55 protein-coding genes are annotated in these 57,671 nt (G+C 43.0%); 38 read left to right on the top strand and 17 right to left on the bottom strand.

Annotated elements, in window-relative coordinates; genetic code table 11:
• The first annotated feature begins 260 nt into the window (after positions 1–260).
• A complete protein-coding gene (locus FD12_RS05545) occupies positions 261–959 on the top strand; it encodes a YoaK family protein (protein WP_054749021.1) in 699 nt (232 codons plus the stop codon).
• Between the two features lie 227 nt (positions 960–1,186).
• On the opposite strand, the gene FD12_RS05540 is transcribed toward FD12_RS05545, so the two are convergent.
• The 3 genes from FD12_RS05540 to hflX all read right to left on the bottom strand — a co-directional run bounded on the left by FD12_RS05540 (position 1,187) and on the right by hflX (position 4,510).
• A complete protein-coding gene (locus tag FD12_RS05540) occupies positions 1,187–1,588 on the bottom strand; it encodes a hypothetical protein (RefSeq protein ID WP_054749020.1) in 402 nt (133 codons plus the stop codon).
• A 204-nt stretch (positions 1,589–1,792) separates the two neighbouring features.
• Positions 1,793–3,154 carry an APC family permease gene (locus FD12_RS05535; RefSeq protein WP_056982079.1) on the bottom strand — a complete coding sequence of 454 codons (1,362 nt, stop codon included), beginning with the start codon at positions 3,152–3,154 and terminating at the stop codon, positions 1,793–1,795.
• Positions 3,155–3,232: 78 nt separating this feature from the next.
• The gene (gene hflX, locus FD12_RS05530; RefSeq protein WP_054749019.1) at positions 3,233–4,510 is read right to left on the bottom strand and encodes a GTPase HflX; all 1,278 of its coding nucleotides are present in this window, start codon (positions 4,508–4,510) and stop codon (positions 3,233–3,235) included.
• Positions 4,511–4,987: 477 nt separating this feature from the next.
• On the opposite strand from hflX, the gene FD12_RS05520 reads away from it, so the two are divergent.
• The 6 genes from FD12_RS05520 (at position 4,988) to FD12_RS05495 (ending at position 13,329) form a co-directional block, all read left to right on the top strand.
• Positions 4,988–6,613, top strand: coding sequence for a peptide ABC transporter substrate-binding protein (locus tag FD12_RS05520; protein ID WP_056982077.1), 1,626 nt, complete (start codon positions 4,988–4,990; stop codon positions 6,611–6,613).
• A gap of 918 nt (positions 6,614–7,531) precedes the next feature.
• Entirely contained in the window at positions 7,532–9,154 is a 1,623-nt protein-coding gene (locus FD12_RS05515) for a peptide ABC transporter substrate-binding protein (RefSeq protein WP_054747786.1), read from the top strand.
• Positions 9,155–9,280: 126 nt separating this feature from the next.
• Positions 9,281–10,210 (top strand): oligopeptide ABC transporter permease, encoded by a 930-nt coding sequence (gene opp3b, locus FD12_RS05510; RefSeq protein WP_056982075.1) that lies wholly within the window; start codon positions 9,281–9,283, stop codon positions 10,208–10,210.
• Positions 10,211–10,224: 14 nt separating this feature from the next.
• Positions 10,225–11,253 carry an ABC transporter permease gene (locus FD12_RS05505; protein ID WP_056982073.1) on the top strand — a complete coding sequence of 343 codons (1,029 nt, stop codon included), beginning with the start codon at positions 10,225–10,227 and terminating at the stop codon, positions 11,251–11,253.
• A gap of 10 nt (positions 11,254–11,263) precedes the next feature.
• A complete protein-coding gene (locus tag FD12_RS05500) occupies positions 11,264–12,361 on the top strand; it encodes an ABC transporter ATP-binding protein (protein WP_056982071.1) in 1,098 nt (365 codons plus the stop codon).
• A complete protein-coding gene (locus FD12_RS05495) occupies positions 12,358–13,329 on the top strand; it encodes an ABC transporter ATP-binding protein (protein WP_054747784.1) in 972 nt (323 codons plus the stop codon). The genes FD12_RS05500 and FD12_RS05495 overlap by 4 nt, the downstream gene beginning before the upstream one ends.
• 115 nt (positions 13,330–13,444) lie before the next feature.
• Here FD12_RS05495 and FD12_RS05490 read toward each other — a convergent pair whose 3' ends face one another.
• Positions 13,445–14,647 (bottom strand): hypothetical protein, encoded by a 1,203-nt coding sequence (locus FD12_RS05490; protein ID WP_056982069.1) that lies wholly within the window; start codon positions 14,645–14,647, stop codon positions 13,445–13,447.
• Between the two features lie 170 nt (positions 14,648–14,817).
• Between FD12_RS05490 and FD12_RS05485 the strand changes: the two genes are divergently transcribed.
• The 4 genes from FD12_RS05485 to FD12_RS05470 all read left to right on the top strand — a co-directional run bounded on the left by FD12_RS05485 (position 14,818) and on the right by FD12_RS05470 (position 17,333).
• Positions 14,818–15,102 carry a hypothetical protein gene (locus FD12_RS05485; protein ID WP_146986015.1) on the top strand — a complete coding sequence of 95 codons (285 nt, stop codon included), beginning with the start codon at positions 14,818–14,820 and terminating at the stop codon, positions 15,100–15,102.
• A gap of 325 nt (positions 15,103–15,427) precedes the next feature.
• Positions 15,428–16,183, top strand: a complete 756-nt coding sequence (locus FD12_RS05480; protein WP_054747780.1) for a class I SAM-dependent methyltransferase — start codon at positions 15,428–15,430, stop codon at positions 16,181–16,183.
• A 78-nt stretch (positions 16,184–16,261) separates the two neighbouring features.
• Complete coding sequence (locus FD12_RS05475) at positions 16,262–16,630, top strand: hypothetical protein (RefSeq protein WP_054747778.1); 369 nt, start codon at positions 16,262–16,264, stop codon at positions 16,628–16,630.
• 37 nt (positions 16,631–16,667) lie between these two features.
• Entirely contained in the window at positions 16,668–17,333 is a 666-nt protein-coding gene (locus FD12_RS05470) for a Fic family protein (protein WP_054747776.1), read from the top strand.
• 161 nt (positions 17,334–17,494) lie between these two features.
• Here the strand turns inward: FD12_RS05470 and FD12_RS05465 are convergent, their stop codons facing one another.
• On the bottom strand, positions 17,495–18,148 hold the full coding sequence (locus FD12_RS05465) for a histidine phosphatase family protein (RefSeq protein WP_054747773.1): 654 nt from the start codon (positions 18,146–18,148) through the stop codon (positions 17,495–17,497).
• A gap of 481 nt (positions 18,149–18,629) precedes the next feature.
• On the opposite strand from FD12_RS05465, the gene helD reads away from it, so the two are divergent.
• The 5 genes from helD (at position 18,630) to FD12_RS05440 (ending at position 24,623) form a co-directional block, all read left to right on the top strand.
• A complete protein-coding gene (gene helD / locus FD12_RS05460; RefSeq protein WP_056982068.1) occupies positions 18,630–20,924 on the top strand; it encodes an RNA polymerase recycling motor HelD in 2,295 nt (764 codons plus the stop codon).
• Between the two features lie 117 nt (positions 20,925–21,041).
• Complete coding sequence (coaA, locus tag FD12_RS05455) at positions 21,042–21,971, top strand: type I pantothenate kinase (RefSeq protein WP_054747771.1); 930 nt, start codon at positions 21,042–21,044, stop codon at positions 21,969–21,971.
• Positions 21,972–22,054: 83 nt separating this feature from the next.
• Positions 22,055–23,608, top strand: a complete 1,554-nt coding sequence (guaA, locus tag FD12_RS05450) for a glutamine-hydrolyzing GMP synthase (protein ID WP_056982067.1) — start codon at positions 22,055–22,057, stop codon at positions 23,606–23,608.
• A gap of 302 nt (positions 23,609–23,910) precedes the next feature.
• Positions 23,911–24,174 (top strand): AbrB/MazE/SpoVT family DNA-binding domain-containing protein, encoded by a 264-nt coding sequence (locus FD12_RS05445; protein ID WP_054747790.1) that lies wholly within the window; start codon positions 23,911–23,913, stop codon positions 24,172–24,174.
• Positions 24,175–24,239: 65 nt separating this feature from the next.
• Positions 24,240–24,623: a type II toxin-antitoxin system PemK/MazF family toxin gene (locus FD12_RS05440; RefSeq protein ID WP_056982066.1), complete on the top strand. Its 384-nt coding sequence runs from the start codon at positions 24,240–24,242 to the stop codon at positions 24,621–24,623.
• Between the two features lie 136 nt (positions 24,624–24,759).
• Here the strand turns inward: FD12_RS05440 and FD12_RS05435 are convergent, their stop codons facing one another.
• Entirely contained in the window at positions 24,760–24,972 is a 213-nt protein-coding gene (locus tag FD12_RS05435) for a helix-turn-helix domain-containing protein (RefSeq protein WP_056982065.1), read from the bottom strand.
• A 1,033-nt stretch (positions 24,973–26,005) separates the two neighbouring features.
• On the opposite strand from FD12_RS05435, the gene FD12_RS05430 reads away from it, so the two are divergent.
• Positions 26,006–29,236: a Cna B-type domain-containing protein gene (locus FD12_RS05430; RefSeq protein WP_054747769.1), complete on the top strand. Its 3,231-nt coding sequence runs from the start codon at positions 26,006–26,008 to the stop codon at positions 29,234–29,236.
• Positions 29,237–29,535: 299 nt separating this feature from the next.
• Positions 29,536–30,399 (top strand): YitT family protein, encoded by an 864-nt coding sequence (locus FD12_RS05425; RefSeq protein ID WP_054747767.1) that lies wholly within the window; start codon positions 29,536–29,538, stop codon positions 30,397–30,399.
• A 567-nt stretch (positions 30,400–30,966) separates the two neighbouring features.
• Here the strand turns inward: FD12_RS05425 and FD12_RS05420 are convergent.
• Together FD12_RS05420 and FD12_RS05415 are read right to left on the bottom strand one after the other, a co-directional pair.
• A complete protein-coding gene (locus FD12_RS05420) occupies positions 30,967–31,167 on the bottom strand; it encodes a hypothetical protein (protein ID WP_054747765.1) in 201 nt (66 codons plus the stop codon).
• A 32-nt stretch (positions 31,168–31,199) separates the two neighbouring features.
• A complete protein-coding gene (locus FD12_RS05415; RefSeq protein ID WP_056982064.1) occupies positions 31,200–31,676 on the bottom strand; it encodes a TspO/MBR family protein in 477 nt (158 codons plus the stop codon).
• A 334-nt stretch (positions 31,677–32,010) separates the two neighbouring features.
• On the opposite strand from FD12_RS05415, the gene FD12_RS05410 reads away from it, so the two are divergent.
• The 8 genes from FD12_RS05410 to FD12_RS05375 all read left to right on the top strand — a co-directional run bounded on the left by FD12_RS05410 (position 32,011) and on the right by FD12_RS05375 (position 41,102).
• Positions 32,011–32,430 carry a universal stress protein gene (locus tag FD12_RS05410; RefSeq protein ID WP_056982063.1) on the top strand — a complete coding sequence of 140 codons (420 nt, stop codon included), beginning with the start codon at positions 32,011–32,013 and terminating at the stop codon, positions 32,428–32,430.
• A gap of 81 nt (positions 32,431–32,511) precedes the next feature.
• Positions 32,512–32,871: a hypothetical protein gene (locus tag FD12_RS05405; RefSeq protein ID WP_054747763.1), complete on the top strand. Its 360-nt coding sequence runs from the start codon at positions 32,512–32,514 to the stop codon at positions 32,869–32,871.
• 42 nt (positions 32,872–32,913) lie between these two features.
• Positions 32,914–35,448 (top strand): M1 family metallopeptidase, encoded by a 2,535-nt coding sequence (locus FD12_RS05400; RefSeq protein WP_054747761.1) that lies wholly within the window; start codon positions 32,914–32,916, stop codon positions 35,446–35,448.
• 356 nt (positions 35,449–35,804) lie between these two features.
• A complete protein-coding gene (locus FD12_RS05395) occupies positions 35,805–36,728 on the top strand; it encodes a GH25 family lysozyme (RefSeq protein ID WP_054747759.1) in 924 nt (307 codons plus the stop codon).
• Between the two features lie 29 nt (positions 36,729–36,757).
• Positions 36,758–37,588 carry a hypothetical protein gene (locus tag FD12_RS05390; RefSeq protein WP_056982062.1) on the top strand — a complete coding sequence of 277 codons (831 nt, stop codon included), beginning with the start codon at positions 36,758–36,760 and terminating at the stop codon, positions 37,586–37,588.
• A gap of 152 nt (positions 37,589–37,740) precedes the next feature.
• Positions 37,741–38,235, top strand: coding sequence for a GNAT family N-acetyltransferase (locus tag FD12_RS05385; protein WP_054747757.1), 495 nt, complete (start codon positions 37,741–37,743; stop codon positions 38,233–38,235).
• Between the two features lie 187 nt (positions 38,236–38,422).
• Entirely contained in the window at positions 38,423–38,878 is a 456-nt protein-coding gene (locus FD12_RS05380) for a CopY/TcrY family copper transport repressor (protein WP_054747755.1), read from the top strand.
• Positions 38,868–41,102 carry a heavy metal translocating P-type ATPase gene (locus FD12_RS05375; RefSeq protein ID WP_056982061.1) on the top strand — a complete coding sequence of 745 codons (2,235 nt, stop codon included), beginning with the start codon at positions 38,868–38,870 and terminating at the stop codon, positions 41,100–41,102. Before FD12_RS05380 ends, FD12_RS05375 begins: the two co-directional genes overlap by 11 nt.
• A gap of 783 nt (positions 41,103–41,885) precedes the next feature.
• Here FD12_RS05375 and FD12_RS05365 read toward each other — a convergent pair.
• A complete protein-coding gene (locus tag FD12_RS05365) occupies positions 41,886–43,136 on the bottom strand; it encodes an MFS transporter (RefSeq protein ID WP_056982060.1) in 1,251 nt (416 codons plus the stop codon).
• 155 nt (positions 43,137–43,291) lie between these two features.
• On the opposite strand from FD12_RS05365, the gene FD12_RS05360 reads away from it, so the two are divergent.
• On the top strand, positions 43,292–43,876 hold the full coding sequence (locus FD12_RS05360; RefSeq protein ID WP_054747752.1) for a peptidylprolyl isomerase: 585 nt from the start codon (positions 43,292–43,294) through the stop codon (positions 43,874–43,876).
• Between the two features lie 170 nt (positions 43,877–44,046).
• On the opposite strand, the gene FD12_RS05355 is transcribed toward FD12_RS05360, so the two are convergent.
• The 3 genes from FD12_RS05355 to FD12_RS05345 form a co-directional block, all read right to left on the bottom strand.
• Positions 44,047–44,817: an ABC transporter permease gene (locus FD12_RS05355; protein WP_056982058.1), complete on the bottom strand. Its 771-nt coding sequence runs from the start codon at positions 44,815–44,817 to the stop codon at positions 44,047–44,049.
• On the bottom strand, positions 44,814–45,464 hold the full coding sequence (locus tag FD12_RS05350) for an ABC transporter ATP-binding protein (RefSeq protein ID WP_056982057.1): 651 nt from the start codon (positions 45,462–45,464) through the stop codon (positions 44,814–44,816). Before FD12_RS05350 ends, FD12_RS05355 begins: the two co-directional genes overlap by 4 nt.
• 318 nt (positions 45,465–45,782) lie before the next feature.
• Positions 45,783–46,199, bottom strand: coding sequence for a MerR family transcriptional regulator (locus FD12_RS05345; protein WP_054747749.1), 417 nt, complete (start codon positions 46,197–46,199; stop codon positions 45,783–45,785).
• Between the two features lie 112 nt (positions 46,200–46,311).
• Between FD12_RS05345 and FD12_RS05340 the strand changes: the two genes are divergently transcribed.
• Entirely contained in the window at positions 46,312–47,280 is a 969-nt protein-coding gene (locus tag FD12_RS05340) for an aldo/keto reductase family protein (RefSeq protein WP_054747747.1), read from the top strand.
• A gap of 100 nt (positions 47,281–47,380) precedes the next feature.
• On the opposite strand, the gene FD12_RS05335 is transcribed toward FD12_RS05340, so the two are convergent.
• Together FD12_RS05335 and FD12_RS05330 are read right to left on the bottom strand one after the other, a co-directional pair.
• Positions 47,381–48,100: a DUF4811 domain-containing protein gene (locus FD12_RS05335; protein ID WP_054747745.1), complete on the bottom strand. Its 720-nt coding sequence runs from the start codon at positions 48,098–48,100 to the stop codon at positions 47,381–47,383.
• Complete coding sequence (locus tag FD12_RS05330) at positions 48,100–49,572, bottom strand: MDR family MFS transporter (protein ID WP_056982056.1); 1,473 nt, start codon at positions 49,570–49,572, stop codon at positions 48,100–48,102. The genes FD12_RS05335 and FD12_RS05330 overlap by 1 nt, the downstream gene beginning before the upstream one ends.
• A gap of 227 nt (positions 49,573–49,799) precedes the next feature.
• Between FD12_RS05330 and FD12_RS05325 the strand changes: the two genes are divergently transcribed.
• The 6 genes from FD12_RS05325 (at position 49,800) to FD12_RS13855 (ending at position 52,837) form a co-directional block, all read left to right on the top strand.
• Positions 49,800–50,249 (top strand): MerR family transcriptional regulator, encoded by a 450-nt coding sequence (locus FD12_RS05325; RefSeq protein ID WP_054747743.1) that lies wholly within the window; start codon positions 49,800–49,802, stop codon positions 50,247–50,249.
• A 72-nt stretch (positions 50,250–50,321) separates the two neighbouring features.
• The gene (locus FD12_RS05320; protein ID WP_054747741.1) at positions 50,322–50,558 is read left to right on the top strand and encodes a cytochrome b5 domain-containing protein; all 237 of its coding nucleotides are present in this window, start codon (positions 50,322–50,324) and stop codon (positions 50,556–50,558) included.
• 221 nt (positions 50,559–50,779) lie between these two features.
• Positions 50,780–51,964 (top strand): SAM-dependent methyltransferase, encoded by a 1,185-nt coding sequence (locus FD12_RS05315; RefSeq protein WP_056982055.1) that lies wholly within the window; start codon positions 50,780–50,782, stop codon positions 51,962–51,964.
• 136 nt (positions 51,965–52,100) lie between these two features.
• Entirely contained in the window at positions 52,101–52,346 is a 246-nt protein-coding gene (locus tag FD12_RS05310; RefSeq protein ID WP_054747739.1) for a helix-turn-helix transcriptional regulator, read from the top strand.
• Complete coding sequence (locus FD12_RS05305; RefSeq protein ID WP_054747737.1) at positions 52,336–52,686, top strand: hypothetical protein; 351 nt, start codon at positions 52,336–52,338, stop codon at positions 52,684–52,686. Before FD12_RS05310 ends, FD12_RS05305 begins: the two co-directional genes overlap by 11 nt.
• 4 nt (positions 52,687–52,690) lie before the next feature.
• The gene (locus FD12_RS13855) at positions 52,691–52,837 is read left to right on the top strand and encodes a hypothetical protein (protein WP_156404068.1); all 147 of its coding nucleotides are present in this window, start codon (positions 52,691–52,693) and stop codon (positions 52,835–52,837) included.
• 107 nt (positions 52,838–52,944) lie between these two features.
• Here the strand turns inward: FD12_RS13855 and FD12_RS05300 are convergent, their stop codons facing one another.
• From FD12_RS05300 to FD12_RS05290, 3 genes are all read right to left on the bottom strand, one after another.
• Complete coding sequence (locus FD12_RS05300; RefSeq protein WP_056982054.1) at positions 52,945–53,823, bottom strand: DMT family transporter; 879 nt, start codon at positions 53,821–53,823, stop codon at positions 52,945–52,947.
• A 454-nt stretch (positions 53,824–54,277) separates the two neighbouring features.
• Positions 54,278–54,715, bottom strand: coding sequence for a MerR family transcriptional regulator (locus tag FD12_RS05295; protein WP_054747732.1), 438 nt, complete (start codon positions 54,713–54,715; stop codon positions 54,278–54,280).
• Positions 54,716–54,807: 92 nt separating this feature from the next.
• Complete coding sequence (locus FD12_RS05290) at positions 54,808–55,245, bottom strand: MerR family transcriptional regulator (RefSeq protein ID WP_054747730.1); 438 nt, start codon at positions 55,243–55,245, stop codon at positions 54,808–54,810.
• 109 nt (positions 55,246–55,354) lie between these two features.
• Between FD12_RS05290 and FD12_RS05285 the strand changes: the two genes are divergently transcribed.
• The 4 genes from FD12_RS05285 to ahpC all read left to right on the top strand — a co-directional run bounded on the left by FD12_RS05285 (position 55,355) and on the right by ahpC (position 57,527).
• Complete coding sequence (locus tag FD12_RS05285; RefSeq protein ID WP_054747728.1) at positions 55,355–56,098, top strand: SDR family oxidoreductase; 744 nt, start codon at positions 55,355–55,357, stop codon at positions 56,096–56,098.
• 15 nt (positions 56,099–56,113) lie between these two features.
• Complete coding sequence (locus tag FD12_RS05280; protein WP_056982052.1) at positions 56,114–56,530, top strand: cupin domain-containing protein; 417 nt, start codon at positions 56,114–56,116, stop codon at positions 56,528–56,530.
• A gap of 2 nt (positions 56,531–56,532) precedes the next feature.
• The gene (locus FD12_RS05275) at positions 56,533–56,853 is read left to right on the top strand and encodes a carboxymuconolactone decarboxylase family protein (RefSeq protein ID WP_054747726.1); all 321 of its coding nucleotides are present in this window, start codon (positions 56,533–56,535) and stop codon (positions 56,851–56,853) included.
• A gap of 110 nt (positions 56,854–56,963) precedes the next feature.
• On the top strand, positions 56,964–57,527 hold the full coding sequence (gene ahpC / locus FD12_RS05270; protein WP_056982051.1) for an alkyl hydroperoxide reductase subunit C: 564 nt from the start codon (positions 56,964–56,966) through the stop codon (positions 57,525–57,527).
• Positions 57,528–57,671 lie beyond the last annotated feature (144 nt).

Below are 57,671 nucleotides of genomic sequence, written 5' to 3'. Positions count from 1 at the left end.
TCAGGTAAAAAATAGCGATAGGATCAAAATCCAGCCTTTTAGTTTTTCATTTAACTCGTGAGAAAAACTTGGATAGGTACTAATTAACAGGCCTAATCCCGTATGATGTTGGTCAGGAAAGTGGTTTTATTCAGCCGGTACCTCATAAGTTGCCAAGAAGCCTTTCCATCAACCTTCCAATTAAACCAGTTTAACGATTGCCGTCTTTACGAATATACTGGAGATGTTTTTCTAAGCCATCATTTCCTGGAGGTAATCAAATGCTTCGCCAACCTTTAAAGCCTGAACAGCCGCAAATGAATCAAACGCCAATCCTTGCCTGGATGCTGTCATTTGTCGGCGGATTCGTTGATACCTATACGTTTATCACCCGTGGTGCCATGTTCGCCTCGGCGCAAACTGGAAACATTATCTTTCTGGCTGCCAACGTGGCTAACGGCAACTGGCACCAGGGCTTCTTGAAGCTGGTTACAATTCTTGCATTCTGGTTCGGAACGATTATTGCCGCTGTTTGGACAAAATTCATGGATCATACGCACTATTGGCGATTAACGGCACTCTTGCCCGAACTGATTATGTTAATCGTGCTGGGATTTCTACCGCCAACTATTTCTAACTATTATCTGTTACCGCCACTGGCAATCTGCATGGCGCTGCAAAATTCACTCTATGACGTCGTTGCTGGGCACGGGTACGCCAACGTCATGGCAACTGCTAATTTGAAACACGCCACTCTTTCTGAAGTCACGGCCTTTTTATATCATAATGTGAAAAGTCTGCGGCTCTCAATCCTTTATACCAAGGCGTTCTTTGCCTTTATTGCCGGTGCGGTTGTCTGTGCCTTGCTTATCCGAGTGATGGCAATTATGGCCATTTGGGTTTGTGCGGCAATGCTGGCCATCGCGATCGTCGTGCATGCTTGGTTAATTAAGCAAAAGGAGAGGCGATTCACTTGGTAGGGGCGCCATTTCTTCGTGGAGTTTGAATAAATGCGATAAAACAAAGTAATTTGTATGAGCAGATTTGAACGACATTCTTCAACAAAATGGAGAGCATTATTCTGTCTTGTATCGGGGAAATAGATGATCGTCAATCTAATCACAATTCCATCATAAAATCAAAAGAATCTCTGCGAATGGATGTTAGTTCATACATTAACAGAGATTTCTTTTTTGCTGGGTACCTTTTAACGATTAAGATTTTGAGGCTTATTAAGCGTGTTGTATTCGCTATTTGATAATTTGTAATCTACGGTTCCCAAAACGGGCAGACCTTTTAATCTGCTATAGTGAGAATTAGAGTAAGTATACATGTGTAATGTTACCTTGGGCTTTGCCTGTTTCATAACATAGTAGTAGCTGACTTTGGCATCCCTTGTTATTTTTCCATGCGTGTTGGAAGTCTTTGCACCAGCCTTACCGAGGAGATCTGAGAATGATTTAAGACTTTGTTGATTTTTGATGGTCGTGACGTGGTTGTGGTGAGAATCATAGACAATTACCTTGTCTACAGAATGAGCGCTTTTCGAACAACCGGATAGAAATAAGACCAGTAAAGGAATTAGTAAAATAACACCGTTTTTTCTCATTCTTAACGACCTCCAAGAAATTAGCTTCAAAATTAGTTTATGTTTAACGCTGATATTTGGCATGTTTCAAGTGTTTTTTTGTAAAAAATACAGTCACATTATTTACCTGCTTTTTACCAAAAAGAGTTCCCACGACACACAACCTGTCATGGGAACTCTTATATTTTATATCAATTGAACATTTCCTAAATTCGCGCCAGCCAACTAATCCTGATCCTTTACTTCAGAATCATCCGCAATCAAACCGCGATTCTTCTTGGATTCATAATAGAAGATTGGGATACCGATGCCGACCAAAATGAACGATGTCAACACACCGGGTAGGTCCGACATGATTTCACTGACGATCACGAATAGCGAACCGCCGATGGCTAAGATTGGAGTGATGGGGTAGAGCGGCGTTGAGAAGACCCGCTTTTGGTTCGGGTTCCGTTTTCTCAACAGGAACACGCCCACAAAGGCCATGACGTAGAAACAGTAGACGGTGAAGATACACAATTCGGACAACCGATCGGCGTTTGAGAAGATAATCATGATGGTCACGATGATCAATTCAGCGATCGTTGAGAAGATTGGCGTATGTGACTTTGGATGCAAGTATGAGAGTGTCTTTGAAAATGGCAGCTGGCCCCGTTTAGCCATTGCGTACATAATCCGAGGGAAGGTCATAATTTTACCGTTCATACAGCCAACAATCGAAATGATAATCCCAATACTGAGGATTTTGCCACCAATGTCACCGAAGGCTTTATTGGCAATGTATGGAATTGCGCTGGTACCCAATTTGTGAATCTGTTCGGCGGGCACGGAGCGATAGACCCCATAGGAGACCAACAGGTAGATGACCATGACGGCTAAAATTCCAAACATAATCGCTTGAGGCAATAACTTGCGAGGGTTCTTAATTTCGCCTCCCAGATTGGCGATCAGAATCCAGCCGTCAAACGCGAACAGGGTAGCCAAGATTGCAACACCAAAGTTGCCGGCAGTCTGATGAACAGTCACTAAGCTTTGGCCAAAGGCACTTTGATTACCAAAAAAGAGGCCAAAGATGATCAAAGCAGCAACAGGAACCAACTTGCAGACGGTCGTTACAATAGCAAAAGTTGCCCCATATCGGTTTGAAAATAAATTTAGAATACCGACTGCAACGATGGTTCCAATCGCGAGATAGACGTTATATTTACTTGGGAAGCCAAAAAAATCTGATAATAAAATAGCGAGATAAGCGCCTAGTGAGGCGATCATAGCTGGCCCATAAAAAATAATTTGCATCCAACCGGATAAAAAGCCCCACATTTTACCATAAATTCGTTCCATATAAACATAGAGGCCACCGGTTTCGGGCATTTGCGACGCAATTTCAGCAATCGTCAACCCAGCGGTGATCGTTAACAGGCCCCCGGCAAACCAGGCAAGTAGGGCCATTGTGGTCGAGCCGGCATCATCGAGGACAGCTGACTGACGGACGAAAACGCCGGCACCGATTATCGTTCCAATAACTAACGCTAGTGCCGACCAGAGGCCGAGATCTCGGTCAAGCGACACTTCTTTTTGTTGTTTCATGTTTCCAGTTCTCCTTCTTCTCTTTCAAAATAGGGTGGTGAGTAACGCGGGGGCTCGGCCAGCAAAATTTACTGGTCGTCACACGCGATACTTCTCAAACCGCTTTATTTCCGTTTCGTTCAATTCGGCGGTGATCATCGTGCCGTCACTCTTGTAATCTGTGTTCAAAATATTGCTGTTATCATTTAAATAGGAAACAACGTCTCCCTTATCAAACGGGATCAACAATTCCACGGTCTCGTAATTCTTGAAGACCTTTTCCTTGATCATGGTGACCAGTTCCTGAAGTGAAGCATCGTCGATCGCTGACATGACGAGGTTATCGCCTTCGCGGGCAGGGTAATTGACGTCCATCTTGTCGGCTTTATTTAACGCAACGATCATGGGGATACCAGACACGCCAATTTCATTCAAAGTATCTTCGGTCGTCTTCATCATCAGTTCCCGGTGGGGGTCAGAATTGTCGACCACTTGAATTAACAAATCCGCGTTAGCTGCTTCAGACAACGTTGATTTGAATGCTTGAACCAATTGATGGGGCAGCTGGCTGACAAACCCGACGGTGTCACTTAATAGGAAGGTCTTTTGATCAGGCAAGGTTAATCGTCGGATTGAAGTGTCCAACGTGGCGAATAACATGTTCTTCACTAACACCTGTTTGTCTTCGTCCTCGCCGAGTAATTTGATCAAGCCGTTCATAACGGTTGATTTACCGGCGTTGGTGTAACCAACCAAGGCGACGGTTGGGATGTCACTGCGATCACGTTGCTTTCGCTTGGTTTGATCGGCTTTTGAGGCTTCCTTGAGTTCTTGGTTCACGTGCGTAATGCGTTTCTCAAGGGTCCGTCGGTTTAATTCGTATTGTGATTCACCGGCACCACGGTTAGTTGCGCCACCGGCACCGCTGGCTGTCCCAGTTTGCTGGTCAAGTCGTTGACTGGCGCTGGTGTGCAAACGGGGCAATTGGTATTTTAATTTAGCCAGTTCCACTTGAAGTTTGGCTTCTCGGGATTGCGCCCGGTTGGCAAAAATTTCGAGGATGAGGCCGGTCCGGTCGATGATCCGGGCGTTGGTGGCCTTTTCGATGTTCCGAATTTGGCTGGGGGACAATTCATCGTTGACCACGATGGTGTCCACGCCGTCGTCAATCACAACTTGTTTGAGTTCTTCAATTTTACCCTTGCCAAAGTAGGTTGCGGGGTCTGGCCGATCGAGCTTCTGAACCAAGGTTTCAGCGACCGTCATTTTGTTAGCTTCAACCAAGTTATTCAGCTCGGTCATGGAATAATCGAAACTGTTGGAATTGCGGTTGAGCCCAATGGTTACAACGGGAGTAGGTGTATCAGTTAAATCCATTAAAGTGCCTCCTAAAGAAAAGTGAGCGGAGTAAAGCGATTAGAAACTGGAATATAAGTTTCCTCCAGCAGAAATCCCCGGTTTTGGGGGATTTTTGTTGGAGGTGCTTATATGGAAGTTTCTGCTTTACGCAGCTGTCCTAAGAAAAGTGAGCGGATCCAAGCTTCTACGGAGAGAACCCGTCCTAATAATCACGTGTTCAAGTATAACACACAAGTGTAAAAAAATAATAAACAAAAGCGTCCAATCTGCTGATCTGGGTGACGTCAACTCAAGTCCAAGTGATGGACAGAAAAAAAGAATTTAATTAGAAATCAATCCGGGTATTCGAGTGATGATGCATGTTTGTGATGAATAATCGTGAAATAAATGAATAAAATATTAAAAGTAGCTATTGATTTTAATTAAATTTTAATCTAAAATCAATTTATTGACGGGTTACAAACTATAGTACATATTGAAGGGACGAATCAGAACATGAAATTAAGTTCATTGATTAAGGTTGGCGGAGTTGGCTTACTCGCTGCAGTTGTTTTAGCAGGGTGTGGCAACAGCTCCTCTCAATCTGGCACTAAGAAACAAACGGCTAATTGGATGGTCGCAGCCAATATCAACACAATGGATGCTTCCAAGATGACCGATTTGATTTCCAGTCAAAATTTGAACGGAACTAATGAAGGACTTTTGCGAATGGCTAAGAATAACACAGTTGTTCCTGGTGTCGCAAAGAATTACACGGTATCAAAAGATGGCAAGACGTGGACCTTTAACTTGCGTCATTCAAAATGGAATGACGGCAAGCCAGTCACTGCTAAAGATTTTGTTTATTCATGGCAACGGACAGTGAATCCAAAGACCGCATCACAATATTCATATATCTTTGCTAATTTGGAAAATGCCAACAAGATTATTGCCGGCAAGATGTCGCCATCAAAGCTAGGTGTTAAAGCTGATGGTGATTACAAACTGGTTGTCAGCTTGATCAAACCACAAAGCTACTTTAAATACATGGTTTCTCAAAGCTACTACTTCCCTGAAGAAATTTCGATGGTCAAGAAGTATGGCTCTTCATACGGAACCGACGCGAAGAAGCTTGGCTACAACGGCCCATTTGTGTTGAAGGGCTGGAACGGAACCAACGACACTTGGAAGCTGGTTAAGAATCCGAAGTATTGGGATGCCAAGAAGATTAAGTTGAACACGTTGAACATGCAGGCGGTTAAGGATCCTGCCACCGCATTGAATGGTTATCAAAGCGGCAAGCTTGATTTCACGACCTTGAGTGGAACCCAAGTTAAACAGTACAAGAAGGATAAGAACTATCATCTTTATAAGCAAGCTTCAATTTACTACCTTGAAATGAACGAGAAGAAGTACCCAATGTTCAAGAACAAGAACTTGCGGAAGGCCTTCTCGCTGGCAATCGACAAGAATCAATTAGCTAACAAGGTGTTGGCAGATGGCTCACAGGCACCAAAGGGATTTGTTGCTGACGACATGTCCGAACATAACGGCAAAGACTTTGCTGATCAATCTTATGTTAAGAGTGCCGTTGAGTATAACTTGCCTGAAGCAAAGAAGTATTGGGCTAAAGGCTTGAAGGAAACTGGCAAGAAATCAGTTAACCTGACATTATTATCAGATGATACCGATGTTGCCAAACGGACAACTGAGTTTGTTCAAAGTGAATTAACCAAATTACCAGGTGTTAAGATTACCAATCAAAATGTGCCTTACAAGACCAGATTGTCACGGTCTGCAAGCGGCCAATTTGATCTGGTTATCACGGCATGGAACGCAGATTACCCAGACCCAAGCAACTTCTTGGATATCTTGACCTCCAAGAACTCATACAACAATGGTAAATGGGGCAACGCGAAGTACGATGCATTGGTTAAGAAGTCGGAAGGCGCAGATGCAGCCAATGAAAATGCCCGTTGGAATGATATGGTTCAGGCAGAAAAGATTCTGATGAATGACCAAGGAATCGTGCCATTGTATCAACCAGCTATTTCAACGCTGATGAAGCCAAAAATCCATGGCGTCCAATTCTTCCCAACGGCACCACAGTGGGATTGGAGCAAGATAAGTGTGGGAAAATAAGTGAGCGGAGCCAAGCGGGAATAACCGAAGCATAAGTGTCTTGATCTGAAAATCCCGATTCTGGATTTGCAGATCAAGTGCTTATGTGCAGGTTATTGCTTGGCGGAGCGGTCCTAATCTATGTAACATCGGAGCATAAGTGGCCCCCAACAGAAATCCCTGAACTTTGGGGATTTCTGTTGGGGGTCCTTATGTGCAAGCTCCTGCCTAGTGGAGCAGTCCTGATGGATGTAAAACCGAAGCATAAGTGTCTTGATCTGAAAATCCCGATTCTGGATTTTCAGATCAAGTGCTTATGTGCAAGCTTCTGCTTAGTGGAGCAGTCCTAATCTATATATCAGAGAAATCCCCGAATTTTGAATATTTCTGTTGCAGGTCCTTATGTGCAGGTTATTGCTTGGCGGAGTGGTTCTAATCTATGTAGCCAGAGAAATCGACTCCAAAAAACTAAAAACCACAATCAAACAAAAAGCAGTACACCTCAAAAAAAGTGCGCTGCTTTTTTACTACCAAGAAACGCCAATTCTTCTGTCCTAAGGTTTTTCGACCTACTTCGACAAGTCGAAAACCTTTTATACATCCATTTATACACTTGCCAAATCCACGCCAACCTCTTATTATCTTAGTTCAATATGTGAACCAATTCCGTACAAATAGAGTTTGGTTTCATATTAAATTCATTTATGATCAAATATGTAAATTTTATAGCCAATTTTTGTAATTAAATTGCTAATGAACAAAAGTAAGTTAATTCCCGTGAATACGGCAATTAAGCAATCAAACGATAATGATTATTTGACCTTTTGACGATTAAAATCCAAAAAAAGTTAATCTGCTCATTGCTTTTAATCAAATTTTAATTTAGAATAAGGGCATCACAAAGGTTAGTAATTATTTTGAGGAAGGAAGTATTGCGAAATGAAATTAAATTCATTAGCAAAACTTGGCGGGGTCGCTTTATTATCTGCAGTTGTTCTCGCTGGGTGTGGTAGTAAATCATCACAATCAGGTTCCAAGAAACAAACTTTAACTTGGACGACACCGTCTAACATTGCGACGATGGATACATCGACGATGACCGATTTGTATTCTGCTCAAACGGCCAACGCTACGAACCAAGGATTGTTACAAATGGCTCCAGGCAACAAGGTTAAACCAGGTGTTGCTAAGAGTTACACTGTTTCTAAAGATGGTAAGACGTGGACATTTAATTTGCGTAAGTCTAATTGGAGTAATGGTGATCCTGTTACTGCAAAAGATTTTGTTTTTGCCTGGCAACGTACGGTTAAACCAAAGACGGCTTCACAATATGCGTACATATTTGCCAACATTAAGAATGCCGCAAAGATTAATGCCGGCAAGATGGCTCTTTCTAAGATGGGAGTCAAGGCCGAAGGTAACTACAAGCTGGTTGTTTCTTTGAACAAGCCACAAAGTTACTTCAAATTTATGGTCGCTCAACCAGAATTCTTCCCACAAAATTCTAAAGTTGTTAACAAGTATGGTTCCAAGTATGCTACTAACGCTAAACGTAATGTATACAATGGTCCATTCCTGTTGAAGGGTTGGAATGGTACGAACGATACCTGGAAACTGGTTAAGAACAGCAAGTATTGGGATGCCAAAGCTGTTAAGATGCAAACCATTAACTTCCAAGCTGTTAAGGATCCATCAACTTCATTGAATGGTTACCAAAGCGGCAAGTTTGATTACACAACTTTAAATGGTACTCAAGTAAAGCAGTATAAGAATGATAAAGATTACAAGGTTAACAAGGAAGCTTCAACCTTCTATCTTGAATTGAACGAGAAGAAGGATCCAATCTTCAAGAACAAGAATATCCGTAAAGCAATTTCATACGCAATTGACCGAAGCCAATTTGTTAACAAAGTCTTAGCTGATGGTTCACAAGCTCCTAAGGGTTATGTTCCAGACGCAATGTCAGAACGTAATGGTAAGGACTTTGCTGATCAAGCTTACGTTAAGAGCGGTGTTTCATACAACTTAGCTCAAGCTAAGAAGTACTGGGCAAAGGGATTGCAAGAAACTGGTAAGAAGTCAGTATCTCTTAACTTACTCTCAGATGATACCGATGGTGCTAAGAAGAGTACCGAGTTCATCCAGAGTCAATTAACCAAGTTGCCTGGCTTCAAGGTTACAAACCAGAACTTGCCATTCAAGACTCGTTTGTCACGTTCACAAAATGGTCAATTCGATATGGTTATCTCCGCATGGATTGCTGATTACCCAGACCCAAGTAACTTCTTGGACCTCTTCACATCAACTAACTCATATAACAATGGTAAATGGAAGAACGCTCAATATGATGCTTTGATCAAGAAGTCAGAAAACCAGGATGCCAACAATGAAGCTGCTCGTTGGAACGATATGGTTCAAGCTGAAAAGATCTTGATGAATGACCAAGGGGTTGTTCCATTGTATCAACAAGCATTGTCAACATTGCAGAAGTCTAAAGTTAAGGGTGTTCAATTCTACCCAACTTCTCCACAATATGGTTGGCAGAACGCTTACATCAAGTAATAACGTTTCAATTTAATTTTACAGTTCAAAGTATTTGAGGCTGGTTATTGAATTCCAGTCTCTTTTACATTATTATGGACTTTATGAGAAAACAGTAACAACCTAATTAGAATGTGAGGAACTCATATGGTAAAGTACTTGGGAAAACGTATATTTTATATTGTTTTAACCTTGTTTATCGTCAGTACAATCACCTTTTTTCTGATGAAGTTCATGCCAGGGACGCCCTTGACTAACCAAGCCAAGCTGACGCCGGGTCAGATTCACCAGATTTATAAGCAGTACGGCTTGGATAAGCCCGTATGGCAGCAGTACTTGGTTTACTTAGCTGGTGTGGTTCACGGTAACTTCGGGATTTCATTTCAGTTCAGTAACCAAGCCGTTTCCTACCTGATTGGTAGTCGGATGGGGCCATCATTAATTATTGGTGGTCAAGGAATGGTCTTAGGGGTATTGGTTGGATTGGTTGTCGGTTCACTGGGTGCTGTGAAAGCCAACACCTGGATCGATACCACTGCAACAATTGTCTCAATCCTGTTCGTTTCAATCCCATCATTTGTTTTGGCGGTATTGTTACAGTACTATCTTGGCTTAAAGCTGAGATGGTTCCCAATTGCTGACTGGGGCGGCTTCATGTACACGGTGTTGCCAACGTTAGCACTGGCTGCGTCGCCATTAGCCGAGACCGCCCGATTCATGCGGACGGAAATGGTCGATGTGTTGAGTTCAGATTACATTGAACTCGCTAAGGCTAAGGGGCTTGGCAAGGTTGGTATCATTTATCACCATGCTCTCCGGAATAGTTTGATCCCAATTATTACGATTATTGGTCCATTGACTGTTAACATCATGACTGGTTCAATGGTTGTTGAAAATATCTTCTCAGTTCCAGGAATTGGTGAACAATTTGTTAAGTCAGTTCTGACTAACGATTACCCAACCATCATGGGATTGACGATTGTCTACTGTGCAATGCTTTGTGTTGTGCTGTTGATCACTGATATTTTATATGGATTAATTGATCCACGAATCAGACTTAGTGGTAACAATAACTAGGAGGGAGAATAATAATGGCAGATAATGCAAAACCAATCTCAGCCGGCGACTTCAAACCAGTTTCGGCTGCTGACCGTGGTAAATTAGACAGCGAAAAAATTTCAGCGCCATCGTTAACCTTCTTACAAGATTCGTGGCGACGGTTACGTAAAAATAGAGCAGCGATGATTTGTTTAGTCATTTTGATTATATTGTTCATCTTGGCTTTTGGGTCAGGCTTCTTTGAAACTCACAATCCCAATGCAACCAATCCAAACTTGGCGAACTTGCCACCCAAGATTCCGGGCATTGATATTAATGGGTTTAATGGAACAATTGAACAATCAGGTACCCGGGTAAATGCTTATGTTCAGGCACATGCCGGCAACGCCTACTATATCTTAGGAACCGACTACCTTGGCCGTGACTTGTTCTCACGGATCCTTTACGGAACTCGGATTTCCCTTGAAATTGCGTTGATTGCCAGTTTCTTTGACTTGGCATTCGGTGTTGTTTACGGAATCGTTTCAGGCTGGATGGGCGGTCGAGTTGATACCATCATGCAACGAATCATTGAAATCATGTTGTCAATTCCTAACTTGGTTGTCATGGTTCTCTTGATTTTGGTATTGAAGCCCGGAATGTCTGCAATCATCTATTCAATTGCGATTACCAGTTGGATTAACATGGCCCGACTGGTTCGAGCGCAAACGCTGGAGCTTAAGAACCAAGAATTCATACTAGCGGCCCGAGCGCTTGGGGAAAGTTCCTGGAAGATTTCCTTCAAGCATTTGCTGCCCAACTTGAGTAGTGTCATCATCATTAACTTGATGTTCACGATTCCAACAGCGATCTTCTTCGAGGCCTTCCTGTCATATATCGGAATTGGTATCAGTGCGCCACAGGCATCACTTGGTACTTTGATTAATGATGGGCAGAAGAACTTCCAATTCTTACCATATCAAATGTGGTATCCAGCAATCGTGCTGTCAGTCTTAATGATTGCATTTAATATCTTGGGTGATGGATTACGTGATTCATTTGACCCCAAGGGTAGAGAGTAGGTGCTTTGAGATGGAAAACGAAAACAATGTGTTAGAGGTCAGAAATCTCAAGATCAACTTCAATACCTATGCGGGTACTGTTAAAGCGATTCGAGACGTTAGCTTCGACCTTCGTAAGGGTGAAACCTTAGCGATCGTTGGGGAATCTGGTTCTGGTAAGACCGTTACCACGCGAAGCATTATGGGATTGAATTCTCCTAATGCGGTGATTGATAGTGGAACGATTATGTTCAAGAATCAAGATTTATTAAAGAAAAACAGAAAAGAAATGGATGCCATTCGTGGTAACGACATTGCTGAAATTTTTCAGGATCCAATGACTTCTTTGGACCCAACCATGAAGATTGGTAAGCAAATTGCTGAACCGTTGATCATCCACAAGGGTATGAAACGCGAAAAAGCTTATGCCCAAGCTTTGGAAATGATGAAGCTGGTTGGAATTGAAAATGCCGAACAGCGGATTAACAACTATCCTCACCAATTTTCAGGTGGGATGCGCCAACGGATCGTGATCGCGATTGCCTTGGTTAACTATCCTGAAATATTGATCGCCGATGAACCAACCACTGCGCTGGATGTAACCATTCAGGCTCAGATTTTGGATTTAATGAAAGAATTGCAGGCTAAAACCAATACCTCAATTATTTTCATTACCCATGATTTGGGAGTTGTTGCTGGGATGGCCGATCGGGTGGCTGTTATGTATGCCGGCAAAATTGTCGAATATGGTACTGTGGATGAAATTTTCTACAATCCAAAGCACCCTTACACTTGGGGCTTATTGAATTCAATGCCGACGATGGACACAACTGGGACTGAATTACCTTCAATTCCAGGAACGCCACCAGATTTACTGGATCCACCCAAGGGTGACGCTTTTGCTGCCCGAAACAAGTACGCATTGGAGATTGATACCAAGCAGGAACCACCATTCTTCAAGGTGTCAGACACCCATTATGCCGCTACTTGGTTATTAGATCCAAGAGCGCCAAAGATGACGCCTCCTGAACAAATTATTGAACGACAGAAGCATTATGCTAAATTGACTCATAAAGCAATTGATGAGCATAAAGACAAACATGTCGAAGAACAGGAGGAGCAGCTGTGATTGACTATTCCGAAGAAAACAAAGTATTACAAGTTGAACATTTGAAACAATATTTCAACATGGGAAAGCCCAATGAAGTTCGCGCCGTTGACGACATTTCGTTTGATGTTTATCGGGGTGAGACGTTTGGCCTGGTTGGTGAATCCGGTTCTGGTAAAACCACGGTTGGCCGGGCGATCATTCACTTGTATGAGCCGACGTCTGGTAAGATCATTTTTGATGGTCAAGATGTTTCTAAGCTAAAGACTAAGCAGCAAAAACAACACTTCCGCCGGGAAATGCAGATGATTTTCCAAGATCCATACGCGTCATTGAATCCGCGGATGAAGGTTAAGGATATCGTGGCTGAAGGCATCGACATCAACCATTTAGCTAAGGATGATGCCGATCGGACTAACCAAGTCGAAGAGTTATTGGAGACCGTTGGTTTGAACAAGGATCACTCCAGTCGTTATCCCCACGAATTTTCTGGTGGTCAGCGACAACGGATCGGAATTGCCAGAGCGCTTGCGGTTCAGCCACAATTTATCATTGCTGATGAACCGATTTCCGCTTTGGATGTGTCGATTCAGGCCCAAGTGGTTAACTTGTTGAAGAAGCTGCAACGGGATCGAAATTTGACCTATTTGTTTATTGCCCATGACCTTTCAATGGTGAAGTACATCAGTGATCGAATTGGTGTGATGCATTATGGCCGGATGCTTGAAATCGCCAGCTCCGACGAGATCTACGCACACCCACTGCACGATTACACGGCAAGTTTGTTGTCAGCTGTGCCAGTTCCTGATCCAGAGTACGAGCGGGCAAGAGTCCAGATTCCATACGATGCAAGTAAGGAATTTGACGGTAAGCCACGTAAATTGGTTGAAATTGCGCCCCATCACTGGATTAGAGCCAGCGAAGACGAATTGCCAATGTATCAGAAACGGTTGCAAGAGAAGAGCCGAACGAAGAAAATAGAGAATTAATTTAACCTGAGTAGGGAATCAAAATAGCGCAGTCATTCTGGATTTGAATGATTGCGCTATTTGTGTGCCGTAATGGCAGAGGCCGACCAGTTTGTGATTCAATTCAATCTGACTATTAATTGCCGACAACTGCCCAGTCGCCAGTCGTTGCGTTCATCTCTTCTAATTGGCCATTGGCATTGACTCGGAAGCTGGCAACTCGGGGACTTGAATTTGGATCAACGTCACGGTTTTTGAAAGCTGGCGCGTTATGGTTCTCTAAAACGTCCACATAAAGCAACCCATTTCGCATTTGGGGCATGTAAGTGAAGTCGGTTGAATTGACGTTGATATTTGGATAGAGCGACTTGACTTGAGGCCAAATCATATTGACCACCTGTTGATCAGTCAAATGATTAGCGGTAGACCCGGATGCTTGTTGGGTCGTTGAACCGTTGGTGGTTGTGGTTGAGCCGGATTGTGAACTAGCAGTCACTGAAGAGCTATTCGTCGTTGGCGTGCTGGATGATTTTGATAAAGTCAGTGGTGTTGAAGTGATGCCAGTCACCTTGATTTGATTATTGTTGACGAGGGTAATTCGATAAACGACCGGCGCATTTGTATTCGTGTATGATTTCAAGACATAGGTTCCTTGGCCGGCAGTTTGATATGAAACGTTATCGTTGTTGGTGCTGGTATTGGAGTTGTACAACCGATGATTCGAATCATATTCATTCACAAAGCTGCTGGTTGACGTGTTGGTGATGTTCAGGAAACGTTTGATATATGGCAGATTTTGATTACTGTTGTTTGGATTATTAGTATAATTGGTTGCCCAAGTCCCTTGAAGGGCTTGTGGCGCACCTGTTTGCCAATCGGTTGATTGACTTGCATCAGCGAGGACAAAGCTTGCGTCAACGTTATGATAACTCGAGCGAATTGTATAGGCGAGATGCCCACCATTGATCCAATTGAAGTTTAAATGATACTTTTTGTTGTTGCGACCAACCATTGCTAAGCGGAAAACGTATTTCTGGTTGGTAGATTTGAGCGATTTCACTTGGCTGTCGTCGATGGTGCCAGCCTGTTTGGAAGTTAATTTCCAATGCCATTGACCGCCATCTTGATAAAATTGTGAATACAATTGATTATCGTTGGCGGCTTGGGTGTCTTCGGGCACTTTTGCAGTGGCGGGGGAGAGTAAGTTGGTCAACTTTTGTGATGACTGATTGCTACTGTGGGTGTTGGTATTGTTTAAGTCAGCTCGATTGCTGTTGCAGCCGGCAAGCAGCATCACGGTCGCAAATGAGATGCTGAGCATTAATAGAAGTTTTTTCATATCTGAATCCTCCTGATGCCTCCATTATACCAGAGCAACGCTGAGAGATTACGCTAATGCCTTAATATATCCTTTAGAAAATGTTGAGGTTTTTATCATATTTTCTTCAAATTTTGGTGGCTATAATGAACTGATGATGTTTGAATGACAAATTAATGATGAAGGCGATTATGACGAACATAAAAAGATCTTATTGGAAGTATTCACTATTGAGCTTGCTTTCCTTCACCGGACTAATCGGGATCGAACTGTTCATGTTCCAAAACGTGACATTCATCGATCGAATTGCATTTGCCCTGATCCTGATGGCGATTCCCGGCCTTTGGTATGATTTTATCTTTCGGTTTTCGGATTCGAGAGATTGGCTGGTTAAAGATACCGATCTCTGCTTATTAGTGACGTTTTTAATTGGTGTTGCATATACTGGGATAACGATTTTTATCCACTTTATGTAAGGTTAAGCATCAAATCGATGATGACAAATAAAATGAGCCTGAGCATGATCACCGTGCCCAGGCTCATTTTGATATTTAGATGGAATTTGTTAATTCCAAATTAAATAGATGTTCTGTAAGGCTGATATTTGTTATAAACTAAGAGTATTGAATCATTGTTTAAAAATTAATGATCATATCAAATGAAAGTGAATGAAGAAAAATGGTGTTAAAACTCGTGAACTGCTCGGCACAGTTATAATTGCTGCCGGTGTGTCGAGCAAGTAGGCAGATATAGCTGTGCCCTTTTATTAGTGAACTAGGAATTAGTGGAGGCACAGTTAATATGAATACAACTAAACTTAGAAAGATTTGGACCCACGAACAAGAAATTGGGATGAAAGGTTGGAACTTTTCCCATCTGGACGGCCGTTGGCTCAACGAAAAATTACCATGGGATTATCGAACACTTGTCCTAAAGTATTTACGCGATCCTGATATGCTCCTAGACATGGGAACGGGTGGCGGTGAGTTATTATCATCGTTTCACCACCCAGATAGTCTGACAGCAGTCACTGAGGCATGGCAACCCAACATTGAAATGCTTCAACAAACGCTTCAGCCACGGGGAGTTAAGGTATATCCGGTTACTAATGCTGATGAACTTCCGGTTGAAGATGGCTCTGTCGATATCATAACTAATAGCCACGATGCTTTTAATCCTGTGACAGTTTTCAATAAGTTAAAGCCAAAGGGAATCTTTATTACTCAACAAGTTGGGGCGACCAATAACTTTTCACTGTCTCGATTCTTGCTTCCTGATTATCAACCAGCATTTCCCGAGAATACCTTGTTGAATATGGTGAATGGTTTTCAAAAAGCAGGATTTAATATTTTGCTGGAACGGCAGGCATTTTCAGAAATGAAGTTCTTAGATGTTGGCGCAATTGTTTATTATGCGTCGATTATTCCTTGGGAATTTCCTGATTTTAATGTTGATCGTTGTTTTTCAAAATTGTTAGATTTGCAGCGAATGATTAATTGCCAGGGAAGCGTTTCGACCCATGAGGACCGATTCGTCATGATTGCTCAAAGACCGTAACGGGTATTAAATGCCAAGTAATCTTTGAACCTTTGGAATTTGGTGAGGAAAAACTGATTGGATGGCAAGGAGTAGCATTTGCTAAATAATGATTACAAACAATTGAGAACTAAGCTTAAGGCACGCCCAAAAGCAATAGATTGCTTAACAGATTGGTTACTGGTCGTGGTTAATACTGCTAAGGCGATGATCTATTCAACCAAGCCCAATCATATTTCTGACTTAAACCAATTTCTGACTGCAAAAACGACGGTAGAAATTCAACAATTATTTGATCGCATTCAAGGATTATACGGTCAGAAAGGATTCAAACAGAGATCCAATCCAAATTATATCTATCTATACTCACTGATTACTCAATTTCCTGATGAGGAGATAATTGAGCCAAACAAGGTACAGATAAAGTATTATATTGGAATTGATGAATTTCTTGTTTATGATCTGTAAAGGAAATTGATGCTCTCAACGTGGATAGGAGTCACAGATGGAAAATAAATATCATTTAACCCAAAAGCAAAATCGTTTCTTGGCAAAGAAAAATTTGGTTAATATGGTCTATTCAAATTCGAAGTTTGAAGGTGTCAATACCACCCTCCCACAGACACAAACGATCATCGATGGGATGAGCGTAGCCGGGGTTTCGATTGATGACATTCAAGTTATTATCAATTTGAAAAAAGGCTTGGAGTTCGTTATTAACAACGATCAACCTTATACTTTTGAGATCAGTCAGACAATCAACCGGATTGTGGCCGCAGAAGATGCATTGGAACCTGGGGAAATCAGAACTGGAAATGTCCAAATTGGTGGCGTGGAATATGTGCCGCCGGTTCCGAGCCCAGATAAGGTCACTGCAATGGTTTCTAAAATGATGAATGGCAACTTTACGGATACCGAAAAAGCCTTAAAAATGATGTATCAAATGATGCGCGATCAGGTATTTTGGGACGGCAATAAACGAACCGCTGTTTTATCAGCAAACTATCTATTGATCAATGCCGGGGCAGGGATTGTCAATATTAATGAAAAGCAGCTTCCGAAGTTCAATACTTTGCTTGCTCAGTATTATGAATCCGGCGATATGACGGAGATCATGCAATGGACATATGATAACTGTATATATGGAATCGATTTTCCGGCTAAGCGTTAATTAAGCGACATCGCAAATTTGGAGCAGGTTGGAGCAAAAGACAATTTGACCCCAAAATTTAAGCCAAAAAAACAATGCATTCTGATTTTGGAATGCATTGCTTTTCTAGCTTAAATGGCCGGAAACAGCCGTTTATCGATATGAGGGTGATGGTTCGAAGATTACAACTCATCACTCACATTGTTATAATATTCAATCGAGAATTTTCCATCATCATAGTCTAACTTTGTGACGCTCCCGTTCTTCGTGGAAACGTTAACGGGGATGTCACTCCACTTGCTGACGACATTGCGAATTAACGTCCCGTGAGTTGCCATCAGAATCTTATCTCCATCATTAGCTTTGGCGATGACGTTGTCAATTCCGGGCTGTAGCCTTGCCCAAAAGGTCGAGCTACTTTCGGCGTCACCATAAGTATCGGCCTTCGAGAACATGTCTTCAGCTTTATCGATCCCATATTCACCGATCAAACCATGGAATGAGTTGACGCCGATTGGGCCGCCAATCGTATGCCACGTCTTGACATCGTCCTCTCCTTCATAATAGCCGAAATTGAGTTCGCGGAATGCAGCATCGGGAACGACTGATTTCACGGAGCCGGAATTGGCTTTCAAAATGAGATTACCAGTCTTGATGGCCCTTGATGTGTCACTGGAATAAGCGGCAGAAAAGGGGATACCGCTTAATCGCTTACCAGCGTCGACTGCATCGGCAACCCCTTTATCAGTTAACGGGGAGTCGGACCAACCCTGGATGCGATGGTACTTGTTCAAGTAAGTTTGACCGTGGCGAACAAAATAAAGTGAGATTGTCATGTAAATCCTCCTAAAAAATAAGTGAGCGAAGTAAAGCGGTAGAAGTCGGTGCGTAAGTCTCCTCGGAGAGAAATTCCGGGTTTGGGAATTTTTCTCCGAGGTGCTTACGTGCAGACTTCTGCTTTACGCAGCTGTCCTAAGAAAAGTGAGCGGATCCAGGCGGTTTAGCAACCGGAGCGTAAGTCGCCGCAAGCAGAAATTCCTGGTTTTGGAATTTTTGCTTGTGGTGCTTACGTGCAGGTTGCTGCCTGGAGGAGCTGTCCTAAGAAAAGCAAGCAGATCCAGTTGCGCCTGAAAACCCACCCTAAGTATACAATTCTTAAAAACATCTCAATTATACCATGCACAAATACTAAATTTAAAGGTATACCAATCAAAAATGTAAAACAATCCCACTGCTTCCAAAACAATTTTCAGCCACTTCTTTGAATTGAGAGCGGTTTTATGCTAAACTATTAAGTCAAGTTGTAGGGGGTAAATAATGGCTGATAATATCAAAGCACAAGAGCAGCACCATCTAGATGGCGTGATCAAAAAGATCAAGATTGCCGAAACAAGTCTTGAAAAGAAGATCAAAGCAACCAAAAAAGATGTGAAAGACATCAACGCCAATTTCAATAATGATGTCCGCTTAAAAACTGAAACTTATAGCGGCATGATGGAAACCGCCATGTCAATTCGCCAGCAGCAGCAAATGCTTTCTGAACGGGAGAATCGTCAGGAGCATGCTGCCCGGGAACTGGGGACACTGACTAAGCTCGAAGTGAACCCTTATTTCGCACGGATTGATTTTCGTGAAGGCGATGAAAAACGCGATGAAACCATTTATATCGGGATGGCATCCTTTACTGACAAGCCCGATCATTATCTGGTCTACGACTGGCGGGCCCCCATCTCCAGCATTTACTATAATGGTGGGATTGGTGACGTAACCTACATGACCCCTGATGGTGAACAGACGGTGGACGTCAAACTCAAACGTCAATTCCAAATTGAAAACGCCAAGATCAAGACTGTGTTTGATACCGAAGAAGTTGTTGGGGATCAAATGCTGTTGGACGCGTTGAGTAACCGTTCCGATACGAAGATGAAGAGTATCGTCACGACAATTCAAAAGGAACAGAACCAGATTATTCGAGATACTGATTCGGAACTGTTGTTTGTCCAAGGGGCTGCCGGTTCAGGGAAAACGGCTGCCGTCTTACAACGGGTTGCTTTCTTACTCTACCAATATCGGGGCAACTTGCATTCTGGCCAAATCATTCTGTTCTCGCCTAACCAATTATTCAATGATTATATTAACCAAGTGTTACCAGAGCTTGGTGAACAAAACATGGTCCAAATGACCTTCTATCAGTACAGTTCGCACCGATTGCCAAGTGTTCAGGTTGAAACGTTGGCCCAACGGTTTGATGAACAGTTTGAGCCCCATGCCCAAAAGATCAACGATATTAAAGGCAGCCTAGACTATTTCAAAGCCGTTAGTGCCTACGCCAATCATTTGAATACTGAAGACATGCGGTTTAGAAACTTGATGTTCAACGGGACTGTCCTGATTCCAAAAGAAAAAGTTGAAGAGATTTACTATAGCTTCAATGAAAATTACAATCTCCGTAATCGGCTGGACGCTACTAAAGAACAACTGTTAAAGATTTTGAATCGTAAAATCCACGTGGAAATGCGGAAAAAGTGGGTTGAAGATGCCGTTCAAAACCTGTCACCGGAAGATATTCAACAGATGCACAAAGAAGGCGAAGAGGAAATCTTGAACTCGGATAAAGAATTCAAGTTCCTCGCTCGTCAGATCGTTGTGAAGTCGTTCCGAAAGGTTCAGCGCCAAATTGTGCGAAATCATTTCTTAAGCATCAACAACCAATTCGTGCACATGTTGCGGAATATTCCCAAGATTGTCAAACTGGCTGACTTTGACATTAGTCAGGAAGATTGGCAAGCTGACATCAAGGCGACGGTTGGCCGGCTCAAGGAAGGCCGATTGTCACTGGCTGACGCCTCCGCGTACATTTACCTGTATGATCTGATGACCGGCAAACGCGGCGACCGGGACATTCGTTATCTGTTTATTGATGAAGTCCAGGATTACTCCGCCTTCCAGCTGGCCTTTCTCAAGTTTAGTTTCCCACGGGCGAAGTTCACGCTGCTTGGTGATTTGAACCAAGCCATCTTTACCCATGAAAATAGTCGCAAGCTTTTGGGTGAACTTGGGAGCATGTTCCCTGAAGATAAGACCCGGGTGGTTCAATTGACTAAGTCGTACCGGTCAACTGCCCAGATCACCAACTTCACCAAGCATTTGCTGACAAATGGTGAGGACATCATTCCCTTTACCCGAGAAGGCGACTTGCCACACGTTTACGTTGAAGATGGCTTTGATGCTGCCGTTGAAGTGGTTAAGAAGCAGTCAGAGGTTGATTTGGCTGAACATGAAACGACCGCGATTATTGGTAAGACATTGAAAGAATGCCAACAACTCACCGATAAACTGGCAGAATTGGGGGTCAAAGCGACCTTGATTCGGACTGAAAATCAGCGGTTGGTTAAAGGCGTTATCGTGGTGCCTTCTTACCTTGCTAAGGGACTGGAATTTGATAGCGTCATTATGTGGGATGCGTCAAAGGAATGTTATGGCGAAGAGCGTGACCGGCAGTTGGTTTATACCATCTGCACGCGGGCAATGCATCGATTGACAATTGTTGCCAACCAAAATCTATCGCCGCTATTTGAGACGGTTCCAAAAGCCGAATATCAATTGAACTAATGCAGTGAAGTCGATCTTGAACGTTGGAGATCGACTTTTTATGTAAAATTAGGTTGTTTTGGGATCCTTGATGGTATAATTATTTGAATACAAAAGTTTTGGAGATAAATTGAACTCATGGATGATTTAATCAACTACTATTCGTTTACCAAGGCAGAATGGAAGCACTTCTATAACCAAAGTGAAGCCAACTTATCGTTAACACCAAGCGAATTGAAGCATATCAAGGCCTTTAATGATCAGATCTCGATTGAAGATGTGTCTGATATATATAAGCCGCTGGTGCACATGATCCGATTACAGAAGAATAATTTTGATGAGTGGCAGACAACCAAGGCACGTTTCCTCCGAAAACAAGTTCGAACGGTACCCTTTATCATCGGCATTTCCGGAAGTGTGGCAGTTGGTAAATCAACGACTGCGCGGGTGCTTGAGGAATTGCTGACTAATTACTTCACTGGTGAGCATATTCAGCTGATTACCACCGATGGATTCTTGTACTCCAATGCTGAGTTAAAGCAACGGGGGATATACAACAAGAAGGGCTTCCCCGAAAGTTACGATATGCGCAAATTGATTGCGTTTCTAAACGAGGTTAAATCAGGCGTGGCCGTTACCAAATCACCGGTCTATTCCCATCAGAGCTACGATATTATCCCCAACCGGTATGATATTGTCGACCGGCCGGATGTCTTGATCGTTGAAGGAATCAACACGCTGCAGTTACCAAGCAACGAACAGATTTATATTAGCGACTTCACCGATTTCTCGATTTATATGGATGCGGATGTCGAACTAATTGAGAAGTGGTATTTAGAGCGGTTTGGCCGCCTTATGGACACCGCCTTTCAGGATCCCGACAACTATTATTATGATTACGCAATGGGCGATCGAGACGATGCGTTTGCGATGGCGCGCAATGTGTGGGATACTGTTGACTTACCGAACCTGAAGGCAAATATTCTGCCAACTCGGTCCCGAGCTGATATGATTATGCATAAGACGGATCATCATTTAATTGATCGTTTATACTTGCGAAAGTATTGAATGTTTGGATTTTGAAAATAATGTTGACCAACCATAGTTAAATCGTTTATTATTTAAGTAGAAACTTTGAAAGGGTGTATGATTTGGCAAACGTTGACTTATCAAGCTTTGATAAGATTTTAGTGCTGGATTTTGGTAGTCAGTACAACCAACTGATTACAAGACGGATTCGCGATTTAGGCGTATATTCCGAACTGAAATCCCATGCATTGTCCGCAAATGAGATCAAAGCCATGAACCCCAAGGGAATTATTTTCTCTGGCGGTCCAAATAGTGTTTATGAAGATGGCGCGCTTAAGGTTGACCCAGACATCTTTAAGTTAGGAATTCCAATCTTGGGAATCTGTTATGGGATGCAAATCATGGCCTATACTTTGGATGGTGAAGTTGAGAAGGCGGATGACTCGGAATACGGGCACGCTGACATTCAAATCACCTCAGATGACGCTGTACTGTTCAAAGGAACCCCCCGCGAACAACCAGTTTGGATGAGTCATGGTGATTTGGTTAACAAGGTCCCAACCGGATTTACGACAGTTGCCACCAGCCAGAACTGTCCAATTTCTGCAATGCAGGATGTCGATCGTAATTTCTACGGGATCCAGTTCCATGCTGAAGTACGCAATACCAAGTATGGAAATGATATCTTGAAGAACTTTGCGTTCAACGTTTGCCACGCGGAAGCCAACTGGTCAATGGACGACTTTATTGACCTCCAGATTGAACATATTCGAAAAGAAGTCGGCAATAAGAAGGTTCTCCTCGGCCTTTCCGGCGGCGTCGATTCGAGTGTTGTTGGCGTTCTACTACACAAAGCAATTGGCAAGCAATTGACCAGTATTTTTGTGGATCATGGTTTATTACGTAAGAATGAAGCCGACGAAGTGATGGACAGCTTAGTTGGCAAGTTTGGGCTGAACATTATTAAGGTGGATGCCCAAGATCGGTTCTTATCCAAGCTGAAAGGCGTTTCCGATCCTGAAAAGAAACGGAAAATTATTGGTAACGAGTTCATTCAAGTCTTTAACGATGAAGCCAAAAAGCTCGATGGGATTGACTTCTTAGCCCAAGGCACGTTATATACTGACGTGGTTGAAAGTGGAACCGATACTGCCCAGACAATCAAGTCTCATCATAATGTTGGTGGGCTGCCAAAAGACATGAAGTTTAAGCTGATTGAGCCTTTGAATACTTTATTCAAGGATGAGGCCCGTGAAATTGGTGAAAAATTGGGGATGCCAGATAATCTTGTTTGGCGGCAACCATTCCCAGGCCCTGGTTTGGGAATTCGAGTCCTCGGTGAAGTAACCCCTGAAAAGTTGCGGATTGTCCGTGACAGCGACTGGGTGCTTCGTGACGAAATTGCCAAGGCCGGCTTAGACCGCGACATTTGGCAATACTTCACGGTTCTGCCAGGCTTTAGAAGTGTTGGTGTGATGGGTGATGGTCGAACTTACGACTATACCATTGCTATTCGAGGTGTCAATTCCGTTGATGGGATGACTGCTGACTTTGCCCGGATTCCATGGGATGTTTTACAAAATGTCTCGACTAGAATCGTAAACGAGGTAGATGGAATTAACCGCGTCGTGTATGACATTACGAGCAAGCCACCGGCAACGATTGAGTGGGAGTAACTTGGACGAAATATCTGTTCCAATCAATTCCACTCAGTTCTTATGATTCGTGATGATAAAGAGCTTCAGTTAGATTTATAAACGAATCGAAATGAATATATAAAACCACTTCGGGGGTTCATCCGGGGGCACAAAATGTATTTATTTTAGTTTTGTACCTCCGGATTTTTTAGTGGAATTAGGTTTAAACATAGTATATACTTTAAATGTAAAGATTGGCTAGTCCTCTGTTGCTATCGGCTATTAATGAATCAGTTGCAGAGGTACTATGACAAATGAAAAGGAAAGTAGGTTTGACCAATATGATAACAAAAAAAATTGATAAATGGGGTAATTCCCAAGGGATTAGGATTCCTAAAGATATGCTCAGCAAAATTGGGATTAATAATCCAGTTGGTCAGTCTGTTCAGGTGAGCATTGAAAATGATCGGATTGTAATTCAAAAACCAGATAATCGTTCAGCATTGCAGAAACGGTTTGAAAATTTTGACGTTGAAGAATATTTTAAGAAATCTGGTTCACGTGAAGTTGACTGGGGTGAGCCAGTTGGTCGAGAAGTCTTTTAATGATTGCGTTTCCCTAAGCTTGTCCGAAATTTGGATTGGACAAAATCAAAGTACAGAGGTGCAGTATGGTAAGAGATAAAAACCAGAAACTATTTGAAGCGAAAGAAGGTAAACGGGAATGGTATGATCAGGGAAGTGTTATCTGGTGCGATTTTGACCCAGCTAAAGGACATGAACAACAAAAAAGAAGACCAGCTATTGTTGTTTCTAATCGGGCATTCTACTTGCTTACTCGAATGATAAAGGTAGTTGCTATTTCATCTTCTGAATCTCAAAAGGACTTTCCGATTAATGTAACGTTACCAATCGAAATGCAAGTGAAGGGTTACGTCTTAACGGATCAAGAAAGGTCTATTGACCCAATTAACCGGAATATTAGTTTTATCGAACGCTGCCCTGACGGAACGCTTAAAGAAGTCTTGAAATTTGTGTTAATGACTTATGAATAAAAAAGTCAGCAACCTAGGTTACTGACCATATATATATTAAATACCCTGTACACTTTTACTTGACAGCTAAAGTATACAGGGCTTTTTTTATGTTTTAATCGGATCATGCGCTTTGTAATAAATTCGAGGAAGAATTTCAAAATTTTTTGATTGATTTATGACCGGTGACGGCTTCCATACCTTCGCGAGTGACAATGATTTGCCGGCCAATTAATCTCACTGTGCCTTGAGGGAAACGATTTGGATTGCTCCTTAACACTTGTCGTACATAATCAGGAGCTTTCCCCCATAATTTGGCAGCTTCCTGTGAACTCATAATATCCGAATCATTCAAATTAATTTTTACCATGATAAACCCTCACCAATGCGATTAAGCCTCATTATTAAGGCAACAATTGAAATCAGTAAAGCGATTATTTCCAATGATTTACATCTCCCTATAATTTATAATATACCCAAACAATCAGTTCCAGATACCCGCTTGCCTGAAATCATTTTTCTGGTTGTTATAGAATGTCGAAACAAGAGCGGTAATCGAGCTTCCTAACGAATTGATTATGATTAGTAAGCTGATTTCATTGTCCCACATTTTATCCTCTTTGTATTCTATATATACAGAAAACGGCCCAAAACTCTCGTAAAAGATAGAAATTGGGGTTTAGCGGGTACAAAATGGCTACAAGCCAAAGAAAATATTGTGGCCCGAGTATTGAGCCGTCTATGCAACGATTGAGTGGGAGTAATGACTGGATAATGTATCGATTCTAAAAACCGATGAAACGGCATTTTATGGTATGTTAGTGATTCTAAAATAATTGAATAATCGTGTTTCCATCAAACCCTACCAAAGGGATTAGCTCTGGTAGGGCTTTTTACGTATCAAAAGGGCGCTTCTAGTTTTCAGAAAGGATTAAAGACATCCCTCATGGCTTCTGTGCAGCCTTTGACCACGGCTTTTACAGCAGTTAAATAATAGTTTAGAAACCAGTGAAAGCAAAAAAATGCTTACACATGTATATAAAAGTGATGTTCTCATTTGAAGAATGGTGTTATATTAAATGCGTAATCAAATTCAAAAAAATAATAATGTAATTTACATAGGTATCCGGGGATATTATTTTTTTGATTCATTTGAAGTTCGACATTATATTTGCACCAGCAATTTGCGATAAAGAGGGGAATCGCTATGAGCTTGCATGAAAAGATTAACTGCCAACTTGTAAGTTGGTCATTAAAATTTGTGACACTGAGATTTTTATTTGCCAAGATTCGCGCGCCTGTAAGCAATCAATATTCTAAACGGGGTAATGATTAACCTATTTTTTGGATGTATCAACAAAGATACGTCGCGTACAGAAATGTACGATAAGGAGATCATGGATATGAATATTTATTGCAGACTAAAACGGGGTGTTTGCCTTGCGGTGGTTGGCATAGTCGCATTAATGGCTCTGATGTTTTTGTCTGGGCCGATTCGTGCGTCGGCGGATACAAGTGACACTGTGGGATCTGTTCCGGTGTCGGTTCAAACGGATGCTGTGGGGACGGCAACCAATGACAACTCAACGTCAAGTGCTACGGACAACACATCATCATCTGATCAGTCAGCAACCGCTAGTAGTCAAACAGATTCAGTTAACTCAACTCAGGTACCAGCAGAAACTGGGACTGATGTGAATACCGGTGACACAGCTGAATCAACGTCTTCAAGTGGGAATGATCAGGCAGACTCAAATCAAGATGTTGTCAATCCAACAACTACCAAGGATCTATCGATTAAACCTGATCAATCAACGAGTAGCACCACCAATAAGGATCAAACACAAGCAACCACCGTTAGCTCAACTTCTGATAACCAGAAGGATGCTAACGTGGAGGTTTCAAAAGCCACTTCTAAGCTGACTGCTAAAGCCGAGGTTGATAAGCAAAGCCTGCGAGCAACCGCAGCTGTTCAAGCTGCCGATCCAATTACGGTGACAACTGAGCAACAATTAGCTGATGCAATTAGTAGAGCTCCCAAAGATGGGGCGGCTCAAACAATCGTCCTTGGTGGCTCCTTTGCAACCCAGCAGATTCATATTGTTCAGGGCCAGAATATCACCTTTATCAACAATGTTGGCCAGAAGGTTACCCTGGAGCTCAACGGGGCCATTGTTGTGGATGAAGGGGCAACGGTCAACTTCCATGGTGACCAGGCTCAGGGTATCACCATTGCGCCTGGCGACAATTATCAGAATGGTAGTGAAACGAATGTTCCGCTTCAGATTTCAGGGACGGCTGAGATGACCGGAACTGACATTTCTGGTTTTAGCTTTAAACCTTGGAAGATGTATAACGTTGCGACTGTCACCGTTAATGGCGCCAACGCCAGTTTAACGATGGATAACAATGCTAGGATTATCAACAATTCTGTAGCAACTGATCAAGGTTCTAATATTGATGATTCAGCTGGTATCTCTGTTAATAACGGGGCCACGTTGACCATGAATGAAGGCAGCTTCGTAACCGGAAATACTATTTCCTGGGGATCAACGAATGCTGCTGGCGGTATCGGCGTTCATGATGGTTCACATCTGATTTTGAATGGTGGTACTGTTAGCAATAACCAAGGCCCTCAAGCTGGCGGAATTATTGTTGGTGACCGAAATGATGCAGATACCGATCCCCAACACAAGCTTTCCACTGCTATTATGAATTCCGGAAAAATTGATAGCAATATTTCCTGGAATGAAGCCGGTGGTGTTTACATTAATGGTAATGGTTCATTTGTCATGAATGGCGGAGCGATTACCAATAATTCTACTGGTTATGTTGGGTGGTATCCAAATGGTGCTGCCGCTGGTGGCGGGATCGCGGTTTCAACTGGCTATACTGAGCAGGACTATCAAGATCCAACTGTTTACGACCAAAATAACGCCGCTGAACTGATCATCAATGATGGACTGATTGATGGTAACAAAGCCGCTGGACCTGGCGGTGGGATTTATGTCAACTCAAATGCCGTTACGATCAAGAAAGCTAAAATTACCAATAATAGCGCAGCCATGTATGGTGGTGGGATTTATGTCAGCATTGCCCACTTTACCTTAAGACTTGGTAATAGTCTTATTACCAATAATTCGGCCACAGACGGTAGTAGCATCTCATGGACTGATGGCACACTTTTGAATCCTGGTATTGGCGGTGGCGTTTGGTTCTGCCCAACCGGAAATGCCATGATTTACGTGACCGATGGAACAGCTATTTACGGTAATAGTGCTATTAACAAGGGAAATGATTTTGCCAGCGAAGTTAAAGCTGGGTATGGTTCTGTGACCCTCGCCAACGAAATGCTTGGTGGCGGTGCTGTCGCTTGGTATCACGATCGAGACGGGCAACAGGAAGCAACCCCAGTGACAATCACCAATCAAACTGGTGCGTTTGACTTGAAGAGTGTTTCCTCAACCCAAGCCCAGGCACTGGCAGTAGCTTTGGCAACCGTTATTATTACTGGTAATTCCGCCCCTCGTGGTGGTGGCATTGGCTCTAATGGGACAGTCATTTTCGGGGAACCAGGAACCAAGGTCATCAAAGTTAATAAAGTCTGGGATCTTAGCAGTAATCCCGGTGCCAAATTGCCAGACAAGGTAACCATTAATTTGACGCATGATGTGACCAATGCTGATGGAACCACTTCAACAATTGTTGTCCGCTCAATTGATTTGACCAAAGACAATAATTGGACTGGTGAATTTACTGATTTGCCAACTGATATTGACTATAACGTTGTTGAGGTTCCAGTTGCCGGGTTTGACTCGACAGTGAGTCAACAACTACACAAAATTAGTGATGGCGTTTATGGGATTACCTTCACCAATACGCTCAAACCGACAACGCCAACAACCAACATTATCAAGGTCACTAAAGTTTGGGCTGGCGGGACCACTCAAGAACCCGCTTCAGTGACAATTACCTTAACTTATACTGACGAACATGGTCAAACGATTACTAAGTCAATTACTTTGTCTAAGGATACTAATTGGCAAGGTGAGTTTACTGATTTGCCAGCCAACGTTGCGTATACACTTAAGGAAAGTGCGGTTGCAGGATTTACTTCAGCTCAATCTAGTTTAACCAAAATTAGTGACGGCGTTTACGGGATTGTCTTTACGAACACACCGACAACACCAGATACACCGGTAACTCCGGACACACCAGTAACACCAGATACACCAGTAACACCAGATACACCTGTAACACCAAATACACCAGTAACGCCGAATACGCCAAATGAGCCTAACACGCCAACAACGCCGACGACTCATCAGCCAAGCGTTCCGGGTAAGCCGACAACTCCTAAGCAGCCGAAATCAACTACACCGGGAGTGCCAAGCAAGCCAAGTCAACCAAATCAGCCGACGGTACCAAATAAGCCAAGCAGTCCAGTTAATTCGACAATTAATACCGGAAAGACCGTGACGCTGGCCGCAACACCGAAGAAGAATTCAGCAACTCCTGAAAAGTTACCACAAACCGGGGATCAAAATTCTTCATTAGTTACGCTGATCGGTTTGATGCTTCTGCTCATTTCGCTGACCGGGATGTTAGTGTTTAGGAAACGTCGAGATAATTAGCGCTTTGACCGATTAATTATATTTAAAGTGAATTTGCTAATGATCGTCAGATAATAAAAGATATCAAAGTTGGAAGATATTTTGTCACTTCCAGCTTTGGTATTTTTTTGTACCCATATTTAAGATGTTTTCTGAAATCCCATTGAAACTATTTTGATTACACCATTCATTTGCGACAGTGCCAAGCAGGTTAAAAGGCTGATTTCTTTTGCGGTAAGGACCCATCGGCAACATTCCACTGCAAGTACTCAGCATTGATGGTAAAATGTAATTCATCTATCAATTACTGAGGTATAAAAATGAAGTCAATTAAGCGGTACTGGAGTCAACTGAATATTAAAGCGACCGAGCTCATTGGGGTTGCTGTTGGGGCGTTTATCTATTCGATGACCTACAATTATTTATTATTACCCTCTCATCTTGGTGAAGGTGGGGCAATGGGCGTTACGGCGCTCCTGTATTATGCCTTTCAGATTCCGTCATACCTGTCTAACTTGCTGATCAATACCGTGTTGATTGCCCTGGGATATCGATTATTCGAAAAGAAGACTACTTACCTAACCATTTGGGCGATTGCCTGGATGACCGTCTTTCTAAAATTGCCGGTTCTTTATTCCTATCACACTCATGAATTGATTGTGCCAACACTTCTCGCAGGGGCATTGACTGGAATCTCAATCGGGTTAATTTTTCGGTATAACGGAACGATTGCAGGGGATACAATCATTGGCAAGCTATTGAATTATTTCTTCGGCATGTCCGTGGGCACTGGCAGCTTACTGTTTGATCTTGTAATCGTGATCCCATTCATTATGATCATTGGGTTTACCAACACAATTTTGACAATCATTTACCTTTACGTTTATTCCGTGTTTACCAACCAATTCATGGCGAACGTCGGGGCTAGAAAAGCCGTCCTGATTGTCTCACCGAGGTACCGGGAGATCGCAACTACCATTTCCAAACAATTGGGCCAAGAGATTACCATCTTCAATGGCACCGGCTTTTACAGCAGTGCCGACCAGCACATGCTCTACATGATTGCCAGCCCAAGGCGCGTAACCAAGATTGTACCGATTATTGAGCAGGAAGACAAGAATGCACTGATTGTCGTTGAAAATATTAGGAGTACGCGAGGATTGAATATGCGCCGGATTCTTTAGGCAATAAGGGATCAGGCAAAAGCACAATAAAAAGCATCGTTAACGTTAAGCGGGGCTTGAACCGTTTGGCGTTGACGATGCTTTTTTAAGCTGAGCGCACTGCAGCATTGTTGATCTTTTTACGATTGGTGATGTTTTCCCAATGTTTGATCTTCAAAGCGCCTCATCATTCGGAAAAATTCCATTGCATCATACATGACTCAATAGATTTCGAACGAGTTTCGAAAGAGTTTGGAAAGGATAAAACGGGAATAGAACAAGATTAAGGGCAGCTTCGAAATGATGCACTTTCTTTTGTCGAACGAGTTTCGAAAGAGTTGACAATTGATGATGATGTGACTTCCATAAGTATGGAAGCTGATGCGAATACAGAACTTGTTTCTTTAAAAATTAATTTGGCCATTCTCATATTGATAAAACTTGCGCCAAACGGCTAATTCCTGGCCATTTAACAAAGAGGACCAACTATTCCAAAAATCAGGAATAATTGGTCCTCTTCGTTGAATCCTGGGATCAAAACGTCGATTGTCTCAATCTATGGATATGACGATCATTTATCGGAACGACTTAAGCTTGCGAATGCTGAAAAATCGAATAAACAATATACCCGATCGTTAAGATCACCAGCGGCAAAAAGAAAATGGCTGAAAATGACAGCACAACCAATAGAATGGTCGCGATGATGCCAACAACCAACTTGAGTAAGAACCAACTTGTTTTAAAGATGAGCGTGCCAAATAAAATGAGCAGTAGTAATAACAGAATCATTTGTGATGTCCCTTCGAATGGTTATTGTTGGTCTAATGATTTAACAACGCGACTCCACCAGCAAGGTAGGTTGCAAACAGTAGCCAGGCCAGATAAGGGCTAAGCAGCCAAGTGGCAATTTTCATGGATGACAGGAGGCGATACATTAAACTGGCAACCATGATGTCCATGGCGACAATGATGATCAGACCAATTACAAACAGACTACCGTTAAAGAAAACGATTGTCCAGACAAAGTTTAACAATAATTGGCCTAAAAAGAAACTCAGGTTAACTAAATTCTTTCGGCGATCAGACCAGAGTAGATAGCCTACAATGCCGATGAACAAATAGAGAACTGGCCAAACAATGCCAAAGACCGCCCCTGAAGGTGATAGTGGTGGCAGGGACAACGCATTGTACAGCCCTTTAATATCACCGGAGAGCTGGGCTGATAACAAGCCCATTGCTTCAACCAAGATAATCCACGTTGCGAGTGACAGCCAATTAATTTTAGCGTTATTTGTCATGCGGTGTCCTCCTTTAAATTCATGGGTTAAGTATAATTGCCCGTTAATTATTACGTGATTCTCATAATTATAGGATAGCTTACCCTGCTTGAAGTAACCAATTTGAAATCTGCGAGGTTAAAAAAATCCCCGCTCAAGCCTGGAAACTGACGAACCGGGAATTCGCAATCTTTGGTCAACCCCAGAAATTACAATAAAGAAATTAATCGTTTATTAAATTCCCTGATTTCCTACCAATTTTGGCATATTATTTAAACTTCCGACCCGCAGATTGTATAATGAAGACAGAATAGTTTGGATACGAAAGGTTGCCTTTTTGGAAGGGGAGTTCTTTATGTACAAGAATATTTTGGTGCCATTGGATGGTAGTGTGAACTCGCAAAAAGCGCTGGATGTTGCCGTTGAATATTCAAAGGTGTTTCACGCGGATATCATTGCTTTATCAGTTGTTCACCATATTAAATATGATTCTGATGCGCTTTCGTCTGATATTTATAAAGGGTTATCAACCAATGCGCATAAAATTGTCGAAAGCTGCCGGGATCGGGCATGGAACCAAGGCGTGACGATCAAAGGGGTCGTTGAAGATGGCAACCCCAAACAGAGGATCGTTGAATTTGCCAAAGAAAATGATATTGACTTGATCATCATGGGTAAGACCGGAATGAACGCGTTTGACCGGGTGATTTTGGGGTCAACCACTAATCATGTGGTGAGAGAATCCGGTACCCAGGTGTTGGTCGTTAATGCATAGTTAAATAAGGTAAAGCCATTAACGTTCACTTTCTAGTGGGCGTTTTTACGTGTGATTATCGTCTGTTTTGGAGGTGGAATCATGAAACGAATTGATTTAGGAATTTTAATTGCTGTGAGTTTTGTAGCCGCACTGATCGGGACTTACATATTATTTGGTTATTTTGTCAAACAAGAAACCGTTGCGGCCGGGATCATGCTGGCCTATCAAAATATTTTGTGGTTGGTAGCGGGGTTGAGCATGGTTGCTTTTGCGGCGTCACTGTTAACGGCCAAGTTTCCAACGTTGACAGTAGTCGCTGGCTTAATTGGGTTGATCACTTTAGTTGGCTATTTTGCCAGCTTAAACAACGGTAATTGGATCAATCATTTTCTGTTTCTGTGTACCGGTATTTTATTTACAGGAATAATTTTTAAATGGCTCTTCCGACGGTTAAGTTAAGAGTCGTATAATATAGTTAATTAAATTTTTAGGAGGCAACTCATGGCAGAACTTACTCACTTCTACGAAAAGTTTCAACCGGATCATTACGATATCTACTTGGATATCAACCGGGAAAAGAAGCAATTTTCAGGTCGATCAACCATTACTGGTCATGCAAAGCAACAATCAATTTCGATTCACCAGAAATTCTTAAAGATCCAAGCTGTCCAGGCAGATGGCGAAGATGTGCCGTTTAAGATTGATGATCAAAACGAAGCCATTCAGATTGAGCTTTCAAAAACCGGCGATACAACGATCACCATCGACTTTAGCGCCAAATTAACCGACACCATGATGGGCATTTACCCATCCTATTATGAAGTCGATGGCGTAAAGAAGCAGATTATCGGCACCCAGTTTGAAACAACGGCTGCCCGCCAAGCCTTTCCATGTGTTGACGAGCCGGAAGCCAAAGCAACCTTTAACTTGGCGATCAAGTACGATGAACACGATGGCGAGACCATTATCAGCAACATGCCCGAAGTTAAGACTGAAAATGGCGTTCACTATTTTGACACAACGATGCGGATGTCGACTTACCTCATTGCCTTTGGCTTTGGTGAACTGCAGAGTAAGCAAACCACGACTAAGAGTGGGGTTAAGGTTGGCGTCTTCGCAACCAAGGCGCACAAGGCCGACGAATTGGACTTTGCTTTGGACATTGCCAAACGCTCAATTGAATTCTATGAAGATTTCTATCAGACGCCGTATCCATTACCACATTCATGGCAGCTGGCCCTGCCTGATTTCTCTGCCGGCGCCATGGAAAACTGGGGCTTAGTCACTTATCGGGAAGCCTATTTACTGCTTGATCCGAAGAATACCTCATTTGAAATGAAACAATTAGTTGCCACAGTCATCGCCCACGAATTGGCCCATCAATGGTTCGGTGATTTGGTAACCATGAAGTGGTGGGATGACCTCTGGTTGAACGAAAGCTTTGCCAATATGATGGAATACGTTGCCATTGATGCCATTGAGCCCGATTGGCATATTTGGGAAGTCTTCCAGACATCAGATGTTCCGGCCGCATTGCAGCGGGATGCGACTGACGGCGTTCAGCCGGTTCATGTTCAAGTGGAGAATCCGGCTGAAATTGATTCGATCTTTGACGCCGCTATTGTTTACGCTAAAGGGGCGCGGATGTTAGTGATGGCCCGCGCTTTAGTTGGCGACGATGCGTTACGTAAAGGCTTGAAGAATTATTTTGCCGCTCATAAATTCCATAACGCCACTGGTGCTGATTTGTGGTCAGCATTAGGGGATGCTTCTGGGATGGATGTTGGTGCCATTATGAATTCCTGGTTGGAGCAGCCTGGTTATCCAGTTGTAACCGCTAAGGTCGTTGACGGCAAGCTGACGTTAACCCAACAACAGTTCTTTATTGGCGAAAGCAAAGACGCAGACCGCAAGTGGCAGATTCCATTGAACAGCAATTACGATCAAGTTCCTGATATTATGGCCGACAAAACCGTGACTGTCGGTGATTATGACCAGTTAAGAGAACAAAACGGCAAGCCATTCTTCTTGAATGCGGGAAATAACTCACACTTCATTATCCAATATGATGAAACCCTCATGAAGGATATTTTGGCCCACGTTGACCAGTTGGACGCCATTGCTCAATTGCAGATATTGCAAGACTTGCGGTTGTTAGCTGACGGTCGTCAGAATTCTTATGCCAATATTGTGCCATTATTGCCACAATTTGCTGGCAGTCATTCAAACATTGTGAATGCCGCTTTGTACCGAGTTGCTGGCAATTTAAAGAAATTTGTTGCTCCCAAGTCGACTGAAAAGCACCAATTACAGGCGTTCTTCAATCAGCTGAGTGCGGGGCAGCTTGATCGCTTGGGCTGGAACCCTAAACCCGGCGAATCAAACGATGATCAATTAACCCGGCCATATGTTTTGAGTGCCGCTCTTTACGCGGAAAATGCTGATGCAATGGCTTCCGCCCACAGCCTGTTTAAGACTAACCAAAGCGATTTGGCTGCCTTACCAGCTGGCATTCGGGTATTTATATTGATCAATGAAGTTAAGAACTTTGGTAACAAGGATTTGTTTGACCAACTTCTGGATGATTATCGCAAAACCGCGGACGCCAGTTACAAGCAAGACATTTGCGCAGCGTTAACCAGTACAACTGATTCGGCATTGATTGCTGAATTAATCACGAAATTCAAAGACGCTGACACCATTAAGCCGCAGGACTTACGAGCTTGGTTCCGTGGCGTGCTCGCTAATGAAGATGGTGAGCAGGCCGCTTGGGACTGGATTCGCGCCAATTGGCAATGGCTGGAAGACACAGTTGGTGGTGATATGGAATTTGGAACTTACATTACGGTCATTTCAAGCGTCTTCCATACATCACAACGTTTAGCAGAGTTTAAAGCTTTCTTTGAGCCCAAGATTCCAACTCCAGGGTTAACTCGGGAAATCAAAATGGACATTAGCGTCATTGAGAGTCGGGTTGCGCTTGTGAATGATGAAAAAGATGCCGTTAATCAAGCTGTGAACCAGGCTGTAAAATGATTCATTAATTTTTAATCAAAAAGGGATGAAGATCTTCGCTGAATACCGAGATTTTCAGCCCCTTTTTTAACTAAGAATCAGCTTTAGTGATCAAAGTGATGCCTTAAAAGTTAAATAAATTGTTGTTACAAAAACATAACATTTTTGCAAAGAAAGTGCTCTTAGACTGTTCTCATAGTCCTGACAAATGTAATATTTTTTTGTAAGTAACCACCCCATATTGTATCTGTCAACAATTTATCGTATGTTGGTTGAGTGTTCAATCGACTACCTATTGGATATGCGCTCGGAAATGATCATCAAGTCGAATCATTTTCTGCATATCGAAAATAACTTTTACGTATGAGGTGCTTTATATGATTACTGGAAAATCAAAGATACAACTATTTTTATTGCCAATTTTAACGATTTTGCTGTCGTTTTCGTTGTTTGGAGCTCTGAAAGCTTCCGCAAGTACGACAATTATTCCTGATATTTCTGAATGGCAGGGGAAATTGACGAACTCGCAAGTGGCTAAACTGAAAGACCAAGTTTCATTCATCATCAACCGCCGCCAGTATGGGGCAAATTACCAGGACAAATATGCAACCAGCAACACCAATTTGTATACCCAAAACGGGATTCCATTTGGTGAGTATGATTACGCAACGTTCACCAGTGCGGCCAGTGCTAAAAATGAAGCCAAAGTTTTCTATCAAAATTCTAACAAGAACGCGAAATTCTATGTCTTGGATTACGAAGAAAATGACGTTACTTCGGGTTCGACGAATGCTGCGGTCACAGCCTGGTATAATGAAATGCGTTCCCTGACCAGCAAGAAGTTGGTTTTCTATTCCTATCAGTCATTTGCCACAGCCCATGCTAATACTGCCCGGAAAAATTTTGATGCTCAGTGGATTGCGAACTATTCGTCTAAGCCGACCATTCAGACCGACCTCTGGCAATATACGAATAAAAAGTATGTGCCAGCCCTTAAGGAGTCAGTTGATGCCAGCACGATTCTTAATTCCAGTAAGCCAATCACTTGGTGGATCGGCGGCCAACAATCTGAATCAGCTGCGCAACCAACGTACTTTACGGATGTCGTTCCAAGTGTCACAACCACTCAGAAGATTTACCTTTATGACTCAACCAGTTTTAAGAAAGCCAATCGGGTTGTGACAGTTAATGCTGGTACCAAGGTATCTGTAAGTGCGATCCATCAACGATCCACCGGCTCATACTATTTTGAAACTGCAGATGGTCGTTACTTTACTGCTAACAAAAACTATGTTCAATAATCCAAAATTCCATTTAGTGGAGGTCAACAATGAAAGTTTATAAAATAGGTGGCGTGCTCTTACTCAGCTTACTGTTGGTAGGCTGCAGTAATAGTAGCTCAAGCAAACAATCATCGAATAATGAATCAAAAACGGATATGCAAAATTCGAGTGCGAAATCAAGCAGCAGCTCCGTTTCTCAATCCAGTAGTTCCAGTCAAACTTCAAATGCTGCATCTGCTTCCGGTCAATCAGGGACCAGTCAGCAAGCATATGATTTTTCTTCATTAACCCAAGACCTCTCGGAAAAATTATCGAATACGTTGTTGCCACAGAATGCGGGCGTTGACACCGGTTCTAAGAATGTGCATATTAGGTATTCTGGCAATTCAGCTAATAATACCGTTTATTACAGTTTGGGCGAGGATGCCCTGGCCGTAAATGATGCCAGCATCAAAGGCGAGACCCCATACGCTGTTTTAAGCAAGCGAACCTATGCTTCTAACAGCGAAGCTCAAAGCCACATCGATTATACGAGCGCATCAGAAATTAAGGGCTTGCCAAAGGTCGACTTGGGCCATTCAATTATCGGTCATACGCAAGGTGGAGCCGGTCAGCAGTACATTTCCTGGAATGAAGGAAATTGGTCGATTAGCGTGCACGGAAGTCCAGTGAACAATACCACTCCTAAGAAGTTGGCGATTAACAGTGTTTCAATGTTTGAAAATTATGCTTTACCGGCCCCAAAGAGTCAGGGAGTTGTCAAATTCAACGTTGGGGATTCTTCTCAATTAATTAATTGGCAGTCGGGCAATGTGGTTTATCGCTTGAAAACAACCGATCCAGCCACGGCAATTAAGATGGCCGCTAGCATGAAATAATCATAAAAGTTAACCATAATCTGTTATATCTGGGCTGCTGCTCAAATCCTCATTAGGGGGTTGAACGGCAGCCTTTTTTGTGCTGAAACGCTTGTGTAACTAAGCCGGCTGACTTAGACTATTGAGGTAGCTAAAAAACATGAGGTGGTTTAATGACAATTCAATTTGAGAACGCGCAACCAACGGATTTACCCACGATTGTTGCAATTTATAACGAAACGATTCCCAGCCGCCTGGCAACTGCTGACTTGGAGCCAGTATCGGTTGCTTCCAAACAGGCTTGGTTTGATGACTTTAACCCCGATAGCCGCCCAATCTGGGTCATCAAAGAAAATAATCAAATTGCGGGCTGGGTTGGACTGGAATCCTTTTACGGCAGGCCGGCATACCACCGAACGGCAGAAATCAGCATCTATATTGATGAAAAGTACCGGCACCATGGGATTGGCCAACAAGCAATTGATTATGTCGCTGGTCAACTGACTCGTTTAGGTTTGGATGCGTTGGTCGCCTTTGTCTTCACTCATAACGCACCGAGCCAAAAATTGTTTAAGAAAAATGGCTTTGAAATCTGGGGACACCTGCCAGATGTTGCGATCATGGACGGTCAACGCCGAAGTTTGGATATTCTGGGGAAGCATTTTTAAATCATTAAATCGGTTATCGGTTAAAAGTCGAAAGGCGCGTTCATGACAATCAATGAGCGCTTTTTTATTGCCCAAAATAGTTATTGATCGGCAGAAAAGCTTGCATTAAATAAGTGACAGATGTAAACTTGAATTGTTGAAAGGTGACAGATGTAAATTTAAAGGATAACGCAGAGGAGATCCCAAAATGAAAGACGCAAAGAATGAAACCATCACAGACTCAGAATGGGAAGTTATGAGAGCAATTTGGACAATGGGGCAAACTACAAGCCGGGAACTGATTGACGCGATGAATCAACTGCAAGGCTGGTCGGATTCGACGACTAAGACCTTATTGCACCGGCTGATTAATAAAGGTGCCGTTGCTCAGAGCGGAACGAGTCGACCGTTCGTTTTTAAACCAATTGTGGGCGAGAAAGAGTCCATGGCCGCAGCAGCGACAGATCTGTTTGATCATATGTGTGCAATGCGGGCTGGCTCCACAATTGCCGGCGTTATCAAAACCAGGGAGCTCTCCCAGGCAGATATCGCTGAACTGCAAGCTATTTTAACGGAAAAAGCAAAAACAGCCCCTGAACAGGTGCAATGCAACTGTTTGCCGGGCCATCATATGTGCGAGGAGGTTGAGGAACATGGCCAATAAGGAAAATAATATGGACCAGATGAAGATGGATGATATGAAAAATGATCACCAAAAGATGAGTGACATGCAAAATCATATGCAATCGATGAACCATGACGATATGAAGATGGCTCACGAGATGAGTTCAACGGGTCATCAGATGAAAATGGATCATGGGAGCATGAACATGAGCGGCATGGATCATGGCCATATGGATATGTCGAATGATATGGATATGGCTGGCGGTGATGTGATGATGCACGGCGGCTCCATGATGCACATGGGGAACTTGAAGGTTAAGTTCTGGGTTTCAGTCGTCTTGGCAATTCCAGTTTTATTGTTGGCACCCATCATGGGCTTGAATATTTCAATTATTAATTTGAATGCCCCGCTGGCTGTTGGCATTGTGATTGTGTTGTTTGATTCAGCACTCTATTTCTATGGTGGGATGCCATTCTTGAAGGGCGCAGTTGCCGAAATCAAGGATAAGTCACCTGAAATGATGACGCTGGTTACCCTTGGAATCTCAGTTTCGTACTTTTATAGTTTATATGCATTTGTGGCAAACAACTTCTTGAATCCCGCTAATCACGTGATGGATTTTTCATTTGAGTTGGCGACCCTAATCTTAATCATGTTGTTGGGGCACTGGATTGAAATGAATGCCCTGATGGGAGCCGGTGACGCCTTACAAAAGATGGCGGCCTTATTGCCTAAAACAGCTCATCTGGTCACTGAAACCGGTGAGACTAAAGACGTTGCCGTGGCCGATTTGCAAGTTGGCCAGTCATTTCAAGTTCGTTCAGGGGAAAGCATCCCTGCCGATGGGGTTATCACTGATGGACAATCAACGGTGAACGAATCCCTAGTGACTGGTGAATCAGCTGCCGTTACTAAGACTGTTGGCGACAAAGTCATTGGCGGAGCCACTAATAATAACGGCACTTTGACGGTTAAAATCAGTGGTACCGGGGATTCCGGGTACCTCTCTCAAGTCATGAAGATGGTTCAAAATGCTCAACAGTCCAAATCAAAAGCTGAAGATAAGGCTGATCTAGTGGCTAAATATTTGTTCTATGCCGCTTTTGGCGTTGGGATCATTGCTTTCTTTGCTTGGTTACCACAAGGTTTGGCAACTGCAATGACAATTATGGTGACGGTTTTCGTGATTGCCTGCCCCCACGCTTTAGGGTTAGCAATTCCGCTGGTCGTTTCGCGTTCGACTTCAATTGGTGCTCAAAACGGGCTGCTGGTTCGCAATCGTCAAGCCATTGAAGCCAGCCAGCATGTCAGCCACGTGCTTCTGGATAAGACGGGAACGCTGACTGAGGGTCAATTTACCGTGAATGCCTTGGTTCCAAGTAAGGATGTTGACGAGCAGACGTTGTTAACGCGCTTGGCAGCTCTTGAAAGCAATTCAACGCATCCGCTTGCCCAGGCAATTATCGCCGCAGCTCAAGCAAAAGGGATTAAAGTTGAAGCAGCTCAATCGTCTCAAAATATTCCCGGCGTGGGTATTGCTGGTGAAATCAACGGTCATCAATATATGATTGTTAACGGCAACTATCTGACGAAGCAGGGCATCCAATTTGATCAAGCGGTTGCTGATAAGTGGGCCGCCAAAGGCAACTCAGTCAGTTTCCTTCTTCAAGATAAGCAAGTCCAAGGAATGGTTGCTGAAGGCGATACCATTAAGGCTGGTGCCAAAGAGTTAATCAGTGGTTTGCAAAAGCGGGGAATTACTCCGGTGATGTTGACCGGTGATAATCAAAAAGCAGCTGAACACGTGGCCGGTTTATTAGGATTAAAAGAATTTCACGCGGGTCTGTTACCAAATGATAAGCAAAAGATTGTGGCTGAGTATCAAGCAAAGGGCAATCATGTCATCATGGTTGGTGATGGAGTAAACGATGCCCCTAGTCTGGCAGCGGCAAATATTGGTGTCGCAATTGGTGCCGGAACGGATGTCGCAATTGATTCTGCGGACGTGATCTTGGTTAAATCAGAACCTAGTGACATTCTCCATTTCTTGGATTTGGCCAAAATTACCAATCGCAAGATGGTCCAAAACTTGTGGTGGGGAGCCGGCTATAACATTATTGCAATCCCCCTTGCTGCCGGTGTCTTATCGTTTATCGGCATTATCCTAGATCCAGCGGTTGGAGCGGCGGTGATGGCGATGTCAACGGTCATTGTGGCGATTAATGCAATGGGCTTGACGGGTGAGAAGATAAAAAACGAGTGAGCGGATCCAAACGGTTAGGGATCGGAGTGTAAGTCTCCTCGGACAGAAATTCCGGTTTGGGAATTTTTGTCCGAGGTGCTTACATGCAGATCCCTGTTTGGAGGAGCTGTCCTAAAACGAGTGAGCGGAGCAAAGCGGTTAGAAACTGGAGCCTAAGTCTCCTTCTGCAGAAATCCCCGATTTTGGGATTTTTGCAGAAGGTGCTTAGGTGGAAGTTTCTGCTTTGCGCAGCTGTCCTAAACCGAGTGAGCGAAGTAAAGCGGTTAACAATCGGAGTGTAAGTCTCCACCAACGGAAATCCTGGTTTTGGGATTTTTGTTGGTGGTGCTTACACGCAGATTGTTGCTTTACGCAGCTGTCCTAAAATGAGTGAGCGGATCCAAGCGGTTAGAAACTGGAATATAAGTCTCCTCGAACAGAAATCCCCGGTTTTTGGGAATTTTTGTTGGAGGTGCTTATATGGAAGTTTCTGCTTGGAGGAGCTGTCCTAAACCAAGTGAGCGGAGTAAAGCGGTTAGAAGTCGGAGCGTAAGTCTCCACCGAGGGAAATTCCCGGTTCTGGAATTTTTCTCGGTGGTGCTTACATGCAGACTTCTGCTTGGAGGAGCTGTCCTAGTAAAAGTAAATCAAAACAATTAACAGTAAAACCAATGGTCAACGCCATTTCTCCGTCTAACACAGCAGGGCCAACTTAATCACCAAACAATATCAGAGAAAAAGTGGTAGCCCACCTCCCGATTCAACAACTGAAGTCGGGAGGTGAGCCACCACTTTTTTTACAGTTTATTCTTTTCCAGCTAACTTTTCATGCAACCGAATATCGTATTGCCGCGTTAACGGCATCATCAATGCCACTATGCCGCAGATCGCCGAACCGATGCCGGCAATAATAAACAGCCGTTCAATTCCAATGATATCGGCAAGTGGGCCGGCAAAGATGAGCCCAATCGGCCCAGCCAAGTTGAGCAACGAGTTGAGGACCCCCAAGACCCGACCGAGTTCTTTAGGCGGATAGCTTTGCTGAATCATTGCCATGAGAAGCGTCGTGAAGAATGGCGTGGCAATGCCTTCGACGATGTTTAAGACCGCAAACCAAACAAAACCGGTTTGGTTACCTGGCAGAATGCCGCTAATTCCGGTGGGGATGCCAACCAGAAAGAAAGCGATAATGACGGGTTTCATCCGGTTCTTCCATTTACCAAAAATCCCGATGATGGCCCCACCGATGAACATGCCGCTTGAGTAAATAGCTTCAATCAGGCCGGCTTGGCTGACCGTTCCCTGAAAGTATTTCATTGTCATGAGTGGGTACATGCTGGCAGCCGGCATATAGGTCAAGGTGAAGACAGCCCCAATTAGGGTAATAGACCAAAGCCCCTTATTGCTGGTCAGCTGCTTGATGCCAAGCTTGGTATTGTGCAGAACGTGCATCGGCTGATCGATTTTTTCGTTATTTGGAATCTGAACAAAGGTTAAAATGCAAATCCCGATGATGGCACCTAAGACATCCAATAAGATGAGGTACTCGATTGGAATCAGGGCGAACAAGAAGGCCCCCAATGCCGGCGCAATAATCATGTTGGCGGACTGAACCATTCCGAGCTGGCCGTTCATTCTGGTTAATTCCTTGTCTGGCACCATTGTCGGCATTACGGATTGAATCGTTGGCATCTGGAAGGTTTGGGCGCATGACCGCATGAGTAGCGAAATAAAAATCAGCCACAGTGGAAAAACGTGAAAGACCGTTCCAGATACTGAAAGAATAATAGCAAAACAGGCTGCAAATACATCCGGAAAGATCAATAAACCCTTCTTATTCCAGCGATCGACCATCGGGCCTACAAAGGGACTGAGAATGACCATCGGCAGCATCCCTAAAATGGTGGCAATACTCAATACCGTGGCCGAGCCGGTCTTTTTGGTTAAATACCAAATGATTGCGTATTGGACGATCATACTGGTAATTCCGGTTAGAAATTGACTGATCAGAAATAGATAAATATTTCGACGCCAGTGTTCTTGAGAGACTTTCATGTCTGTTACCCCGTCTTCGTGAAAATTGTACAAGTCAATTCTAACGTATTCAAAGCAAAAAGTGTTAATAATTAGCTGTATTTACCTGACTTTCCTCTCGGGATATGATACGCTTTTGCAGTAGTGATGATGCATAATAAAGGAGAAAATAAATAATGACCTTACCTCAACTAGATTTGGCACACGCAAATGGCCCTAAAGCAACCATTAAAACCAACCATGGCGATATTGTGATTCAGTTATTCCCTGAGCAAGCCCCTAAAACGGTAGAAAATTTTGTTGCCTTAGCTGAAAAGGGTTACTACGATGGGGTTACTTTCCATCGCGTAATTCCAGACTTTATGATTCAAGGTGGCGATCCAACGGGAACGGGTGCCGGTGGTGAAAGCAGTTTTGGCGGCAACTTCGCTGATGAATTTTCACCAGAGTTGTTTAATATCAACGGCGCTTTGTCGATGGCTAATGCCGGTCCGGATACCAATGGCAGCCAATTCTTTATTGTGACCAACGAGCATGTCGATGATGGCATGGTTCAGCAAATGAAGACGGCTGGTTACCCAGAAGAAATTATCGAAGCCTATCAAAATGGTGGCACCCCTTGGCTTGATTTCAGGCATACGGTGTTTGGCCAAGTGATTGACGGCATGGATGTCGTCAAGGAAATCAGTCAGGTTGACCGAAACGGCTCCGATAAGCCTAAAGAAGCGGTTACGATGGAAACAGTGACAATTGCCAAATAATCGTCTAAACGATGCCCAACTCATCAACTAAAGATGCGGGGAGAAAGTCCCGCTGATAAACAAACTGAGATGAATTTTCCAATATTTTTGGAAAGTTCGTCTCAGTTTGTTTTATGATCAATTGATAATCAGATAATTGCCATTTTAGGGATTAAAATAGTTGAATTTGTTCAATGCTGGATTGTCCGTAATTGCATGTTTGCGTTGAAAAATTGGGGATATGCCAAATAACAGGCGATGGTGCTGCCGATGCTGGTGGCAGCCATGAGCATGAATGTGACCATAATTTGGTACATGATTGCCTTGGTGGGATCTACACCGGCAAAGATCAGGCCGGACATCATACCAGGAAGACTGACGATTCCAACGGTTTTGGCTGAGTCAATTGTAGGACTCATCCCTGTACGAATCGCTTCTCTGACAACATTAATGGCGGTTTGGTAACGGTTGGCTCCTAGGGCAAGCCTTTCCAATAGTTCTTGGCGTTTATCGTGGAATTGACCGTTTAGACTGCGGTAAGCCAAGCCGATGGCGACCATGGCGTTGCTGGCAATCATGCCGGAAATCGGCACAATCTGGCTGGGAACAAAGGCAATCGCTTTCGCCAAGAGTAACAACCCAATCGTGACACCTGTTGCGACGGTAATTGCAAGTAGGCTAATCACAAAAGCGTGTGGGATACCGCGAGCACGACCACGAGCATTCCAAGCGGCATTAAAGACGATAATTGCCACCATCAGCAACGTTAGCCAAATTCGATTTACTGAAATGATATATGTCAAAACATACCCGACGATAGTCAATTGAATGACTGCGCGGATAACACCGACAACGAGATCCTTTTGAAGACCAATTTTTTCTTTTAGACTGATCAAAAACGCGAGCGCTACTAAGGCCAATGCGAAAATGAGGGCGCTTGGATTGACAATGAGCTGATTCATGCTGTTACCTCCATTCTGCCACCAACGATGTTGATCAACCGATCGGCTGCTGCTAATTCTGATTCGTCGTGAGTGACGGTAATGATTGTGATGCCTTGCTTGTTGAAGTTGGCCATAACGTGGTGGACAGTGTCTTTTGTCACGGCATCTAGACCTGTTGTAATTTCATCTAATAATAATACTTTTGGTGTAAAGATCAGATTACGGATTAAAGCAACGCGCTGTTTTTCACCACCGGAGAGCTCCGTAATATGCTTTTTGAGCATATCAGCTGGTAAATTTACTTCTGCTAGAGCAGCCACCATCCGATCGTGGTTGACTTTTTTTTGACGAATTTGGAACGGAAAAGCCAGGTTGTCTGCGACCGTGTTGCCAAATAGACTGGGTTGCTGATAACAGTATGAGACCAACCGGCGGTAGACCGTTTTTTCATAGTCCTGTTGTGGTTTGCCGGCAAATATAATTTGACCTTCTGTGGGTGTAAGTAAAGTGGCCAATAATAAGAGTAGGGTGCTTTTACCCGATCCAGAAGGTCCAGTGATGGTCACAAACTCCCCTGGGGCCACCGTGAAAGAAATATGCGACAATAATGTTTGGTGTGATACCGTTAGGCCGACGTCTTGGATGTCAAAAATCGTTTCTGCCATTTCGGATATGCCTCTTTTCTCTGTTGATACTATCGATTGTATGAGATAACGCCTACAAAGTCACTGATAATGATTCTTAATTTATAATCATAATAAATTAGGCTGTCAGAGTTAAGGTTACCAAAACGGTTTAAGACTAATTGACAAATAGTTTATAAATTTAATTGCGTTTACCATTTGTATATTAGCGAGACTTGCAATCGACGGCCGACTTTGGTCATATAAGCAAAAAAACAATCCATTTTAGAATGCATTGCTTTTTTAAATTAAACTCTGGGATCGCGGTTTTCATCCCAAACTTTTCAATTGATGGGCGGTTTACTCAAACCGACTTAATGGATAATCATCCCAATCTGGATGCGGTTGATGGTTCACCTGGGCACTCCAGATATCGGTGTAGTATTGAAGCTTTCGCCGAATATGGCGTTGATTTTCTTTGAGGAGGACGAGTTGATCGGCCACCCGATTGCAATGAGTTTGGAGCAGATCAATCACTTCATCCAAATCATGATCCTGATCCTCATATTTAAAGAGTGTTTGGAGTTCTTTGAGCGTCATTCCGGTATCTTTGAAGCAGCAAATTGCGGCCAACCGATCCAAATTTGCTTGGTCGTACAGGCGATTTTTGCCATTTCTGGCAACGTGGGGAAGCAGCCCAATTTCTTCGTAGTAACGCAGTGTTGAGATGGGCAAATCGTATTTCTTTGAAACTTCTGCGATGGTGTAAGTGTTCATTAAGAGCCTCCGAAATATTTAACTTTACCTCAAGTATACTTGAGGTGCTAGAGTAAAGTAAATGAGGAATTTAAACGATGCCTTATTTCAACTATTAGGAGGAATCAATCATATGAAATACCGACATTTAGGTAAGCAAGGGTTGCGGGTAAGCGAATTGGCACTGGGGAGCTGGATGACTGATGTCAGCGAACCAGATAAGCAGGATTTAGCTGCCCAAAGTATTAAGTTGGCATATGAACATGGGATTAATTTCTTTGACTGTGCCGATGCATACAGTGGCGGGGCCGCCGAACGATTTCTCGGCAAAACGCTTAAACAATTCCCTCGCAAAGAACTCGTCTTATCCAGTAAAGTCTTTTTCCCAACCGGTGAAGGAATCAATGACCGCGGGTTATCCAGAAAGCACATTATGGAATCAATTGATACATCGCTGAAAAATATGCAGACGGATTATTTAGATCTCTACTTCTGTCACCGATTTGATCCTGAAACACCATTGGCAGAAACATTACAGGCATTAAGCGACCTGGTGGATCAAGGTAAAATTCTGTATTATGGCGTCAGCGAATGGCGGCCAGTCCAAATTTTGGAAGCTCAGTTGATCATTCAAGAGCGCGGACTCCACCCAATGTCCGTGGTTCAGCCGCAATATAATATGTTTGATCGCTATATTGAGCATGAATTGTTGGATGTTTGTGGCCAATTAGGCCTTGGCGTTGTGCCATTCTCACCATTGTCTCAAGGATTGTTGACTGGTAAGTATCGTAAGGGTCATCAAATTCCAGCTGGTTCACGGGCAACCTACCAGGATCAGATCAAAGCACTCTTAACCGAAGATAATTTGGATAAGGTTGAAGCTTTAATCAAGATGGCCGGTGAGCTCAATACGGATTTGGCAACATTTGCATTAGCCTGGACGTTAAGAGATCCAAGGATTTCCAGCTTAATCACCGGCGCCAGCAAGCCAAGTCAGCTTGAGAACAACTTGAAAGCAATTGATTTAGATATTCCAGCTGAATATTATCCAAGAATTGATCGATTATTTGGATTCAAAAAGTTTTCCCGAAAAATTGGTTAAGCAGCCTGTAAACATTAACTTTTAATGGCTGGACAACAAAAGCGTTCCATAAATCCAATCTGGATTTTATGGGACGCCTTTTTGAGGATAGTAAACTGAATTACTTCAAGGACGCAATTAACTTCTTAACTGCTTGGGCTTGGAACTCAGCAGTCGCTTGCTTAACTAGCTTTGCGCGGTCGGCAGCAGACATCCTTGGGTTCTTTTGCATGGCCGCCATCACTTGTTTGGTGACGAAGGCTTTTCCAGCAGTTTTCAATTGAGCTTGATAAGCTTTATCAGCCATCTTCTTTTGAAGGGCTTTAGCTTGGGTGGTCGAAAGCACGAGCCAATCCTTGTTGATATACAGGATGTTGTGCTGTTTGACTAACTTATTGCCTTCATCGGCAATCCCAAACCATAATTTGGCAGCTTTATTTTTGTATTCCCAGCGAGTGGTTTTAGTCACCATCTTGGATTCGCCGTTAATGCGAACCACTTTGTTGGTGGTGTCATCCTTTGCTCTGGTGTGGGACTTTTTCTTAGCATCCGCCGATTTTTGGTAGATATAAACCTGTTTCTTATCAGCAGTGCCAATTGGTTGATACAAAACCATTTGCATTTGCTTTGACTTGCCAACCGAATAAATTGGTTGAGCCGTTTGTTCGGTGACTTGTTTCATTCCGTAATGATCATGGTCGTTTTTGATGATGTAAAAGGTTGACAGAACCGCCCCGATAATTGCGATGGCGGTCAAGATATTGCTCCAAGTCTTGTTTTCAATATAAATGAAGAAGACAAAGCCCAAAACAACACTAATTACTAAGGTTGCTAATATCATTAATCTTCGCCTCCTGCTTTAGTATAGTCAGATGAGTGACCACGGTTTTTCAAGAAGAACGCGGTGATAAATGCAAGCAGACAGAAGATCAATGAGATCAGGAATGCTGCATGGTAACCACTTAATGTCGCGTTAATGGCATGGGTCTGGTAATTCAATGGGTTAGTGGTCAGCATGTGCTTTGAAGGCATATTGTTCTTCGTTACGTTGGTCAAGATACTGATCAACACGGCGGTTCCAACTGAACTAGCGACTTGGCGTTGCGTGTTGTTAACAGCAGTTCCGTGACTCAATAGATCAAGTGGTAATGAGTTCATTCCAACTGTGGTAGCCGGCATCATTGACATTGAAATACCGAACATCCGAACGGCGTAGAAGAACACGATGTAGATAGTTGGCGTGCTCTTTGTAATGTAAATAAATGGAATTGAGCCAAGGGTTAGAAAGAACATTCCGATGATCGAAAGGCGTTTGGCACCAAAGCGGTCCACGGCCCGACCGGTAATTGGGCTCATGATCCCCATCATAATGGCCCCAGCAAGGAGGGTTAGTCCGGATTCAAACGCAGACATGCCTTTAACAATTTGCAGGTACAATGGGATAACCATTTCAACTCCGACCATCGCCATCATCGTAACAGAACTTAAGATTGCAGAAATGGTGAACGGGAATGAACGATAAACTCGGAATTCCAAGAAGGGTTTCTTCATGGTTAATTGACGCCAAATGAAACCAATGATAAAGATAACCCCGATCACGAGGGTACTGATAACTGTTGCGCTGCCCCAGCCGTCCTCACCAACTGATGAGAATCCGTAGAGTAAGCTACCAAAGCCGACAGTTGACATGATAATTGAAAGTAGGTCTGTGCCAACTTTCCGAGTTGGCAAGACACTTTTAACAAAGAAGAAACTGGCTAAAATAACTAACAGCATCAATGGAATAATCATGCCGAAAAGATCTCGCCAAGTCCAGTTGTCAATGACCCATCCGGAAAGGGTTGGGCCAATGGCAGGAGCCAAGCCGATGACAATTCCGGCAAGCCCCATGGCAGTTCCCCGTTTGTCAGGCGGAAAGATTGACAGCATGATGGTCTGGAGTAATGGCATGGTAACGCCCACGCCCAATGCTTGAATCAATCGACCAGTCAGGAGCATTCCAAAGCTTGGGGCGGTGTAACAAACAACGGTTCCAATGAAGAACGTTGTCATCGCACTAATATAGAGCATTTTAGAATTAAATCTTGTGCTTAACCAAGCACTAATTGGGATCATAATCCCGTTAACCATCATGAAACCAGTGGTCAGCCACTGAACAGTTGATGTCGAAACATCAAATGCTTTCATAATAGTAGGGAAAGCCGTCGAAAGAATGGTCTGGTTCAAAACGGTACAGAATGTACCAACTAAGATGACCACGATCATTATTCCGCGATTATATGGCTTGCCGTTTTCGTCTACTGAATTTGCCACGATTGATTACCTTCTTCACTTCAAATTAGATTTCTTCAAAAAACGATTCCTGACTAATATAAGATTATTCACAACAATTGTCAACTATCTTGACAACGATATTTAAGAATATATACTTAATGTTAATTAATAGATGGTAGATTGTAGAGAATCTAATAATACAAATGCCCATCTAAAGCCAATGAAACCAATTACACGGTCTCGATGATCAGAAACGAGGAATTTAAGTGGATAAGGAATTCAAACAAAAATTAGCCGAAATTGTTAAAGATAACGCCTGGTACATGGGCTTAGGGGATGTTTCCCGGGCAACTGGGATTTCTCAAACCAAGCTACGTTACTGGGAGCGCAAGGGCTACATTGAAAGTAAACAGGGTAAAAATCAGAATCGTAAATTTAGTTATAGCATGCTAATCAAGGCCTACCAGATCAAGTTGTTCTTGGATCAAGGCTACACATTAGCGGTGGCTGCTGAAAAAGCTGAAGCAAAAAACAACGTCTTGAAGTTAGTCCGCAAGATTATTTTTGACCGGTTTGAAGATGTCGCAACTTATGATGGCCATCAGGCAATCAATCTCGGCCCCTTTGATGAGAATAAGGATAAATTGCTATACGCGGTTATTTATGATGACGGCACTCAATTTAAGCTGGTCGATTCGCCAGATAAAGAAGCATAAACTGCTTGAATTATTTAAGGATTAGGTTGTATAGTTAAAGGAAATATTTGAACGTGATAAGGAGGTTACGATATGGCTGAAACAACCTTTACAAAGGCTCAACTAGCGCAATTTGACGGCAAAGATGGTAACAAGGCTTATGTTGCAATTGACGGGATTGTGTATGATCTGACCAATGTCGATCAGTGGGCGAACGGCCGGCACCACGGCAAGCTGGCCGGTCAAGATTTGAGTGCTGTGATTGATCACACACCTCATAAACGGACTGTTCTCGATAAGTTAACTGCTGTTGGCAAATACATCGGTTAACCCAGTTCTAATGACTGCTTGAAAAGTCTGCTATGATCGGCAGGCTTTTATTGTGGCGGGATCAGCACGCTGCTGAGTGGCTGGTTGCCTGTTGGGGATTGACCGTGACATGAACGATTCAGAACGAAAAATTTGAAATTAATTTTCAATTTGGGGTTGCTTTTATGACCCCTATAAGCGTTACACTGGACTTATTATCATAATTCGTGGAGGTTTATTTGATGTTAGAGAAAACGGTTTACAGGGAATTATTGAGTCATGCGTTTGACATTCCGGTTTCAGTTACTTATTGGAATGGTAAGACTGAAACATACGGTGACGGCGATCCCAAAGCAAAAATTGAAATTAAAAAAGAAATTCCAATTAAAGAAATGACGTCAAAGCCAACTTTAGTCCTCGCCGAAGCATATATGAACGGCGACATTGAAATCGATGGCAGCATTCAGGAATTGGTTGCCTCAGCTTTCCGTCAGTCGGGGAGCTTTTTAACCAACAATCCATTTTTAAAACATTTACCAAAGATTTCCCATTCTGAAAAGGAAAGTGAAAAAGATATTCAAAGCCACTATGATATTGGCAATGATTTTTATCAGATGTGGTTGGATAAATCAATGACTTATTCATGTGCTTACTTTGAGCATGATGACGATACGTTGGAGCAGGCCCAGATTAATAAGGACCGCCATATTTTGCATAAGCTCAATCCAGTTGCCGGCAAGCGATTGTTAGACATTGGGAGTGGTTGGGGAACCTTGTTGTTCATGGCCGCTGAAGACTTTGGCCTTCATGCAACTGGGATTACCCTCAGTCAGGAGCAATATGATTTCACTAAGGAACAAATTGCCAAGCGCCATTTGGAAGGTAAAGTTGATGTCTTGTTGGAAGACTACCGCGAAGTCAACGAAAAATTTGATTATGTGACCTCGGTTGGCATGTTTGAACACGTTGGTAAGGAGAACCTTGGGCTGTACTTCAAGAAGGTCAAGGATTTCTTGGAACCAGATGGCCGGGCATTAATTCACGGGATTACCGGACAACACGTTGGTGCCGGGGTTGATCCATTCTTGAATAAGTACATTTTCCACGGTGGCTATATTCCCAACATGGCTGAGAATTTGACCCACGTAATGGATGCCGGCCTTCAGTTAACGGACTTGGAACCTCTTCGTCGTCATTATCAAAAGACTCTTGAAATTTGGTATGCCAATTACATGAAGGTTCTTGATAAAGTACAAGCCAAGTATGGTGTGCCATTCTCAAGAATGTGGTCACTATACCTGCAAGCCAGCGCGGCTTCATTTGAAGCAGGTAACATTGACGTTATGCAGTACTTGCTGACGAATGCACCGAGTGGAACTGGGTTGCCAATGACTCGTCAATATGTTTATCAAAAGGAACAGGATTAAATTAATATTTCAATAAAAAGGCGACTATATGTAAAATGTAGCCGTCTTTTTATTAACTAAATTTTAGTTACGGTAAATAATACTTTACTTTTAGAAAATATAGTTGTACGCTGTTCTTGTGAGGTGAGGTGGTGCAATGAGTAAAAAGAAGTTTGATGATGATCAGATTATGAACAAAGTATATGAATTCAGGGTTCTCAGTCACATGTCTCAAAAGGACTTGGCAGATGCGGTTGGTGTCAGTAAGCAAACAATTTTGGTCATGGAAAAGGGTCATTATTCACCGTCACTCAAGTTGGCATTTCGGATCGCCCATTATTTTAAGGTCCCGATTACTGATATTTTTACTTATGTAGAAGGAGATGGTTCCGATGGACGTTAAATCACTTTCAGATATTCCAGCCTGGATTTTTTATCCAATTAAATTATGGGCGGAAAAGGACAGCGACAACTTTAATATTTTGGTTGGCACCGGAATGATTCTCCTCGTATTATCTTTCGTCATGGTATGGATATTAGTAAGACGGCTAGGTGAATCGGATGAGCGAACTTCCAAGACATACTTGAAAGCAATGTCGTGGGCATTGGTTGTGATTCTGGTTTGTGAGATTGTGTTTCCGTCAACGTATTTGGTTAATCAATTTAAGCTGTATAAATACGCGTTTGCGATGATCGCCGCGGCCGTTTATATGTATGCAAAGTATCGAAAAGAAATGAGGTAATCATATGAAAAGCAAAACATTTACTGCGATGGGCCAAACTGGTTTGGATAAAAAAGTGAACCGTTTCTTGGCCAACCTTGATAACAAGGTCGTCAGTGTTAAGTTTGCCGTTGGGTTTGGTTATGTGGGTGCCATGATATTGTATGAATAGATGATGGTGCCCTCTGACAATTAATATCAAATAAAAAATAATGAATTGAAAAAGTGCCCGAAAGCTGATGAATTTGCTTTCGGGCACTTTGAATATGAGATGCTATCTTAATTTTCGAATCGAACTGAAACCCAGACGCTGCCAATAATCATACAGGTTCCAATAACAAAAGACCAGGTCAACGGTTCTCCAAGTACGAGCCAGCCTAACAAGGTGCCGACAATTGGTTGAAGCAAAAAGAACAGACCTGAAGTTGCGGCATTGACCAATCGAAGGCCTGTATTCCACATGACAAAGGCCAAGGCGGTGGAGATGCAGCCAAGATATAACAGGCAAAGAACAACTTTTGGATCAAAAAAATTAATTTGGCGAATAATCTGAAAATTATGCATAACAAAAGGCGTTAAGCATAGAATTGCAACCGTCGTTGACATAATCGTGATTTGAAGTGGCTGATAGTGACCAGATACCAATTTGATTAAGACCGACATCAGGGCCCACGTCAAGGCAGCAATGATAAGTGAAATGACGCCTAATAAGATGTGACTGCCGGTCAAATGAATACCAACAATGACAATCACGCCCAGGGTTGCCATTGCGACAGAGATCACGCTCACTTTGGTTAACCGCTCCTTAAGCAGCCACCAAGCAAAGATAATCATAAATGTGGGGGTCGCAGATGTGATGACGGCGCCGGTTTGAGCGTTTGAGAGCCACGTGCCGGTTTCTTGGGTCACAATTGAGATGGTATTACCAATAATCCCAATTAAAATGATTAAGCCAATATCATGCCGGTTAAATGACCATTTTGTGTGAGTGGCCACTGAAAAGCCCACTAATACAACCAAGGCAATCAGATATCGAAGCCAGACCAATTGAATTGGGGGAATGGTACCCACGATGATTTTTACGACGACAAACATGCCACCCCAAATGCTGGCCGAGAGACTGAGTAAAATTGAACCAATAACTTTTTTAGATTTCATAATAGATGTTCCTCCGCTTAGATTGTTAGTTTTTGAAATCATCAGCGGATACTAGCCGCTGATTAGCGGTTAGTTGGAACATCACATTCGTTTAAAGGTGAGTAAATCATTGTGTCACTTCCAATCTGTTCGTATTTAACCAATTTATGATACCAGAAATGACGATAGGTCTCAAAATTATCAGGATGACAACCAATGAACGGTTTCAAGAAAATCAGTCGCTCGTTTAAAATAACTTTTGCAGCGTAAGAGGCCGGGACATATATTAGTTTCCAATCGATGATCATTCACTTAGATCGCCGTAGCCACTTGGATAAACGCTGCGCCAAACGCTGATCCCAGCCATTTAACAAAAAGAACCAACTATTCCAAAAATCAGGAATAATTGGTCCTTCTCGTTAAATTCTGGGATTAAAACGCCGATTGTCGCAGTCTAAACTTCAAATGACAGCACTTATTCTGTATGGCCGCGTTCCTTGACATACTGCGCAAACGGTTCGTTACCGCTTGGCTCGCCAGATTCTTTTGCTTCATACCAAGCAATTCGATCGTTGACCACTTGCAAATGTTGAAGAATTCGCTGATTTTTGCGAACAAATTCGTCACGGGTTCGCTCCAATAAGGACACGCGATTAGGAATCGTGTCATCGCCTAAGTCCTGCCAAGCAACGTATTCTTGAATATCTTGCAGGCTCATTCCAGCGGCCTTTAAATGAACCAAACACTTGACCCAGTCAACGTCGGCATCGGTGAAGATTCGCCGGCTGCCTTCGCTGCTGTGGGCCTTGATGATTCGTTGGCGTTCATAAGCATGAATTGTCGGGATTGGCAGATCAACAATCCGTGAAAATTCACTAAGGGTATATCTATGTTCTGAATCGGTTTCTGCCATCGTGCTATCTCCAATCCTTTTAAAGTAAGTTATCTATAGCTATACTTTAAGTTGAATGAAAGCGTTTGTAAAGCAAAATATTAACGGCCGCTTTATTCCTTGTGGCCCATCCGTTTTAAATAATCGGCAAAAGGTTCCTGGCCATCGGTTTTGCCGGTTTCTTTTTGTTTGTACCAGTTGATTTTGTCATTCAAAATTTCCAAATGGTGTTGGACTTCGCGGTATTTCTTCATGAAATCAGCTTGCGTATTTTCCAACAGTGCCAACCGATTAGGGATGGTTTCGTCGCCCATAGCTCGCCAAGTGACGTATTGCTTGAGATCGCTGATGCTCATGCCGGTTCCTTTCAAATGCAGGAGGAACTTGACCCATTTGATATCCGTTTCAGTGAAATAACGCCGGCCACTGTCGTTTCGCCGAGCCTTCAAGAGACCCTGGCTCTCATAGTAACGAATTGTTGGCGCGGTGAGATCAACGAGATCGGCAAATTCGCCAATTGTATAACTTGATTCAGTTTTGAGTGCTGGCATTTGAATTCCTCAATTCTTTTTAAAATTAGTTGTTGACTTAAAGTCCACTTTAAGTTGTAGAGTGACGTTTGTAAAGAGAAACTTGAAATTAATTTGAGGAGATGGCTATATGAGTGTTGAAAGTAAAGTTGTCATTATTACAGGAGCATCCTCTGGAATTGGGGAAGCATCCGCGAAGTTGCTCGCCAAAAATGGGGCCAAATTAGTGTTAGGCGCCCGTCGAACGGAACGGTTAAAGGAGATTGCTGATCAAATTATTAAGGCTGGCTGCCAGGCCACCTATCGATCAACTGATGTGACCAAGCCGGCAGAAGTTAAAGCACTGGTTCAGTTGGCAAAGGGTCAATTTGGCCGAGTGGACGTCATTTTTAACAATGCTGGAATCATGCCTAGTTCGCCAATCAGCGCGCTCCATGTCGATGAGTGGAATGCAATGATCGATATTAACTTAAAAGGAGTTCTAAATGGGGTAGCCGCAGTGATGCCCGATTTCACCAGCCAAAAGCACGGTCAAATTATCACGACTTCCTCAGTGGCCGGGATTAAGAGCTTTCCTGGCGCCGGCGTTTATGGTGCGACCAAGTTTGCCGTTCGTAATTTGATGGAAGTGATTCGAATGGAAAGTGCCCAAGAAGGGACCAACATTCGGACCGCGACGTTGTATCCGGCCGCTATCAATACGGAGTTACTCCACACAATCACTGATGAAAAGACGCGGGCGGGGATGGATAGCCTGTACAACTCGGTTGGCATTAGTCCGCAAGCAGTTGCCCGAGTGGTGAACTTTGCGATTGATCAGCCCGAAGACGTTAACGTGAATGAGTTTACGATTTACCCAACTAAACAAGCATAAAAGGAGAAATGAATCATGGCAAAGAATGAAAATGTTAAGAATGGCGTTATTTTCCCAGCAGGGCCGAAGAACGATGCCTACGCAAAGTATTTTGTCGGTCAGAGTTATTTACAGGGATTGGTGAATGATCCTGATGTCAATGTGGGCGTGGGGAACGTCACTTTTGAACCTGGCTGCCGGAATAACTGGCACATTCACCACAATGGCTTTCAGATTCTGTTAGTTACTGGTGGTGAAGGCTGGTATCAAGAGGAAGGAAAGCCAGCCCAGCACCTCGTTCCAGGAGATGTTGTCGTCACCCATGACGGTATTAAACACTGGCACGGCGCCACCAAGGATAGCTGGTTCTCCCTCATTGCAATTACTGCGGGAACGCCGGAATGGTTAGAGCCGGTTTCAGATGAACAATATGACAAATTGGAGGTCAAATAACAATGGCAAAAAAACAAACGGCTGGTCGCGATAATTTGGGTGATTTTGCCCCCAAATTTGCGGAATTAAATGACGATGTTTTATTTGGCGAGGTTTGGTCCCGAGAATCTAAGTTATCCGCTCGTGACCGGAGCATGATCACCTGTGCCAGCTTGATGTCACAGGGCTTGTTCCCACAGTTGGAAGCTCATATGAAGATGGCCAAACAAAATGGGGTGACCAAAGATGAGATGGTTGAATTAATCACTCACTTGGCATTCTATGCCGGGTGGCCAAAGGCTTGGTCGGCTTTTGGAATTGCCAAGAAAATCTTTACAGATTAGTCAGTTTTTAAGTTAGAACCGGTATTACTTTAGAATCATTATTGAAAACTTCTCCGAAATATTTTACACTGGATGCAGGACGTAAATGATAATCATTGGAGGAGATTCATATGAATTTTATCGGTAAAGAAATTGATGATTTCAAAGTAAATGCTTTTCAGAATGGTGAAGTCAAACCAGTTGCCAAACAGGACTTATTAGGTCATTGGTCGATTGTATTCTTTTATCCCGCAGATTTTTCATTTGTTTGTCCAACTGAGTTAGGCGATTTAGCTGATAATTACGCGGCGTTTAAAAAAGCTGGCGCAGAGATTTATTCTGTTTCTGAAGATACGGAATTTGTACACCAAGCTTGGCATGAACAAAGTGAAGAGGTTGGTAAAGTCCAGTACCCAATGTTGGCAGATCCAGCTGGTAAGTTAGCCCGGTTCTTTGACGTCCTTGATGAGGATGCCGGCCAAGCCTACCGAGGGGTCTTCATCATTGATCCCCAAGGTACCATCCGGTCATACACCATTAACGATATGGGCATCGGTCGCAACGCTCAAGAAGTGCTCCGGACTTTAGAAGCCGCTCAATTTGTCGCTGAACATGGTGATCGGGTTTGCCCAGCAAATTGGAAGCCGGGTGAAAAGACGTTGCAGCCGGGAACTAAGTTAGTGGGTAAAATTTAATTTAAACGTGTTAAATTTGCTACAAAATAATACCAACTAAATGTGACTGATCCCGGCCATTTAAGCCAAAAAAAGTAACGCATTCTGGTTGAACTGAACCCCTTGAATTGGAGAAATCTAATTCAAGGGGTTTTATTATGTTTT

Origin of the sequence: Lentilactobacillus rapi DSM 19907 = JCM 15042, from assembly GCF_001436255.1 — a bacterium.
GTDB classification, from domain to species: domain Bacteria; phylum Bacillota; class Bacilli; order Lactobacillales; family Lactobacillaceae; genus Lentilactobacillus; species Lentilactobacillus rapi.
This window is presented reverse-complemented; position numbering and strand designations above follow the sequence as displayed.

Bases quoted from the DNA above. Each gene is read 5' to 3' on its own strand.
- FD12_RS05420 (WP_054747765.1), bottom strand. From the start codon at position 31,167: ATGATTCTGTTATTACTACTGCTCATTTTATTTGGCACGCTCATCTTT.
- FD12_RS05515 (WP_054747786.1), top strand. From the start codon at position 7,532: ATGAAATTAAATTCATTAGCAAAACTTGGCGGGGTCGCTTTATTATCT.
- FD12_RS05355 (WP_056982058.1), bottom strand. From the start codon at position 44,817: ATGAATCAGCTCATTGTCAATCCAAGCGCCCTCATTTTCGCATTGGCC.
- opp3b (WP_056982075.1), top strand. From the start codon at position 9,281: ATGGTAAAGTACTTGGGAAAACGTATATTTTATATTGTTTTAACCTTG.
- helD (WP_056982068.1), top strand. From the start codon at position 18,630: ATGGCTGATAATATCAAAGCACAAGAGCAGCACCATCTAGATGGCGTG.
- FD12_RS05500 (WP_056982071.1), top strand. From the start codon at position 11,264: ATGGAAAACGAAAACAATGTGTTAGAGGTCAGAAATCTCAAGATCAAC.
- FD12_RS05365 (WP_056982060.1), bottom strand. From the start codon at position 43,136: ATGAAAGTCTCTCAAGAACACTGGCGTCGAAATATTTATCTATTTCTG.
- FD12_RS05280 (WP_056982052.1), top strand. From the start codon at position 56,114: ATGGCAAAGAATGAAAATGTTAAGAATGGCGTTATTTTCCCAGCAGGG.
- FD12_RS05430 (WP_054747769.1), top strand. From the start codon at position 26,006: ATGAATATTTATTGCAGACTAAAACGGGGTGTTTGCCTTGCGGTGGTT.
- FD12_RS05300 (WP_056982054.1), bottom strand. From the start codon at position 53,823: ATGAAATCTAAAAAAGTTATTGGTTCAATTTTACTCAGTCTCTCGGCC.
- FD12_RS05380 (WP_054747755.1), top strand. From the start codon at position 38,423: ATGAAAGACGCAAAGAATGAAACCATCACAGACTCAGAATGGGAAGTT.
- FD12_RS05385 (WP_054747757.1), top strand. From the start codon at position 37,741: ATGACAATTCAATTTGAGAACGCGCAACCAACGGATTTACCCACGATT.
- FD12_RS05395 (WP_054747759.1), top strand. From the start codon at position 35,805: ATGATTACTGGAAAATCAAAGATACAACTATTTTTATTGCCAATTTTA.
- FD12_RS05400 (WP_054747761.1), top strand. From the start codon at position 32,914: ATGGCAGAACTTACTCACTTCTACGAAAAGTTTCAACCGGATCATTAC.
- FD12_RS05295 (WP_054747732.1), bottom strand. From the start codon at position 54,715: ATGGCAGAAACCGATTCAGAACATAGATATACCCTTAGTGAATTTTCA.
- coaA (WP_054747771.1), top strand. From the start codon at position 21,042: ATGGATGATTTAATCAACTACTATTCGTTTACCAAGGCAGAATGGAAG.
- FD12_RS05465 (WP_054747773.1), bottom strand. From the start codon at position 18,148: ATGACAATCTCACTTTATTTTGTTCGCCACGGTCAAACTTACTTGAAC.
- FD12_RS05470 (WP_054747776.1), top strand. From the start codon at position 16,668: ATGGAAAATAAATATCATTTAACCCAAAAGCAAAATCGTTTCTTGGCA.
- FD12_RS05285 (WP_054747728.1), top strand. From the start codon at position 55,355: ATGAGTGTTGAAAGTAAAGTTGTCATTATTACAGGAGCATCCTCTGGA.
- FD12_RS13855 (WP_156404068.1), top strand. From the start codon at position 52,691: ATGAAAAGCAAAACATTTACTGCGATGGGCCAAACTGGTTTGGATAAA.
- FD12_RS05445 (WP_054747790.1), top strand. From the start codon at position 23,911: ATGATAACAAAAAAAATTGATAAATGGGGTAATTCCCAAGGGATTAGG.
- FD12_RS05375 (WP_056982061.1), top strand. From the start codon at position 38,868: ATGGCCAATAAGGAAAATAATATGGACCAGATGAAGATGGATGATATG.
- FD12_RS05425 (WP_054747767.1), top strand. From the start codon at position 29,536: ATGAAGTCAATTAAGCGGTACTGGAGTCAACTGAATATTAAAGCGACC.
- FD12_RS05535 (WP_056982079.1), bottom strand. From the start codon at position 3,154: ATGAAACAACAAAAAGAAGTGTCGCTTGACCGAGATCTCGGCCTCTGG.
- FD12_RS05405 (WP_054747763.1), top strand. From the start codon at position 32,512: ATGAAACGAATTGATTTAGGAATTTTAATTGCTGTGAGTTTTGTAGCC.
- FD12_RS05305 (WP_054747737.1), top strand. From the start codon at position 52,336: ATGGACGTTAAATCACTTTCAGATATTCCAGCCTGGATTTTTTATCCA.
- FD12_RS05415 (WP_056982064.1), bottom strand. From the start codon at position 31,676: ATGACAAATAACGCTAAAATTAATTGGCTGTCACTCGCAACGTGGATT.
- FD12_RS05315 (WP_056982055.1), top strand. From the start codon at position 50,780: ATGTTAGAGAAAACGGTTTACAGGGAATTATTGAGTCATGCGTTTGAC.
- FD12_RS05435 (WP_056982065.1), bottom strand. From the start codon at position 24,972: ATGGTAAAAATTAATTTGAATGATTCGGATATTATGAGTTCACAGGAA.
- FD12_RS05350 (WP_056982057.1), bottom strand. From the start codon at position 45,464: ATGGCAGAAACGATTTTTGACATCCAAGACGTCGGCCTAACGGTATCA.
- hflX (WP_054749019.1), bottom strand. From the start codon at position 4,510: ATGGATTTAACTGATACACCTACTCCCGTTGTAACCATTGGGCTCAAC.
- FD12_RS05490 (WP_056982069.1), bottom strand. From the start codon at position 14,647: ATGAAAAAACTTCTATTAATGCTCAGCATCTCATTTGCGACCGTGATG.
- FD12_RS05480 (WP_054747780.1), top strand. From the start codon at position 15,428: ATGAATACAACTAAACTTAGAAAGATTTGGACCCACGAACAAGAAATT.
- FD12_RS05335 (WP_054747745.1), bottom strand. From the start codon at position 48,100: ATGATATTAGCAACCTTAGTAATTAGTGTTGTTTTGGGCTTTGTCTTC.
- ahpC (WP_056982051.1), top strand. From the start codon at position 56,964: ATGAATTTTATCGGTAAAGAAATTGATGATTTCAAAGTAAATGCTTTT.
- FD12_RS05345 (WP_054747749.1), bottom strand. From the start codon at position 46,199: ATGAACACTTACACCATCGCAGAAGTTTCAAAGAAATACGATTTGCCC.
- FD12_RS05505 (WP_056982073.1), top strand. From the start codon at position 10,225: ATGGCAGATAATGCAAAACCAATCTCAGCCGGCGACTTCAAACCAGTT.
- FD12_RS05440 (WP_056982066.1), top strand. From the start codon at position 24,240: ATGGTAAGAGATAAAAACCAGAAACTATTTGAAGCGAAAGAAGGTAAA.
- FD12_RS05310 (WP_054747739.1), top strand. From the start codon at position 52,101: ATGAGTAAAAAGAAGTTTGATGATGATCAGATTATGAACAAAGTATAT.
- FD12_RS05410 (WP_056982063.1), top strand. From the start codon at position 32,011: ATGTACAAGAATATTTTGGTGCCATTGGATGGTAGTGTGAACTCGCAA.
- FD12_RS05340 (WP_054747747.1), top strand. From the start codon at position 46,312: ATGAAATACCGACATTTAGGTAAGCAAGGGTTGCGGGTAAGCGAATTG.
- FD12_RS05540 (WP_054749020.1), bottom strand. From the start codon at position 1,588: ATGAGAAAAAACGGTGTTATTTTACTAATTCCTTTACTGGTCTTATTT.
- FD12_RS05520 (WP_056982077.1), top strand. From the start codon at position 4,988: ATGAAATTAAGTTCATTGATTAAGGTTGGCGGAGTTGGCTTACTCGCT.
- FD12_RS05275 (WP_054747726.1), top strand. From the start codon at position 56,533: ATGGCAAAAAAACAAACGGCTGGTCGCGATAATTTGGGTGATTTTGCC.
- FD12_RS05320 (WP_054747741.1), top strand. From the start codon at position 50,322: ATGGCTGAAACAACCTTTACAAAGGCTCAACTAGCGCAATTTGACGGC.
- FD12_RS05545 (WP_054749021.1), top strand. From the start codon at position 261: ATGCTTCGCCAACCTTTAAAGCCTGAACAGCCGCAAATGAATCAAACG.
- FD12_RS05390 (WP_056982062.1), top strand. From the start codon at position 36,758: ATGAAAGTTTATAAAATAGGTGGCGTGCTCTTACTCAGCTTACTGTTG.
- FD12_RS05485 (WP_146986015.1), top strand. From the start codon at position 14,818: ATGACGAACATAAAAAGATCTTATTGGAAGTATTCACTATTGAGCTTG.
- FD12_RS05360 (WP_054747752.1), top strand. From the start codon at position 43,292: ATGACCTTACCTCAACTAGATTTGGCACACGCAAATGGCCCTAAAGCA.
- FD12_RS05290 (WP_054747730.1), bottom strand. From the start codon at position 55,245: ATGCCAGCACTCAAAACTGAATCAAGTTATACAATTGGCGAATTTGCC.